Origin of the sequence: Synechococcus sp. JA-2-3B'a(2-13), from assembly GCF_000013225.1 — a bacterium.
In the GTDB taxonomy this organism is placed as follows: Bacteria; Cyanobacteriota; Cyanobacteriia; order Thermostichales; family Thermostichaceae; genus Thermostichus.
In genome coordinates this window covers 1,968,428-2,026,098 of the sequence record NC_007776.1, presented here as the reverse complement: position 1 = coordinate 2,026,098, position 57,671 = coordinate 1,968,428, and the positions used below count along the sequence as shown (strand labels likewise).

49 protein-coding genes, 1 pseudogene, 1 CRISPR repeat array and 1 riboswitch (1 of these 52 cut by a window edge) are annotated in these 57,671 nt (G+C 58.6%); of the genes and pseudogenes, 31 read left to right on the top strand and 19 right to left on the bottom strand.

The genetic code is table 11. The features are described 5' to 3' along the window. Positions 1-107: 107 nt before the first annotated feature. On the top strand, positions 108-5,525 hold the full coding sequence (locus tag CYB_RS09210) for a response regulator (RefSeq protein WP_011433528.1): 5,418 nt from the start codon (positions 108-110) through the stop codon (positions 5,523-5,525). A 72-nt stretch (positions 5,526-5,597) separates the two neighbouring features. Here the strand turns inward: CYB_RS09210 and upp are convergent, their stop codons facing one another. Then, on the bottom strand, positions 5,598-6,233 hold the full coding sequence (gene upp / locus CYB_RS09205; protein ID WP_011433527.1) for a uracil phosphoribosyltransferase: 636 nt from the start codon (positions 6,231-6,233) through the stop codon (positions 5,598-5,600). Positions 6,234-6,347: 114 nt separating this feature from the next. Here upp and CYB_RS15670 point away from each other — a divergent pair. After that, positions 6,348-7,001, top strand: a pseudogene (locus tag CYB_RS15670) (metallophosphoesterase); the annotation flags it as partial. Positions 7,002-7,441: 440 nt separating this feature from the next. Further along, positions 7,442-9,732: direct repeats of the CRISPR family, unit length 36 nt; unit sequence GTTTCCAATTTCTAGGGATCCCCCCGAAGGGGGAAC. 271 nt (positions 9,733-10,003) lie between these two features. Here the strand turns inward: CYB_RS15670 and CYB_RS09190 are convergent. Beyond that, on the bottom strand, positions 10,004-10,909 hold the full coding sequence (locus tag CYB_RS09190) for a cation diffusion facilitator family transporter (RefSeq protein ID WP_011433525.1): 906 nt from the start codon (positions 10,907-10,909) through the stop codon (positions 10,004-10,006). A 135-nt stretch (positions 10,910-11,044) separates the two neighbouring features. Here CYB_RS09190 and CYB_RS09185 point away from each other — a divergent pair, with 135 nt between their 5' ends. Together CYB_RS09185 and CYB_RS09180 are read left to right on the top strand one after the other, a co-directional pair. Beyond that, entirely contained in the window at positions 11,045-12,451 is a 1,407-nt protein-coding gene (locus tag CYB_RS09185; protein WP_011433524.1) for a UDP-glucose dehydrogenase family protein, read from the top strand. Between the two features lie 24 nt (positions 12,452-12,475). Continuing rightward, complete coding sequence (locus tag CYB_RS09180) at positions 12,476-13,423, top strand: UDP-glucuronic acid decarboxylase family protein (protein WP_011433523.1); 948 nt, start codon at positions 12,476-12,478, stop codon at positions 13,421-13,423. Between the two features lie 49 nt (positions 13,424-13,472). On the opposite strand, the gene CYB_RS09175 is transcribed toward CYB_RS09180, so the two are convergent. Further along, positions 13,473-13,853 (bottom strand): ArsR/SmtB family transcription factor, encoded by a 381-nt coding sequence (locus CYB_RS09175; protein WP_238376743.1) that lies wholly within the window; start codon positions 13,851-13,853, stop codon positions 13,473-13,475. A 134-nt stretch (positions 13,854-13,987) separates the two neighbouring features. Between CYB_RS09175 and CYB_RS09170 the strand changes: the two genes are divergently transcribed. The 4 genes from CYB_RS09170 (at position 13,988) to CYB_RS09155 (ending at position 17,681) form a co-directional block, all read left to right on the top strand. After that, the gene (locus CYB_RS09170; RefSeq protein ID WP_011433521.1) at positions 13,988-14,704 is read left to right on the top strand and encodes an MBL fold metallo-hydrolase; all 717 of its coding nucleotides are present in this window, start codon (positions 13,988-13,990) and stop codon (positions 14,702-14,704) included. 97 nt (positions 14,705-14,801) lie between these two features. Then, the gene (locus CYB_RS09165) at positions 14,802-15,269 is read left to right on the top strand and encodes a DUF29 domain-containing protein (RefSeq protein ID WP_011433520.1); all 468 of its coding nucleotides are present in this window, start codon (positions 14,802-14,804) and stop codon (positions 15,267-15,269) included. 19 nt (positions 15,270-15,288) lie between these two features. Beyond that, complete coding sequence (locus CYB_RS09160; RefSeq protein ID WP_011433519.1) at positions 15,289-15,870, top strand: rhodanese-like domain-containing protein; 582 nt, start codon at positions 15,289-15,291, stop codon at positions 15,868-15,870. Continuing rightward, on the top strand, positions 15,867-17,681 hold the full coding sequence (locus CYB_RS09155) for a SulP family inorganic anion transporter (RefSeq protein WP_011433518.1): 1,815 nt from the start codon (positions 15,867-15,869) through the stop codon (positions 17,679-17,681). Before CYB_RS09160 ends, CYB_RS09155 begins: the two co-directional genes overlap by 4 nt. On the opposite strand, the gene CYB_RS09150 is transcribed toward CYB_RS09155, so the two are convergent. Further along, the gene (locus CYB_RS09150; protein ID WP_238376742.1) at positions 17,659-18,918 is read right to left on the bottom strand and encodes a hypothetical protein; all 1,260 of its coding nucleotides are present in this window, start codon (positions 18,916-18,918) and stop codon (positions 17,659-17,661) included. The genes CYB_RS09155 and CYB_RS09150 overlap by 23 nt on opposite strands. A 226-nt stretch (positions 18,919-19,144) precedes the next feature. Here CYB_RS09150 and trxA point away from each other — a divergent pair, with 226 nt between their 5' ends. Beyond that, on the top strand, positions 19,145-19,465 hold the full coding sequence (gene trxA / locus CYB_RS09145) for a thioredoxin (RefSeq protein WP_011433516.1): 321 nt from the start codon (positions 19,145-19,147) through the stop codon (positions 19,463-19,465). A 34-nt stretch (positions 19,466-19,499) separates the two neighbouring features. Further along, a complete protein-coding gene (gene lipB, locus CYB_RS09140; RefSeq protein WP_255344538.1) occupies positions 19,500-20,267 on the top strand; it encodes a lipoyl(octanoyl) transferase LipB in 768 nt (255 codons plus the stop codon). A gap of 60 nt (positions 20,268-20,327) precedes the next feature. Here lipB and CYB_RS14115 read toward each other — a convergent pair whose 3' ends face one another. Both CYB_RS14115 and CYB_RS09130 read right to left on the bottom strand, forming a co-directional pair. Next, positions 20,328-20,777 carry a tetratricopeptide repeat protein gene (locus CYB_RS14115; RefSeq protein ID WP_049749587.1) on the bottom strand — a complete coding sequence of 150 codons (450 nt, stop codon included), beginning with the start codon at positions 20,775-20,777 and terminating at the stop codon, positions 20,328-20,330. 570 nt (positions 20,778-21,347) lie between these two features. Beyond that, positions 21,348-21,929 carry a Uma2 family endonuclease gene (locus CYB_RS09130; RefSeq protein WP_011430559.1) on the bottom strand — a complete coding sequence of 194 codons (582 nt, stop codon included), beginning with the start codon at positions 21,927-21,929 and terminating at the stop codon, positions 21,348-21,350. Between the two features lie 133 nt (positions 21,930-22,062). Between CYB_RS09130 and purB the strand changes: the two genes are divergently transcribed. From purB to CYB_RS09095, 7 genes are all read left to right on the top strand, one after another. Further along, positions 22,063-23,358, top strand: a complete 1,296-nt coding sequence (gene purB, locus CYB_RS09125) for an adenylosuccinate lyase (RefSeq protein ID WP_011433513.1) — start codon at positions 22,063-22,065, stop codon at positions 23,356-23,358. 9 nt (positions 23,359-23,367) lie between these two features. Beyond that, the gene (locus CYB_RS09120; protein ID WP_011433512.1) at positions 23,368-24,348 is read left to right on the top strand and encodes an aspartate carbamoyltransferase catalytic subunit; all 981 of its coding nucleotides are present in this window, start codon (positions 23,368-23,370) and stop codon (positions 24,346-24,348) included. A gap of 517 nt (positions 24,349-24,865) precedes the next feature. Continuing rightward, on the top strand, positions 24,866-25,927 hold the full coding sequence (pstS, locus tag CYB_RS09115; protein ID WP_011433510.1) for a phosphate ABC transporter substrate-binding protein PstS: 1,062 nt from the start codon (positions 24,866-24,868) through the stop codon (positions 25,925-25,927). A 148-nt stretch (positions 25,928-26,075) separates the two neighbouring features. Continuing rightward, a complete protein-coding gene (gene pstC, locus CYB_RS09110; RefSeq protein WP_011433509.1) occupies positions 26,076-27,059 on the top strand; it encodes a phosphate ABC transporter permease subunit PstC in 984 nt (327 codons plus the stop codon). A gap of 38 nt (positions 27,060-27,097) precedes the next feature. After that, on the top strand, positions 27,098-27,991 hold the full coding sequence (pstA, locus tag CYB_RS09105) for a phosphate ABC transporter permease PstA (protein ID WP_011433508.1): 894 nt from the start codon (positions 27,098-27,100) through the stop codon (positions 27,989-27,991). 70 nt (positions 27,992-28,061) lie between these two features. Then, positions 28,062-28,859 carry a phosphate ABC transporter ATP-binding protein PstB gene (gene pstB / locus CYB_RS09100; protein WP_011433507.1) on the top strand — a complete coding sequence of 266 codons (798 nt, stop codon included), beginning with the start codon at positions 28,062-28,064 and terminating at the stop codon, positions 28,857-28,859. A gap of 112 nt (positions 28,860-28,971) precedes the next feature. Then, the gene (locus CYB_RS09095; protein WP_011433506.1) at positions 28,972-30,339 is read left to right on the top strand and encodes an FAD-binding oxidoreductase; all 1,368 of its coding nucleotides are present in this window, start codon (positions 28,972-28,974) and stop codon (positions 30,337-30,339) included. A 158-nt stretch (positions 30,340-30,497) separates the two neighbouring features. Here the strand turns inward: CYB_RS09095 and CYB_RS09090 are convergent, their stop codons facing one another. From CYB_RS09090 to CYB_RS09080, 3 genes are all read right to left on the bottom strand, one after another. Continuing rightward, positions 30,498-30,932, bottom strand: a complete 435-nt coding sequence (locus tag CYB_RS09090; RefSeq protein ID WP_011433505.1) for a DUF29 domain-containing protein — start codon at positions 30,930-30,932, stop codon at positions 30,498-30,500. Between the two features lie 355 nt (positions 30,933-31,287). After that, entirely contained in the window at positions 31,288-32,343 is a 1,056-nt protein-coding gene (locus tag CYB_RS09085) for a permease (RefSeq protein ID WP_011433504.1), read from the bottom strand. Between the two features lie 79 nt (positions 32,344-32,422). Then, positions 32,423-33,559: a citrate synthase gene (locus CYB_RS09080; RefSeq protein ID WP_011433503.1), complete on the bottom strand. Its 1,137-nt coding sequence runs from the start codon at positions 33,557-33,559 to the stop codon at positions 32,423-32,425. Positions 33,560-34,253: 694 nt separating this feature from the next. On the opposite strand from CYB_RS09080, the gene CYB_RS09075 reads away from it, so the two are divergent. Genes CYB_RS09075 through CYB_RS09070 form a run of 3 tightly spaced genes read left to right on the top strand, consistent with a single transcriptional unit; the run spans position 34,254 to position 35,202 of the window. Beyond that, on the top strand, positions 34,254-34,745 hold the full coding sequence (locus CYB_RS09075) for a hypothetical protein (RefSeq protein ID WP_011433502.1): 492 nt from the start codon (positions 34,254-34,256) through the stop codon (positions 34,743-34,745). Continuing rightward, the gene (locus CYB_RS14890; RefSeq protein WP_148202743.1) at positions 34,699-34,989 is read left to right on the top strand and encodes a hypothetical protein; all 291 of its coding nucleotides are present in this window, start codon (positions 34,699-34,701) and stop codon (positions 34,987-34,989) included. The genes CYB_RS09075 and CYB_RS14890 overlap by 47 nt, the downstream gene beginning before the upstream one ends. Positions 34,990-35,013: 24 nt before the next feature. Further along, positions 35,014-35,202, top strand: a complete 189-nt coding sequence (locus tag CYB_RS09070) for a hypothetical protein (RefSeq protein WP_011433501.1) — start codon at positions 35,014-35,016, stop codon at positions 35,200-35,202. 192 nt (positions 35,203-35,394) lie between these two features. Here the strand turns inward: CYB_RS09070 and CYB_RS09060 are convergent, their stop codons facing one another. Both CYB_RS09060 and CYB_RS09055 read right to left on the bottom strand, forming a co-directional pair. Next, positions 35,395-36,123: an SDR family oxidoreductase gene (locus tag CYB_RS09060; protein WP_011433499.1), complete on the bottom strand. Its 729-nt coding sequence runs from the start codon at positions 36,121-36,123 to the stop codon at positions 35,395-35,397. 84 nt (positions 36,124-36,207) lie between these two features. Next, positions 36,208-37,443: an anion transporter gene (locus CYB_RS09055; RefSeq protein WP_011433498.1), complete on the bottom strand. Its 1,236-nt coding sequence runs from the start codon at positions 37,441-37,443 to the stop codon at positions 36,208-36,210. Positions 37,444-37,758: 315 nt separating this feature from the next. On the opposite strand from CYB_RS09055, the gene thrB reads away from it, so the two are divergent. Next, positions 37,759-38,685: a homoserine kinase gene (gene thrB, locus CYB_RS09050; protein ID WP_011433497.1), complete on the top strand. Its 927-nt coding sequence runs from the start codon at positions 37,759-37,761 to the stop codon at positions 38,683-38,685. Between the two features lie 24 nt (positions 38,686-38,709). On the opposite strand, the gene CYB_RS09045 is transcribed toward thrB, so the two are convergent. Genes CYB_RS09045 through eda form a run of 3 tightly spaced genes read right to left on the bottom strand, consistent with a single transcriptional unit; the run spans position 38,710 to position 40,469 of the window. Continuing rightward, positions 38,710-39,255: a diacylglycerol kinase family protein gene (locus CYB_RS09045; RefSeq protein WP_083757647.1), complete on the bottom strand. Its 546-nt coding sequence runs from the start codon at positions 39,253-39,255 to the stop codon at positions 38,710-38,712. Next, a complete protein-coding gene (gene ybeY, locus CYB_RS09040; protein ID WP_304411981.1) occupies positions 39,239-39,745 on the bottom strand; it encodes an rRNA maturation RNase YbeY in 507 nt (168 codons plus the stop codon). The genes CYB_RS09045 and ybeY overlap by 17 nt, the downstream gene beginning before the upstream one ends. Positions 39,746-39,755: 10 nt before the next feature. Beyond that, positions 39,756-40,469, bottom strand: coding sequence for a bifunctional 4-hydroxy-2-oxoglutarate aldolase/2-dehydro-3-deoxy-phosphogluconate aldolase (gene eda / locus CYB_RS09035; protein WP_011433494.1), 714 nt, complete (start codon positions 40,467-40,469; stop codon positions 39,756-39,758). 686 nt (positions 40,470-41,155) lie between these two features. Between eda and CYB_RS09030 the strand changes: the two genes are divergently transcribed. Beyond that, positions 41,156-42,280 (top strand): murein hydrolase activator EnvC family protein, encoded by a 1,125-nt coding sequence (locus CYB_RS09030; RefSeq protein ID WP_238376740.1) that lies wholly within the window; start codon positions 41,156-41,158, stop codon positions 42,278-42,280. On the opposite strand, the gene CYB_RS09025 is transcribed toward CYB_RS09030, so the two are convergent. Further along, the gene (locus CYB_RS09025) at positions 42,271-42,921 is read right to left on the bottom strand and encodes an ABC transporter ATP-binding protein (protein WP_011433492.1); all 651 of its coding nucleotides are present in this window, start codon (positions 42,919-42,921) and stop codon (positions 42,271-42,273) included. The genes CYB_RS09030 and CYB_RS09025 overlap by 10 nt on opposite strands. 168 nt (positions 42,922-43,089) lie before the next feature. Between CYB_RS09025 and CYB_RS09020 the strand changes: the two genes are divergently transcribed. From CYB_RS09020 to CYB_RS09000, 5 genes are all read left to right on the top strand, one after another. Further along, positions 43,090-43,290, top strand: a complete 201-nt coding sequence (locus CYB_RS09020) for a DUF3285 domain-containing protein (protein WP_011433491.1) — start codon at positions 43,090-43,092, stop codon at positions 43,288-43,290. A 298-nt stretch (positions 43,291-43,588) separates the two neighbouring features. After that, complete coding sequence (locus CYB_RS09015) at positions 43,589-44,722, top strand: histidine kinase (protein ID WP_011433490.1); 1,134 nt, start codon at positions 43,589-43,591, stop codon at positions 44,720-44,722. Between the two features lie 574 nt (positions 44,723-45,296). Further along, complete coding sequence (locus tag CYB_RS09010) at positions 45,297-46,391, top strand: serine hydrolase (protein WP_238376739.1); 1,095 nt, start codon at positions 45,297-45,299, stop codon at positions 46,389-46,391. Between the two features lie 126 nt (positions 46,392-46,517). Then, the gene (locus CYB_RS09005; RefSeq protein ID WP_011433488.1) at positions 46,518-47,903 is read left to right on the top strand and encodes an NAD-dependent succinate-semialdehyde dehydrogenase; all 1,386 of its coding nucleotides are present in this window, start codon (positions 46,518-46,520) and stop codon (positions 47,901-47,903) included. Then, complete coding sequence (locus tag CYB_RS09000; RefSeq protein WP_049749586.1) at positions 47,903-48,154, top strand: RNA-binding S4 domain-containing protein; 252 nt, start codon at positions 47,903-47,905, stop codon at positions 48,152-48,154. The genes CYB_RS09005 and CYB_RS09000 overlap by 1 nt, the downstream gene beginning before the upstream one ends. Before the next feature lie 5 nt (positions 48,155-48,159). On the opposite strand, the gene CYB_RS08995 is transcribed toward CYB_RS09000, so the two are convergent. The 3 genes from CYB_RS08995 to CYB_RS08985 all read right to left on the bottom strand — a co-directional run bounded on the left by CYB_RS08995 (position 48,160) and on the right by CYB_RS08985 (position 49,968). Next, positions 48,160-48,672 (bottom strand): hypothetical protein, encoded by a 513-nt coding sequence (locus tag CYB_RS08995; protein ID WP_011433486.1) that lies wholly within the window; start codon positions 48,670-48,672, stop codon positions 48,160-48,162. Between the two features lie 9 nt (positions 48,673-48,681). Beyond that, complete coding sequence (locus CYB_RS08990; protein ID WP_148202742.1) at positions 48,682-49,068, bottom strand: cupredoxin domain-containing protein; 387 nt, start codon at positions 49,066-49,068, stop codon at positions 48,682-48,684. 234 nt (positions 49,069-49,302) lie between these two features. Next, positions 49,303-49,968, bottom strand: coding sequence for a DUF4439 domain-containing protein (locus tag CYB_RS08985; protein WP_011433484.1), 666 nt, complete (start codon positions 49,966-49,968; stop codon positions 49,303-49,305). Between the two features lie 247 nt (positions 49,969-50,215). Here CYB_RS08985 and CYB_RS08980 point away from each other — a divergent pair, with 247 nt between their 5' ends. Both CYB_RS08980 and CYB_RS08975 read left to right on the top strand, forming a co-directional pair. Continuing rightward, on the top strand, positions 50,216-50,965 hold the full coding sequence (locus CYB_RS08980; RefSeq protein WP_011433483.1) for a WecB/TagA/CpsF family glycosyltransferase: 750 nt from the start codon (positions 50,216-50,218) through the stop codon (positions 50,963-50,965). A gap of 40 nt (positions 50,966-51,005) precedes the next feature. Beyond that, entirely contained in the window at positions 51,006-51,845 is an 840-nt protein-coding gene (locus CYB_RS08975) for a cell division ATP-binding protein FtsE (RefSeq protein WP_238376738.1), read from the top strand. Positions 51,846-52,022: 177 nt separating this feature from the next. Here the strand turns inward: CYB_RS08975 and metE are convergent, their stop codons facing one another. Further along, on the bottom strand, positions 52,023-54,287 hold the full coding sequence (metE, locus tag CYB_RS08970; protein ID WP_011433481.1) for a 5-methyltetrahydropteroyltriglutamate--homocysteine S-methyltransferase: 2,265 nt from the start codon (positions 54,285-54,287) through the stop codon (positions 52,023-52,025). Between the two features lie 456 nt (positions 54,288-54,743). After that, positions 54,744-54,949: riboswitch (cobalamin riboswitch) on the bottom strand. 378 nt (positions 54,950-55,327) lie between these two features. On the opposite strand from metE, the gene CYB_RS08965 reads away from it, so the two are divergent. Further along, positions 55,328-56,818, top strand: coding sequence for an ABC transporter substrate-binding protein (locus CYB_RS08965; RefSeq protein WP_238376737.1), 1,491 nt, complete (start codon positions 55,328-55,330; stop codon positions 56,816-56,818). Then, a protein-coding gene (locus CYB_RS08960) for an ABC transporter permease (protein WP_011433479.1) crosses the window boundary here: on the top strand, positions 56,803-57,671 show its 5' portion. Its footprint extends 133 nt past the window's final position; only the first 869 of its 1,002 coding nucleotides appear in the window; it begins with the start codon at positions 56,803-56,805; its stop codon lies off the right edge, out of view. The genes CYB_RS08965 and CYB_RS08960 overlap by 16 nt, the downstream gene beginning before the upstream one ends.

The window sequence follows — 57,671 nt, the reverse complement described above, 5'->3', positions numbered from 1 at the left end:
TCCCCCTGTTCCGACTTTTGGCCGGACTCTTCGCTCAGGCGAGCCTCAATCTGTCCGGTCTGCTATTACTGATGCATACCTGTGGGCTGTAGGAAGGGCCTCCTGCCATGAATGAAGAAGCACAAAAGCGGATCCTCAGTTATTTCATCGAAGAAGCCCGCGACCACTTGGCAACGATTGAACAAGTGCTCCTCAGCTTGCGGGACAGTATGAGCGATCCCGAGCTGATCAACGAGCTGTTTCGAGCTGCTCACTCCATCAAGGGGGGAGCTGCCATGCTGGGCCTCACCAGCATCCAACGGACGGCCCACCGCATGGAAGATTTTTTCAACATCTTTCGCTCCCGTCCAGGCGGAGTGCCTGTCGATCAGCACCTGGAAACCCTGCTGCTGCGGGCTTTTGATGGGCTTTCGATGTTGTTGGAGGAGCTGCAGAGCCCCCGCGGCCTCACCCAGGAAGTCAGCAACACCACCCTGGCGGAATTGGAGCCGGTTTTTCAAGAGACCGAAAGGCACATTCAAAATCTTCTCGGCGAGGGCCCTGTCTCAGCTCCCGTCTCGCCGCCGGCGGTTCGCACCCTGCAGCAGGACATGGCGGAGGTGGTGCCGCAGCAGTTGCGCCAGATGCTGGAGCTGTTTAAACAACGGGATCAGGCAGATGTCCGAGAGCGTTTGGTGGCGGCGAACGCCGTTCTCAAGGAGATCGGGCAAGTCCATCATCTGGCGGGCTGGCAACAGTTGACGGAAACCTTCGAGCAAGCCCTGGGCAACCCCGATGCCGACCTGCGAACTTTGGCTTTGGTTGCCTTGCGGGATTTGAAGCAGGGACAGCAGCTCATCCTAGACGGCAAGGCCGAACAGGTTGCCCCTTCTTCAGAACTGCAACAATTGGCTCGCCCTGCCGCCCCTCCTGCCCCGCCGGATCCCCTTGAGGTGGTGGTGCATCAGCAGATCCCGGCCCTGCTGCGCCAGATGCTGGAGCTGTTCAAACGTCCTGACGACCCGGCCACTCGACCGGCTCTGCAAGCTCTGGCCCAATCTTTGCAGGATTTGGGGCAATCTTCGGCTCTGGAACTGGGAGGCTGGACAGACTTGACCCGCTTGGTGGGCGAGATTTTGGCGGATCCCAGCCAGGATTTGCGGCAGTTGGCCCTGCCGGTGCTGCGAGATCTGAAGCAAGCCCACCAGGCTCTGGCCAATGGAGCGGCAAACACCATTCAGCCCTCGGCTGAGCTGCTGGCTTTCCGCCCTGTTCCGGCAGCCCCTGAAGAGCCAGAAGTCCCTGAGCCCTTCGAGCTTGGTCTGGCTTGGGAGTCTGAGGCAGAGCCGCTGTTCCCCCAACCCGAGGAGGGTGCCTCGGAGGATTGGGCTGTGGCTGCTGGGATCCCTGCGGAGGAAGGCGCTACCCCCGATCTGAGCTGGGAAGCGGTAGCCCTCGCCGAGACATCCTTTCAAGAGGATGAGCCCGGAGCTGCCCTGTCGCCGGAGCAGGAGAGCGCAGAGGCAAGCGGAGATCTGGCGGCGGAACAGCCCTCATCCCTATGGGAAGTGGGCACTGCTGAGGACTCCGTCCCGCTGGCGGGAACAGATTCAGAGCACCGATCTGCTCCCGCGGAAGAGGGGGATCTGGATCTGAGTTGGCCAGGGATCCGAGCCGAAGCGGCTTGGGAGGAAGACTGGAGGACAGCTGCCGTGCCGGCAGAAAGCCCAGAAGAGGACGGGCAGGGAGCTGACTTGGCCTCTGTTGCGGACGACTTCGGTCGCGTTAGCGGAGCGGAGCTCTATGCCACTCCCTTGGATCTGGAGGAAGAAGCCACCTCAGCCTTTGACGAGCTGTTTGCCAACGCAGAAGCGCTATCCGATATCGAAGAGTTCCCAACGGAGCTGATCCCCTCCTCTCCTGAGCCCCTCTTGCAGACCTTTGAGGATCTGAGCCCAAGGTTGGATGAGGAGAGAGCTGAGGCCGATCTGGCGGAGCTGTTTGCCGAAGTGGTGGGTGAAGGGGCAGAGGGGTTTGTCTCTGCTGAGCCTGCCTGGGATGCTGAACAGGAGCCGACTGCCCAGAGCGTTGCTGCGGAAATGGGCGAGGGATCCGGCTTTGTCCCAGACGAAGCCGCAAGTGCCGGGGTAGAGGCCCTATTTGAGCTGGAGGAACTTCCCGTAGAGAGTGCTTTCCGGCAGGAAGGGTCTCAGCTTCCGGACTTGGAGGCCGTTCCCGCTGGTGAGCCGGAGGCCGATCCTTGGGCGGCTGAACCGTCCCCACCCCTTCAGGAAGCCCTTGAGGATGGGGAAATCGCAGCAGATCTCTGGGCTGAATTTTCCGCGGATATCCAGCCGGAGGATTTTTCCATCCCAGCAGATTATCTGGCAGAGTCGGGATCCGACGAGGTGGGATCCTCAGAGTTCGCCGGCTCTGCTGCCTTCGATACTGCCGAAGACAGCCTGGAGAGCTTTTTTTCCACCCCTGCGGCAGAAGCCGATCCGGCTTGGTCGATGCCGGAAGCAAGTGAACCTTCCGTATTTTTGGATCCCTCTTTTGGCCCATCCCTGGACATCGCTGAGGCTGATGCTGCCGAAGCTGAGCAACTGGGGGATCTCTTTATCGGCGAACCCTTCCCCACGTCGCCCGACATGGCCAATGAGCCGAGGGAATCGCCAATTCCAGACTTCGGAGCCGAGCTGAGCCTAGGGGATCTCTTCGCCGGCGAGACCCTCGAGGAGGCGTCCGATGGGGACTCCATCCCCCTGACCCAATCAGCAGCCGGGGACACAGCAGAAGCCCAGGAGTGGGCGCTTCTGGAGGATCTGTTCCCGGTCCAGGAGGAGTCTTTCGCAGACCTGCAACCCACGGCTGAGGAGGCAGTCGCCCCTTCCCCCGAGCTCTCCTTCGACCGTCTCGATGCCCTATTCACCCAGGAATCCGACCCAGAAGAACTGAGCCTGGGGGCCAGGGGATCCCTCTCGGCCATGGATAGCGACAGCCAGGTGGATCTGGATGAGTTGAGCCAGTTCTTTGCAGAAGGGGAAGCGCCCCAAGAAGAACCCCCCTTGGATCTTGCCACCTTCCTGGAGGACACAGAAGCTTTGCAAGCGAGCAGCCTGGCGGAAGTGCCCGTGTCTGAGCCAGAGCCGCCGGTTGCCGCACTGGAGGAAGAAAATGCCCTCCAGCCTGCGGAGGACGATCTGGAAAGCCAGTTGGCCAGCCTGTTTGCAGAGGATGAATCCTTAGCCGTTCCTGTTGGCGAGGCCGAGACCCCAGAGGAAGAGGCGCTGGAAGCTGCTCCGGCTCCCCGTTTGGACGATTTGGCCGCCCTCTTCGACGCTGCCGAGCCGGCGGTAACCCCTGAGCTAGAAAAGGCTATCGCCCCCCTTGTGGGATCCCCTGCAGCCGCGAGCGGCGAGGCTGCTGACGACTTTGCAGCCCAGCTGGAATCGCTCCTGGGCGATCTCGAGGTTCCTGCCCAAGCACCTGCCGCTGCTCCTACACCTTCACCATCTGTTGCTGCTCCCGCTCCGGCGGCAACTGGGCCGACTTCACGGCGAACTGCTGCCCTCAGCAACCCTGTGATGCGGGTGGAGGTGCGCCACCTCGACTCCATCAACAACCTGGTGGGAGAGTTGGTGGTCATCCGCAACAGCATGGAGCAAAACCAAACCCGTCTGCGCCAGTTTCTGGATGGCCTGTTGGGCCGTGTGCAACAGCTAGGGGATCTGGGCCAGCGCATGCGGGATCAGTATGACCGCTCCTTGCTGGAATCGGCTTTGTTCTCCAGCCGCAGCAGCTCAGCCTATGGCGGCACGGTAACGGTGGGCTTCGGTCGAAATGGGGAGGGGTCCAGCCGAGGAAGGCGGAGTCATTCCTCCGGCCAAGAGTTCGACAAGCTGGAGATGGATCAGTTTACGGCCTTCCACGCTCTGGCCCAGGAGATCATTGAGCTCATCGTGCGGGTGCGCGAGTCCTCCTCCGACATCGAGTTTGCCGTGGATGAGGCCGAGCAGATCACCCGCCAATTCCGGCAGGTAACCACCCAACTGCAAGAGGGCCTGAACCGGGCGCGCATGGTGCCCTTCTCGCAAGTTGCCGATCGGTTGCCCCGCGCCATTCGGGATCTCTCCATCAAAACGGGCAAGCAGGCCAGCCTGGTGGTGGAAGGCCGTGACACGCTCATCGACAAGGCCATCCTGGAGGAGCTCTATGACCCCATGACCCACTTGGTGAACAACGCCCTGGTACACGGGATCGAGACCCCTGAGGAGCGGCGGCGGGCGGGCAAGCCCCCTGAGGGCAAGATCACCGTCAAGGCCTTCTATCAGGGCAACCAAACCATCATCATCGTCTCGGACGATGGCGCCGGGATCCCGGTGGAGAAGGTCAAGGCCAAGGCCCAAAGGCTGGGGCTGCTGTCGGAGCAAGCCGACGAAGACGAAGTGTTCAACGTTCTCTTCCACCCCGGCTTCAGCGTTCGCGAGGCCAGCGAGGTGGACGATCTGGCCGGGCGGGGGGTTGGCTTGGATGTGGTGCGCCGCAACATCACCGATCTGCGCGGCAGTATCCAAGTGGATTCTGTGCGGGGCAAAGGAACCACCTTCACCATCCGCCTCCCCCTCACCCTGAGCATCTCCAAGGCCATGGTGTGTGTCAGCGACAAAGCCCTGATCGCCTTCCCCCTGGATGGCGTGGAGGAGATGCTGGATGTTCCTGCCGACGAAGTTCAGCCGGATGAGCAGGGGCGGCCCTCGATTCTCTGGCGGGATCAGCGCCTTCCCTTCCAGCCCCTCTCGAATCTGCTGGCCTACAGCCGCAGCCACAGCCGCAGCCGTTCTGAGGTGTACAGCATCACTCAGGATGAGGGCATCATTCCCATTGTCATCCTGCAAAGTGCCGGCCAGTATGTTGCCCTGCAGGTGGACAGCTTCGTGGAAGAGCAGGAAATCGTGATCAAGCAACTGCGCGGGCCTGTGCCCAAGCCGCCGGGCATTTCTGGGGCAACGGTGTTGGGGAACGGGCGGGTGCTGCCGATTGCCGACATCATCGAGCTGGTGGACATAGCCCACGGTCGCCGTCGGGATCTCAACCGCTTCTGGCTGGATCACCGGGATGAGGAGCCGACCCCGGAAGAGGTGCGTCAGACCACGGTGCTGATCGTGGACGACTCGATCACCGTTCGGGAGCTGCTCTCGATGTCTTTCCAGAAGGTGGGCTACCGGGTGGAACAGGCGCGGGATGGCCAGGATGCCTGGGAAAAGCTGCGCGGCGGCCTGCCCTGCGACCTCATCTTCTGCGACATCGAGATGCCGCGGATGGACGGCCTAGAACTGCTCACCCGCCTGCGGGAAGACAGCAACTTCAAGCATCTCCCGGTTGCCATGCTCACCTCGCGGGGGGCAGAACGGCACCGGCAAACAGCACGGGAGCTGGGAGCAACTGCCTACTTCACCAAGCCCTATCTGGAAGAGGAGCTGCTCAGCGCTGCTGCCCGCATGTTGAGGGGGGAACAGTTGTTGGCGCCCAACCCAACTTCCTAATCGCGACAGCGGTGCGGTTCCCGTTCAGTGTGGCGCAGCAACATAGGGTGCTGTAGGCATGGCACTCTTGTATCAGCGGGTGCCGAACAGGCGATCCCCTGCATCTCCTAGGCCGGGGAGGATGTAGCCGTGCTCGTCTAGGCCATCGTCTACAGCAGCGGTATAAATCGGCACATCCGGGTTCTGTTTGTGGAAATATCGGATCCCTTCTGGGGCGGCCACCAGGCAGATGAAGCGGATCGACTGGGGTCGGGTTTGGCGTAGGCGCGCTACAGCCGCTGCTGCCGAATGGCCGGTGGCCAACATTGGATCCACCACCAGCACCTCACGATCTTCGATATCGGTGGGCACCTTGAAGTAGTACTCGATGGGGATCAGGGTATGGGGATCCCGATATAGGCCGATATGCCCCACCCGTGCTGATGGGATCAGCTCCAGCATGCCGTCGAGGAGCCCTTGGCCGGCCCGCAGGATGGAGACAAGCACCAACTTTTTCTCTGCCGCCAACATCGGCGCCAACATTGGGGCCATCGGGGTTTGAATGGGCTGTAGCTTGAGGGGCAGATCGCGGGTCACCTCGTAGGCCATCAAGAGGCTGATCTCCCGCATCAGCGCTCGGAAGTCGGCGGTTGTAGTTTCAACACGGCGCATGAGGCTGAGCTTGTGCTGCACCAGAGGGTGATCGATGGTAATCACCTGGGCCACCATGCTGTGCTCCTGAGATAATCGGGATCCCGTGATGGATGTCAGAATAGCAGAAGCGCTTGCCCCCCCGGTGGGCCGAAGGCTTTGTCTGCTTGCTGTTGTCAAGGGGAGTAATCCGTGCAGATCCGCTTTGCTGTGGTGAGCGATCCCCACGTCACCCTCCCTTCCACCCTTTGGGATCACCCCAGCCGATTTCACCTGGTAGAGGTGAGCATCCCGGCTCTGGAACAGGTTTTGCAGCATCTGGTGCAGTTGCCTCTGGATTTTCTGCTGTTGCCGGGGGATCTGACCCAGCATGGGGAGCCGGAAAACCATGCATGGCTGGCAGAGCGGCTGGCTCGACTGCCCTTTCCGGCTTTTGTGGTGCCCGGCAACCACGATGTGCCCCAGCCCGAGGCCAGCGGGCGCTCTATTGGTTTGGCGGATTTTCCCCGCTACTACCGAGCTTTTGGCTACGAGGATGGGCAGTCTTTGGATTACAGCCGGGTTCTGCGGCCAGGGATCCGTTTGATCGGCCTCAATTCCAACCATTTTGATGCTCAGGGTCAATTGGTGGGGTGTCTAACCCCAGAACAACTGACCTGGCTGGAGAAAGAATTGGCGGCAGCCGAGGAAGAGCTGGTGCTGCTGATGGTGCACCATAATGTGGTCGAGCATCTGCGCGGCCAGTCTCTCCATCCCTGGGGGCGTCGCTACATGCTGGAGAATGCCTCTCAGTTGCGGCGGCTGCTGCAAGCTTATGGGGTGCAACTGGTGTTCACCGGACATCTGCACATCCAGCACATCGCCCGACGAGGGGGGGTTTACGACATTACCACCGGCTCTTTGGTCAGCTTTCCCCACCCCTACCGCCTTGTCGAGATCCGGTCGGATCGAGAGACCGGAATCCAAGTCCATATCCAGAGCTACCGGGTGGGATCCCTGCCGGATTGGCCCGATTTGCAGGCGTTCTCGCGAGAATGGATGGCCCAGCGCAGTGAACCAGCGGTGGTTAAGTTTTTAACCTCCGCACCGCTGAATTTGCCTTTGGAACAGGCACAAGCCTTGGCCCCACAATTGCGCTACTTTTGGGCAGCGGTGGCTGCCGGGGATCCAGACCTCACTTTCCCAGACTTTCCCCAGCCAGCAGGCCGATTTCTGGAGCGTTTCAGCCGTTGCTTTCGCTGCCCGCCTGATAACCAGGCCCAGTTTCGTTTGATTTCGATTTTCTCTTTTCCAATTTCTAAGGATCCCCCCGAAGGGGGAACAAAAAAGTCTTCCTGGAAGGGAAGATCCTAATCCCCAAGTTTCCAATTTCTAGGGATCCCCCCGAAGGGGGAACCTTGCAACACAGTCGGTCTACCCGAATTGGGTTAGACTTGATCGTTTCCAATTTCTAGGGATCCCCCCGAAGGGGGAACGAAAGGGAGGTTTGTTATGGAACGTATCGTACTCGTGTTTCCAATTTCTAGGGATCCCCCCGAAGGGGGAACTGTTGAAGAAGGAGATTCATCCGGCTTTCAACACGTTAGTTTCCAATTTCTAGGGATCCCCCCGAAGGGGGAACTAGAGCTGCATTCATGCCATCCTCCTCCCTTATTCAGGGACTAACGTTTCCAATTTCTAGGGATCCCCCCGAAGGGGGAACACCCTCTTACTTTTCCAGATCAACCAAGACAACAAGTTTCCAATTTCTAGGGATCCCCCCGAAGGGGGAACTTAGAAGAGCTGGAAGAATATAGAGACGAGGGATCCGTCGTTTCCAATTTCTAGGGATCCCCCCGAAGGGGGAACTGCAAATTCACTGTAGGTTTGGCTGTTCCTTCAAAAAGTTTCCAATTTCTAGGGATCCCCCCGAAGGGGGAACACCGTTGGCCCTTCGTACAGCCCTTTGTCAGGACTGTAGTACAGTTTCCAATTTCTAGGGATCCCCCCGAAGGGGGAACATGGAAATAGCTGAGCTATTTCTCCAAAGTCATCCTGTTTCCAATTTCTAGGGATCCCCCCGAAGGGGGAACACCATCCGGGAAGCTCTCCGGATGGTCCAGCTAATCTAGTTTCCAATTTCTAGGGATCCCCCCGAAGGGGGAACGCGATGCAAATCTTCTCCGCCGGGGGCTTTGTGCAATGGTTTCCAATTTCTAGGGATCCCCCCGAAGGGGGAACAACTCAATGACAAACAAATTCAGTTGGCTAAGAGCTGGCTGTTTCCAATTTCTAGGGATCCCCCCGAAGGGGGAACGGATGTAGAAAGAAACGGCTATAAAGCCGCCCTTGAGGTTTCCAATTTCTAGGGATCCCCCCGAAGGGGGAACACGGCTGGTTACCAATAGTCTGCGTGAGACCGATGAGTTTCCAATTTCTAGGGATCCCCCCGAAGGGGGAACCTGTCTGAATAACCGAGACACCAATCTTCAAACCTCGGTGAGTTTCCAATTTCTAGGGATCCCCCCGAAGGGGGAACGGATACATTTCCGTCTCGTTTTACGTTCCTGATTTGGAACAGTGTTTCCAATTTCTAGGGATCCCCCCGAAGGGGGAACAGACCTACAACGGGAATATAGCAAGTTGGTTGCACTTAGAGGTTTCCAATTTCTAGGGATCCCCCCGAAGGGGGAACAAGGGTCAGCTAAGATGATCTTTTAAAAAAGTTTTAAAAGTGTTTCCAATTTCTAGGGATCCCCCCGAAGGGGGAACTTGAAAATCTACTCCTTTGGAGGCTAGTCATGTCTTGTGTTTCCAATTTCTAGGGATCCCCCCGAAGGGGGAACGCTCGAGGTACTCTACTTCATTGGTATACACCTTGTGGTAGTTTCCAATTTCTAGGGATCCCCCCGAAGGGGGAACCCCGCGAGGATAGATCGAACGAGTTTGGCCTATACACCTCATGTTTCCAATTTCTAGGGATCCCCCCGAAGGGGGAACTTCAAATGGTTGTATCTATATTGACATACCTATATTTTGTTTCCAATTTCTAGGGATCCCCCCGAAGGGGGAACTGCACGTCGTTGGGTTAGCCAAATCGAGGCCGTAATCAAGGGTTTCCAATTTCTAGGGATCCCCCCGAAGGGGGAACTTCCAGGAGAGGTTGTAGCTGTTACTTTAATAGCTCTACGTTTCCAATTTCTAGGGATCCCCCCGAAGGGGGAACGGGTGGGTAATGGGGGCACTTTGGAGCCCAAAGATTTACGTTTCCAATTTCTAGGGATCCCCCCGAAGGGGGAACCAAAAATGACGGGCTCGTCGTCGTATTCCGGGTCCAGGATGTTTCCAATTTCTAGGGATCCCCCCGAAGGGGGAACTTCGGCGAGCAGAACCACCAGTCGGTGGAGGGTAAGACTGTTTCCAATTTCTAGGGATCCCCCCGAAGGGGGAACACCTCAGTGACTTAGACGCCAAGTATACCAAAGAACAAGTTTCCAATTTCTAGGGATCCCCCCGAAGGGGGAACATCCACGATGCGGGGGTGTTCTACCCCTGCAATTGCGTTTCCAATTTCTAGGGATCCCCCCGAAGGGGGAACTCCACCCCTATTAAAGCCAAGCAGGGCAAGGGATGCAAGACCCGTTTGCGAGGGATCCGGAAAAAAGGGGGCAAAAAGAGTTTCGGCGAGGGGGTTTTGGGGCCGGAAAGCCTTGTGGCACAAGGCGTCGAGGGATCCGACGAAAGAATAGGCTTTTCCGAGATTTTGAGGGACGCTCGCAGAGGCGTTGATACCGTTTTGGTGTTCTTTTGGAAACATCAGGATCCCTGAGGTTTGGCTAGGCTATCTGTTGGCAGGTGGCGAGCTCCTGCTAGGGTTGCTCGATATGGGAGCGAGGCTCCAGGTGGATGAGGATCCGCGCCGGCCCGTAGCGCCCTTGCAGGAGGTGTTCGACTTCCTCAGTGAGGCGGTGGGCGGACTCAATGTCCTGTGGCTCCACCACCAGGTGCATCTCGATAAAGACCATTTCCCCTGGGATGCCGCGGGAAGTGATGTCATGGCAGTCGAGCACGCCTGGCACGCTCAGGATCAGATCCCGCAGGGCCTCGGCAGGGATCGCCACCCGATCTGTGAGGTAGGGAAGATTCTCCTGCAGCACTTCCCAGCCGCTTCGGAGCACCAGCAGCGCCACCGGCAAAGCCAGGGCTTGATCCAACCAAGGGATCCCCCAATAATGCATGCCGGCCAACCCCAGCAACACCGTCAGCGTCACCCCAACGTCGCTGAGGGTATGGCGCGCATCGGCCAACAGCAGCGAGCTGGACAGAGCTTTGCCCCAGCGGTGCTCGTAGAGGGTGACAAAGACATTAATGCCCAGCACGCCCACCATCATCCCCAAGGTCAGCTCATCGATCTGCAGGTGGGGCTGGGGCTCCCAAAACCGCTCCACGGCTGTGCGCAGGATCTCCAGGCTGGCCATCCCCAAAAAGGCGGCGATCCCCAGCGCTCCAATGGCTTCAAACTTGCGATGGCCGTAGGGATGGTCGTCATCGGGCTCTGGCGAAGAAAAGCGCACGGCCACCAAGCCCAAAATGTTGCTGGCGCTGTCGGTGGAGCTGTGCAGGGCATCGGCAATTAGGCTTAGGGATCCCGTCGTCAGCCCCAGGATTAACTTGATCAGAAACACCAGGACATTTAGCCCTAGCGTGACGTACAGCACCCTCTGCACTTGGCGCTGACGGCGGCTGGCTATGGCAGCAGAATCCAGAAAGCTCACTGCAGCTCGGGCGGGGATCCACAGATATCCCGCTTTATTCTGTCACCGACCTCAATAGGGGTAAGGGAGGGTACCCTAAAAGCAAGCTGCTAAGGCTTAGTCAAGTGGCCGCCGATTGGGGAGCGAACTCTGAGTATGCACGTTGCTGTGGTAGGCGCTGGCTATGTGGGCCTGGTAACAGGGGCTTGCCTGGCTCACCTAGGAAATAGCGTTATCTGTGTGGACAACAACCCCGCCAAGATTGAAGGGCTGCAGCGGGGTTGCCTGCCCATCTACGAGCCCGGCCTGGAAGAGCTGGTGCGGGAGGGAACTGCGGCGGGTCGGCTGCACTTTACCACCGATCTGGGCCTTGGGATCCAGGCCAGCGAGGTGGTGTTTATTGCCGTGGGCACCCCGGCCCTGCCCAGCGGGGATCCCGATCTGCGCTACGTGGAAGCAGTGGCGCGGGAAATTGGCCAGCATCTGGACGAGCACTATCGAGTCATTGTCAACAAATCCACTGTGCCCATTGGCTCTGGGGACTGGGTGCGCATGCTCATTTTGGACGGGGCCGCCGAAGCCGCCAAGCAGCGGCTGAGCAGCCGAGAAGTGGGGAGGGATCCTGAGGCCAGATCTCTCACCTTAGAGCTCTCCCCTTGGACGCCGCAGTTTGACGTGGTGAGCAACCCCGAGTTTCTGCGGGAGGGCAGTGCCATCCAAGATACCTTCTACCCGGATCGCATTGTGATTGGCTCCAACAGCCCCCGCGCCATTGAAATCATGCGGCAGCTGTATGAACCCATCCTCAACCGCCAGCAGGGCCTGCAAGGGGATCCCGTGCCTTTGCTGGTGACCGACCTGGCTTCTGCCGAAATGATCAAGTATGCCGCCAACGCCTTCCTGGCCACCAAGATTAGCTTCATCAACGAAATGGCCAACATCTGTGAGCGCACCGGCGCCGACATCACCCAGGTGGCAGAAGGGATCGGCCTAGATAGGCGCATTGGCCGCGCCTTTCTCAACGCCGGCATAGGGTGGGGCGGAAGCTGCTTCCCCAAAGATCTGGCGGCTCTTATCCAAACCGCTGCTGACTACGGCTATGAGGCCAAGCTGTTGCAGGCCACGGTGGAGGTTAACCGAGAACAGCGGCAGCGCCTGGTGGAAAAGCTGCAGCAGGCCCTCAAGGTGCTCAAGGGAAAAACCGTTGGCCTACTGGGTCTGACGTTTAAACCCCACACCGACGACCTGCGGGATGCCCCTTCCCTGACCTTAATCGAGCAGCTCCACCGCCTTGGGGCAAAGGTGAAGGCGTATGATCCCGTTGTGTCCGCCTCGGGGATGCGGGAGGGGCTAGCCCATGTGGTGGTGGAAACGGATGTGTTTCGCCTGGCCCAAGATTGCGATGCCCTGGTGCTGGTGACGGAGTGGCCGGAGTTTTTGTCGCTGGATTACCGACGGATTGCAGAGCTGATGCGGCGGCCCTTGCTCATCGATGGCCGTAACTGTCTGGATCGGGAGGCAGTGCGGCAGGCGGGCATAACCCTCATCGGAGTGGGCTGGTAGGCGCTGGGGAAATCAGGGGAAATCATGAAGATCCTGGTTACAGGTGGCCTGGGATTTATTGGATCCCACTTGGTAACCCGCCTTCTGCAAGAAGGCCACTGGGTCATTTGTCTGGATAACGGCTACACGGGCCGGCAGCTCAATGTCCAGGCCCATCTGGACAACCCCGCCTTTCAGCTCATCTGGCACGACGTGGCGGATCCCTTGCCGCCCGCTTTGGCAGAGGCTGGGATCCAGCAGATCTACCACCTGGCCTGCCCCGCTTCTCCCCCCCACTACCAAGCGGATCCCATCCGCACCATCCGCACCAGCCTCTGGGGCACCTACCACCTGCTGCAACTGGCCCAGAAAACGGGAGCGAGGTTCCTGCTGGCCTCGACTTCAGAAGTGTACGGGGATCCCCAAGTGCATCCCCAACCGGAAGACTACTGGGGCCACGTCAACCCCATCGGCCCGCGGGCCTGCTACGACGAATCCAAGCGCTTGGCGGAAACCCTCACCTTCGACTGGCAGCGGCAATACCAGACGGAGATCCGGGTGGCCCGCATCTTCAACACCTACGGCCCTGCCATGCGGGAGGACGATGGCCGCGTGGTGAGCAACTTTATCGTCCAGGCCCTGCGCGGGGATCCCCTGACGGTCTATGGGGATGGATCCCAGACCCGCAGCTTTTGCTACATCTCCGACCTGGTGGAAGGCTTGATCCGGCTGATGAACAGCCCCTACCCCGGACCCTTTAACTTGGGCAACCCAGAGGAGTTCACCATCCTGGAGCTGGCCCAGCAGGTGCTCGCCCTCACCGGCAGCCCTTCTCCCATCGTTTACCGGCCTCTGCCGACGGACGATCCCAGACAACGGCAGCCGGATATTGGCAAAGCCCGCGCCCTCTTGGGGTGGGAACCTCGGATCCCTTTGCAGGTTGGGCTGCAACAGACCATCCCTTACTTTCGTCAGCGGCTGGGGCTGGACTAATCATCAGGTGCTCCCGACAACCCCAACCCGTTTGAGAACCATTTTCGCCTCAGCTCGATTGACCTGGGTGAATGGCTGCCAGCGGCTCCAGTTGGCGGGCTTGCTGTTGTAGCCGACTCACCAACTGCCGACATACCACTTCACACAGCTCAAAGCACATGGGATCCGCAATTTGGTAATAAACACTCACCCCCTTGGGCTGACGGCTGACGATCCCTGCCTGGGTCAGGATCTTGAGGTGCTTGGAAACATTGGCCTGGCCCATACCCGTAGCTTCCAAGATTTGGGTGACGTTCTTGGGCCCCGAGCGCAACTGACACAGGATCTGCAGGCGGCTGGGTTCCGCCAAAACCTTGAAGTACTCTGCCACGCTGTCGAGAACCTGCGGCGTCAGGATCGTGCGACACTTATTCACATCCGCTCTGCTCACCGGCTTTTCCCCAATCAACAAACCTGCTTGCGCCGTTCGTCAACTTGATTTTAATTTTAACACTAGATAGTTATATAGTGTTCCTAGAAAGCCCAAGTTCACGTCGGGCTTTCGATACCAGACAGGAGGGCACTATGCTATTTCGCCAACTGTTCGACGCAGAAACAAGCACCTACACCTATTTAATCGCGGATCCGGCAACCCGCGAGGCCGCCCTGGTGGATCCGGTACTGGAGCAGGTGGAGCGGGATTTGAAGTTGATTCGGGAATTGGGTCTAACCTTGAAGTACTGCCTGGAAACCCACGTTCACGCGGATCACATCACGGGAACCGGGAAGCTGCGGGAACTGACCGGTTGCCAAGGGGTGGTGCCGGTACAGGCTAAGGCTCAGTGTGCAGATCGTTTCATCGGTCATGGGGAAACGCTGCAAGTGGGATCCGTCGTCATTGAAGCCATCGCTACCCTGGGCCACACCGACAGCCACATGACCTACCGCGTGAATGGGGATCGCGTCCTTACCGGAGATGCCCTGCTGATCCGCGGCTGTGGGCGCACGGATTTCCAAAGCGGGGATCCCGGCCTGATGTACGACCATGTTACCCAGCACTTGTTTACGCTGCCCGATGAGACGCTGGTCTATCCTGGCCACGACTATCGCGGGCACACCGTCTCCACCATTGGCGAGGAGAAGCGCTGGAACCCGCGCTTTGTGGATCCGGAAACGGGCAACCTGCGTTCCCGTGAGAGCTTCATTGCCCTCATGAACAGCCTCAACCTGCCCCAGCCGAAGAAGATCCAGGAAGCGGTGCCGGCCAACGAGCAGTGCGGCCAAGTGGCAGCCGCGGTTTAGTGGGGCAAACCCTCTTGGGTGGGAGAGCCTGGCTGTAAAGCCTGCGGGGCTAGCTAGACTTCTCTGAGCTGGCGGGTCAGAAGGGGGAGGGTTGAGAGTGGATCCAGAAAGCCTCTATGAGAAGGATTTCTATGCTTGGACTCAGCAACAAGCTCAATTTCTGCGGGAGCGGGCTTGGGAGAAGCTAGACCTGCCCCATTTGATTGAGGAGATGGAATCGTTGGGCAGGCAACAGCGGCAAGAGCTGCGCAACCGGCTGGGGGTTTTGGTGGGGCACCTCCTGAAATGGGAGTATCAGCCGCAGGCTAGATCTGTAAGCTGGCTTCTCACCCTACAGGTGCAGCGGCAGGAAGTTCTGGATCTGCTGGAGGAAAGCCCAAGACTGAGGCCCTATTTGCCGGAGGCCATCGCCAAGTCTTACCTGAGGGCGCTCCAGCTAGCCCTGGAAGAGACCAAGCTGCCCAGAAAGACTTTTCCCAAGACGTGTCCTTACGCTCCCGAGCAAATCCTGGATAGCCAGTTTTACCCTGGCGAGCCCAGCAGGTTGCTTGAGGAAGAAGGTTAGTTACCCGAGGAGGAAACCAATGACTGTAGCCCGACAAAATCCTACGCCTTCCGCTCAGCAGGAACGGGATCCCCGTCTCAAGGAGATCGATGCCCTGACCATAAGACAGTGGCTGGATCAGGGGCGAGTCCAGCTCATTGATGTGCGGGAGCCGGGAGAATATGCCGATGAGCGGATCCCGGGGGCCATCAACATGCCCCTATCTACCTTTGACCCGGCCAAAGTGCCTGCTTCCACGCCAGAGAAGCCGGTGGTGTTGCACTGCCGCATGGGCAGCCGCTCCATCCGCGCCGGTTGTCAGTTGCTAGACCGCGGCTGGCCGGAGGTCATTAGCCTCAAGGGAGGGATCGAGGCTTGGAAAGCGGCCAAGCTGCCCGTTACCCGCACCCAAAATGCGCCCATCTCCATCATGCGGCAGGTGCAGATTGCAGCGGGATCCCTGGTGCTCACCGGAACCCTTCTGGGGGCCTTTGTCAACCCCTGGTGGCTGCTGCTGAGTGGCTTTGTGGGCGCCGGGCTGGTGTTTGCGGGTGTAACCAACACCTGTGGCATGGCTCTGCTCTTGGCTCGCATGCCCTGGAACCGAGGTCAGGCGCTATGAGTGGGATCCCTTCTACTTCCTCTGGGGGGCAAGGGATCCTGGCGCGGTACCTGCCCTTTGCTAAGGAGTCCCTTTGGGTCTTCCACTATCAACGATCAGATTTGCCGGGAGATCTGATCGCCGGCCTTGTGGTGGCCATTCTGTTGGTGCCCCAGAGCATGGCCTATGCCCTGTTGGCCGGGTTGCCCCCCCAAGTGGGCCTGTACGCCAGTATTTTGCCGGTGATCGTCTATGGACTACTGGGATCCAGCCGCGCCTTGGCGGTAGGGCCAGTGGCCATCATCTCCCTCTTGGTGGCGGCAGGGTTAGAGCCGCTGGCCGGTCGCGTCAGCGGGACGGAGTCCTTGCCGGGCAGCCCGGAGTATGGACAGTTGGCTTTGGGGCTGGCCTTGGAGGTGGGTCTGGTCCAGGGGGCCATGGGGTTGTTGCGGCTGGGGTTTTTGGCCAATTTCTTAAGCCACACGGTGGTGACTGCCTTTGGCAGCGCGGCGGCCTTGATCATCGGCTTCAGCCAGCTCCGCCACCTCCTGGGGGTCAAGATCGCCAATACGGAGTCCTTCTTGCTGTTGGTGCAGCGGCTGTGGCAAAGCCTGGACAAGGTGAACTGGGCAACCTTTGGCCTAGGGCTGCTGGCCGTATCCCTGCTGGTGTACGCTCAGCGAAAGTTGCCCCACCAACTGCGGCGTTGGGGTGTGCCTCCAGGTTGGGCCTTGATTTTGACCAAGGGGGCACCGCTAGCGGCTGTGCTCGTGACCAGCCTGTTGGTCTGGGGCCTAAACCTCTCGGAGAGGGCAGGGGTATCCGTTGTTGGCTCCATTCCTTCCGGGTTGCCCCCCTTGGGCTTTCCCTCGTTGAGCTGGGGACAGTGGACAGCGCTTCTGCCCACCGCCTTGGCCATCAGCTTGGTGGGCTTCACGGAAAGCTATGCTGTGGGGCAGTCCTTGGCCAGCCAGCGGCGGCAGAAGGTGGATCCCAACCAAGATCTGGTGGCTTTGGGGGCAGCCAACTTGGCAGCAGCTTGCAGTGGCGGCTATCCGGTAACGGGAGGCATCAGCCGGTCGGTGGTGAACTTTCAAGCAGGCGCCAACAGTGGCCTGGCCTCCCTAATCACCGGCCTGTTGGTGGCTTTGACGGTCATCTGGCTGATGCCACTGTTCACCTTCTTGCCCCAGACCACCCTGGCGGCCATCGTTCTGGTGGCGGTGCTGGCCCTGGTGGATTTTCACCCCCTGCTGCAAAGCTGGCGCTACGACCGCGGCGATGCCCTGGTTTGGTTGGTAACCTTTGCCAGTGTGCTGGGGATCGGAGTGGAGCAGGGGATCGGAATAGGGGTGTTAGTCTCCATCCTGCTCTTTCTTTGGCGGGCTAGCCGTCCTCACATTGCCATCGTGGGTCAGGTGCCCGGTACGGAGCACTACCGCAACGTGCAGCGCCATGAGGTGATTACCGATCCCCGTATCTTGGCAGTGCGGGTGGACGAGAGCCTGTTTTTTGCCAACGCAGCCTACTTGCAGGAGTATCTGCTGCGAGAGGTGGCGGCGCGACCCACAGTGGAGCAGGTGCTGCTCGTTGCCAGCGCCATCAACTTCATCGACGGCAGCGCTTTGGAAGTGCTGACCCAGTTGGTGGAACGTTTGCAGCAGGCAGGGGTGGGCTTTGCCATGGCCGAGGTGAAGGGGCCGGTAATGGATCGCCTCCAAAAGGCTGGGTTTGTGGAGAAAGTGGGCGCTGAGCGCTTCTTCCTCTCCACTCACCAGGCGATGCAAGCCCTCGGATCCCAGCAGAGCCTCAGTCAGGTGTCATCTTCCTGATCAGCACAAGGGGGGTTTGTTCAGCGGCATTGCCGGCGGGGTTCTTGCCCAGGGCTTGCTCCACCAGCTCCCGCTCTACGCCGGGGCTGGCTGCCAGGATCTTGACCTGCCCCAGATCGTTGGCATCCACGATGGCCACTTCGTAGCCCGTCTGCCGATGCAGATCCCCCACCAACTTGGCCGGATCCCGCGGCCCCAGCACGATGAACTGGTCATAGGGAGGCAGGGTGCCAGTAACGTCGTCGATGAGATCGGCCTGCTCCCCCGCCAGGGCATAAAAGACCCCCGGGATCCCCAGCAGTTTGGCCAGGGATCCCACCACAAAAGCCCACACCACCCGCCAGGCCCCGGAGCAGTCGATCAAAGTCTGCATCCCGTAGCAGCTTGAAAGACTGGTCTTGGAGGGGAAGAAGTAGCACAGGGTGCGGGCCAGCCAGCCGGGCTGCACCTGCAGGGGATGGCGGAAGTTGCCCTGGACAATAGCCACGGCGCTTTCCGAGATGGCCACCATATCGCCGGGCTGGATGTGAGGGCCTACATACCGCCGTAGCACCTCGGCCAAGTCATCGCTGGGGGTCAGCAGATGGGTGGGAACGGCGGCCCAAAGGAGGGATCCCTGCTGCTGCCAGTTCAGCTCCGGCAAGGGATCCACCTCTTGCAACGGCAGGATGAGGTGGCTGGTCTTGAGGGTGCGCCGCTGCCGCCCGTACTGAATGTAGTCCAGCTGGAGCCAGGCCGAGCGCAGATCCGCTAGCCCTTTCCCCTTCAGCTCGATCTCGACTTCTAGGCCAGTCTGGCTCTGGGGGGTGAGGATATAAGCCTGCCAGTAGTTGTCTTGCCGGGGGGGAAGATCCGGATGGCGAGAGCGCAGGCGTAGGCGGGTGTCAATGCCTTCTAGGGATCCGGCGCTGAGCAAATGCAGTCGCGGCTCCACCTGGGCCAAGGTGACCTCAAAGAGGGGGTTGAGGTTGCGAGCCACAAACTCCGCTTGAATGACCCAGTGCTCGGGGGTGTGGCGGCCTATGCCCCAGCCCTTGGGTTCCACCACCAGCTGGTCAGCGGGGCGGGTCTTGAGCCAGTAGAGCAAGCTGCCCAAACTCAGCAGCAACCCGGCCACTACCTGAGCCCAGCCCCAGGGATCCCACAGCCAACGCCAAGCCCCCCATAGGCTGAGTCCTACCCCGGCCAGCACTGTGGCCAATACGCCACGATTCACCATGCTGCTACTTGTTGCCATTGGGATCCCACTCCTCCAAGTCCTTAAACCCTGCTAAAGTCTGCCCCTTTGTCCACCACAACACCCTAGACTACGGGTACGCTCTAGCTCTTCTCCTGAACCCTAGCCATCCTACCGGGAAACCGAAGCAGGCCGTAGCGGGATCCCTACCTAATTTTTAGTCTCAAACAGTTAGCTTACAAATAGATTTCATTTCAGGCTTTTCAGAACACTCTGGGAGTTTCCTATGGCGCACAAACAGCAATTCAAAAGTTTTGCCGACATGATTCAGGGATCCAAAACCCCGATCCTGGTGGATTTTTATGCTTCCTGGTGCGGCCCTTGTCAGGTTATGGCGCAAGTGTTGGAGCAGGTAAAACCTCAGGTGGGGGATGCGGTTACTTTTGTGAAGGTTGACACCGAAAAGTACCCAACCATCGCTGCTCGCTGGGGCATTCAAGCGGTGCCAACGCTGATCCTCTTCAAAGATGGGAAGCCGATTGACCGCATTGAGGGGCTGTTGCAGCCGCGGGCCCTGTTGGAGCGGTTGCGGGCGCAGGTTAACTAAACCTGTAAGCTAGGTGAACTTTTCTGGATCCCCCGTGCAACTGCCGCTTCTGCAGGTTCACCTGCCGGGTGAAGTGCCCTACCGCACTGCCTGGGCTTGGCAGCAGGCAAGACTGGCCCATATGATCCGGGATCCCCAGTTGCCGGACGGATTACTGCTGCTCACCCATCCTGCGGTTTACACCTTGGGGGCAGGAGCCGATCCCAAGTTTCTCAAGAGCCTTTCTCAGCCGATAGGATCCCCGGCTATCCACCCGGAATCTCCTTCTGAACAAGAGCCGGAAATCCTACGGGTGGAGCGCGGCGGCGAAGTGACCTACCATGGGCCGGGGCAGTGGGTGGGCTATGCGATGCTGAACCTAAAGCGCCACCGCCCAGATCTCCACGAGTACCTACGCCAGCTAGAAGAGGTGGTCATCCAGACCTTGGCCCACTTCGGCCTACAGGGGGAGCGGATCCCTGGCTTGACAGGAGTTTGGGTGCAGGGCCGCAAAGTGGCGGCCATCGGCATCAAGGTCTCCCGCTGGGTGACCTACCACGGCTTTGCCCTCAACGTCTGCCCGGATCTAGCTGCCTTCGAGGCCATCGTGCCCTGTGGGATCCCTGATCGCCCGGTGGGATCCCTGGTGCACTTTTGTCCGGAGGTAACGATGGCTGCCGTAGCTCCGGTGCTGGTGGAGTCGTTCTGTCAGGTCTTTGGGCTGCAGGCTCAGGCAGTTTCCCTGGCCGAGTGGTTGGGAGAGCCTCGGCTTTCTGACAAGTTGCTGGGAGAATCAACCGCTCAGACGCCTAAGCGCAAGTGAGGGGAAAGACCAGACAGGTTACCCAACTTCGAGGTGGCCCTAGGTTTAATCCAAGGGCGGCTACTCCACCCCCAACTGGCGCAGCAGTTGCTGCAGGATGGCCTGGTTGGCAAAGTTGCCACTCTTGGAGAAGAGAGCCAACGCCTGGCGAAAGTCGGCCATCGCCGCTTCTCGATCCCCCAACTGAAGATAGGCCACCCCGCGGCTAAAGTAGGCTTCTGGGATCCCTGCATTCAACTGAATGGCCCGCTCCGCATCGGCCAGAGCTTCTTCCGGCTGGCGCAACTGGTTGTAGACGTAGCTGCGGTTCACATAGGCCGGCGCATAGCTGGGATCCAACTGCACCGCCCGATCCAGATCCGACAGGGCAGCCACGGGATCCCCCCGCAGCAACTTGAGGGATCCCTGCCAGTTGAACTCGGAAGCGGTGTTTGGGGCCGAGGTCTTCTCAGGAGGAGGTGGGAAGGCAGGCAAAGAGATGGCAGGGGCAGGAGCGAGGAATGCTGCCAAGAAACCTATCAGAGCTATCCTTCCCCATCGACACTTGATTGTGCTCCGCACCGCTAATGACGTCCTGATACATTTACGCTGAACACTGCTGAACATCACTGTTCAACTATGCAGCGATAGCATTCTGTTTGTTTCCAAACAGAATGGCGGTATCCCGCAAAGCTTTGAGTAGAATACCCAAAGCGCAGTTTCCGTGTCGTCTTACTACCAATTTTCTGCTTTGCTTTGGCTACCATGTTGGCAGACTCGAAAGTAAACAGAAAGATCAACTGGTAGTAATCCGTACTGAACATATTATACATTATTTTCAGTATAGTTGAGCTTATTATTGACTAGAGTCATGCTCTTCGGATCCCGAACTAGTTCAATATAGACCGTCGGCGAGAGGGGCAACCCCCTGCACTTAACTTGCAAGGGGTGCGGGGAGCTACAAGTTCCGCGCTCTGGCGGGAAAGTCAGGGTCGAGATACCGACTCCTCTGCCAAGTCGTTCTGTGACGCGGGGCAGGAATGCCCAATGGCAAGGTTGGGAGGCCCAAGCTCTATTGGCTAGAGTGAGGGCGGGGGGATGTTACAAGGAAAGCTTCTGGAATAGATGAGCCACCGGCAGGGCAAATCCTGGAATAACCTCTTCACCTTCTAGAAGATCAACCGATTTCAGGAGGCGGTCAGGCTCTTGAGAGCTGCGATACACCAGGACGTAGTGCTCGCTGGGGTGAACCAGCCAAACCAGGCGGCTGCCATTTTCAAAGTACTCCACCAGCTTGTCATGAATTTCTTCAACCGTATTGCGGGGGGAAAGCACTTCAACAGCCAGATCTGGAGCGCCTTCCAAAAATCCTGTGGGCAGTTCAGCCATGCCCTGCAAGCGTTCTTTAGCAAAAAAAGAGATGTCAGGGGAGCGCCAATTTCCACTCTTCATCTTAAAAGCAGTGCTGGAATCTAAAACGATCCCCAGCTTGTTGGACAAAACGTAGGGGGTCAAAGCTGCCAATAGGAGGCTGCAGACATAACCATGGAGTGCCCCCGCGCTTCCCATATCAATTGGCTTCCCATCAACAATCTCGTAGCGATGTCCCTCCCTGGACAACGCCATGAATTCTTCGGCTGTCCAAGCTCTTTTTCCCTGAGTTGGCACAGCTCCGACGGTCATCTGCAAACTCCTTGCTGCTCCTTCGACACCGCAAGCCAAGCCCGCAGGGATCCCCCAGCGGCTTTTCCTCGAGGGGGGACGCCAAAGGCTAAAATAGCCTAGCTCATCCTACTGTACCGACGGAAAAGGCACCTTGATCGAGCGCTACACTCTGCCCGAAATGGGCCAGATTTGGTCCACTGCCCACAAGCTCCAGACCTGGCTGCAGGTGGAGCTGGCTGTCTGTGAAGCGCAAGCGGAGCTGGGGCGGATCCCGCAAGAAGCCCTGCAGGAGATCAGAGCCAAAGCCGCCTTTGACCCGGCGCGGGTTTTGGAAATTGAGGCGGAAGTGAAGCACGATGTTATTGCCTTCTTAACCAACCTCAACGAGCACGTGGGCGAGGCAGGGCGCTACATCCACCTGGGCCTGACCAGCTCGGATGTGTTGGATACGGCCCTGGCCCTGCAGCTTGTGGCCTCGGTGGAGATCTTGCAAGCCCGCCTGGCCGACCTCATCGCTGCTATCCGCGACCAAGCTCGGCAGCACCGCTACACCCTCATGATCGGCCGCACCCACGGTGTTCACGCCGAGCCGATTACCTTTGGCTTTAAGCTGGCAGGGTGGCTGGCCGAGTGCCTGCGCCACCAAGAGCGCCTAGCTCGCCTGCGGGAAGTGGTGGCGGTGGGCAAGATCTCTGGCGCCGTGGGCACCTACGCCAACGTGCCTCCCCAGGTGGAGCAGTTGGCCTGCGCTCGCCTGGGCCTGAAGCCCGATACAGCCTCGACACAGGTAATCTCGCGGGATCGCCACGCTGAATACGTGCAAACCTTGGCTCTGATTGGCTCTTCCCTAGAGCGCTTTGCTACTGAAATCCGCCACCTGCAGCGAACAGAGGTACTGGAGGCTGAGGAGTACTTTGCCCCCGGCCAAAAGGGATCCTCTGCTATGCCCCACAAGCGCAACCCCATCAAATCTGAACAGCTAACCGGGATTTCCCGCCTCCTGCGGGGGTATGCCCTTCCGGCTCTGGAAAACATTCCTCTTTGGCATGAGCGGGACATCTCCCACAGCTCCGTAGAGCGGGTCATCCTGCCGGATGCCTCCATCCTCTGCCACTATCTGTTGGTCAACATGGCGGAGCTGGTGGGCCAGCTGCAGGTTCACGCTCGCAACATGGAGCGCAATCTCAACCTCTACGGCGGCGTCATCTTCAGCCAGCAGGTGCTGCTGGCTTTGGTGGAGAAGGGCCTTAGCCGCGAGGAAGCCTACCGCCTGGTGCAGGAAAATGCTCACCGCGCCTGGAACCAGCCCGGCGGGGATTTCCGCGCCAATCTGCTGGCGGATCCCCGAGTGATGGCCCACCTCAGCGAGGCGGAACTGCAGGCTTGTTTTGATCCGCGGCGCCACCTAACCCATTTGGACGAGATCTTTGCCCGCTTGGGCATTTGAGGATCCCCTATGGTTTGGCAGCGGCAGCACGTCTTGGGCTTGGCGGATTTTACTCCCGAAGAATACCAGATGGTTTTGCAGACCAGCGCCAGTTTCCAGGAGGTGTTGACGCGGCGGTTGCCCAAGGTGCCCACCTTGCAGGGGAAGGTGGTGGTGACGCTGTTCTTCGAGCCTTCCACCCGCACCCGTACCAGTTTTGAGCTGGCGGCCAAGCGCCTTTCGGCAGATGTGCTCAACTTTTCCCCAGGCACCTCTTCCTTGAGCAAAGGGGAGACGCTTTTGGATACGGCCCGCACCTTTCTGGCCATGGGATCCGATCTCTTAATCGTTCGCCATGCCCAGGCAGGAGTGCCCCAACAATTAGCTGCCGAGATCGACCGCCGCGGATCCCCTGTGGGCGTTCTCAATGCCGGGGATGGACTGCACGAACATCCCACCCAAGGTTTGCTGGATTTGTTTACCCTCTGCAGCCATCTGGATCCCCGGCGTCCCCGTCTGGAGTTGCTGCAAGGGATCAAAATCGCCATTGTCGGCGATATTCTCCACTCGCGGGTGGCCCGCTCCGATATCTATGCCTTGGTGGCCGCCGGAGCTGAGGTTCACTTAGCCGGCCCTCCCACCCTATTGCCCAAAGATTTTGCCCAGTTTGTACCCGGCCACACGCTCCCTATCCATTGGCAGCTGGAGCCTGCCCTAGAAGGGGCGCGTTTTGTTATCACCTTGCGCCTGCAACAGGAGCGCATGGGCGAGTTCCTTCTCCCCAGCTTGCAGGAGTACCATCACTTCTTCGGCCTCACGCGGCAGCGGCTGCGCCTGTGCCACCCAGAGGTGAGGGTTTTACACCCCGGCCCGGTCAATCGCGGTGTGGAACTCAGCTCCGAGGTGATGGAGGATCCCGGCTTGAACCTGATTGAGCAGCAGGTCACCCACGGCGTGGCGGTGCGCATGGCCCTGCTGTACCTCATGGGGGGCGGGCGGATCCCAGCTTAGAGCCCAGATCTTTCTCTGCTCGGGGAACATGTAGAGCTGCCCCACGTCTGGAGTGTTGAAGTCCATCTCCTAGCTAATTCTCTCTGTCAAAACTGTCAAAAGTCGGAAGAAGCTCTGGCCAGAGCTTTTCCCGCCCTGCTGAAATCATGTCCAAGCTTGCCGAGAGGTGAGCAACATCTTTGTCTCAAATTTTACACATCTTGGATCTGGATCGAGTTTTTTTGCAGCCGTCCCAGCTTAGCTCTTATTCAAGTTGTGTCCGTTTGATTGGTTGTCAAATGAGATAGAAGTTCAGCAGCTAGACCTTTTCGCGGATCCTGGGCTCCAGGATCCTGATTTTGCTGAAATCCAAACTGGCCAAAACCACCAGATGGAAAATCAAGGTTTGGAAACGAGCCAGCACACTCAAAAATATCGATTTTTTCTCTTGACTTAACCCAAAGTTAACCTTTAGATATCCCTCTGTTAACTTTGAGGTTATAGGGTTGAAAATGTTGATTCGCCACAGATATTACCTATGCGAACCCTGCTTTCTGCTTTCTCCCTCACCGCTCTAACAGTAGGATTTCTAACAGCGACCTCGGCTCAAGCCCAAACCGTGCAAATCTCCGGGGCGGGCGCGACCTTTGCGGCTCCTTTGCTGCAACGTTGGTTTGACGCCTACAACCGCACCGTAGACCCCACTGTGCAAGTCAGCTATCAGTCTGTCGGTAGTGGTGCTGGCCTAGAGCAGGTGATCAATGGCACTGTGGACTTCGGCGCTTCCGAGGCGCCTTTCTCCGGTGCTCGCCTGGAAAGCTTCCGAGCTAAATACCGCTATGAGCCCCTACAGTTGCCTATGGCGGGAGGGTCCATCGAGTTTGCCTATAACCTGCCCGGCATTGAAGACGGAGAGCTCATCCTGAAGCGGAAAACCTACTGCGGCATCGTGACCGGCGAGATCACTCGCTGGGACGACATTCGCATCAAGGCCGAGAACCCACGCATAGCAAACAAGCTGCCACCCCTGGACATCACCTGGGTACACCGCTCTGATGGTTCTGGGACTACCTTTGTGTTCACCAACCACATCAGAACTGTCTGCCCTAATTGGACAGCCGGTGCTGGTACTTCTGTCGAGTGGCCTGTTGGCATTGGAGCCCAAGGGAATGAGGGCGTAGCCGCCACCATCAAGCAGGAGCCAGGGGCAATTGGCTACGTGAACCAGTCCTATGCCAAGCTGGAAAAGATGGCCACTGCTCGCTTGGAAAACAAAGCGGGCAACATTGTTGAGTTCTCGACTGAGGCAGCTACCTCGGCGCTGGATGCTCCCATTCCTGATAACTTTGCGCTGTTGGTGCCCGACCCTGAAGGGCCAAATGACTACCCAATCGTGGGCTTGTTCTGGGTGATGCTGTACCGCGAGTATCCCGATCAGCAGAAGCTGACCAAGCTGGTGGAGGCTCTGAAGTGGACCCAGGGGCCAGAGGGTCAAGCCATCACCAAGGAGCTGGACTACATCCCTATGCCTGAGGCGGCTATCCAGCGGATCTTTGCAGAGCTGGATGCCATCACCGTTAACCCCAATGCGGTGCGATGACTGGGTTGCAGCCTGAACTCCACTAGAGTGGAGCTGGTGGCCGGCTGAGGAGGCAGGTGAGGCTTTCTCGGTCGGCTGCTGGGGTTACCTTGCACGGTGGGATTTTTAGGAAAGATTTTGAACCGAAGATGATCATGGGAGAGAGGCTATGACTTCAGCGGCTACGGGTTATGGTTCACCACCAAACCCGGATATCGATGTTGACATTGAGAAAAAGGCGAGCCTGTCTCGGGCTGTTGATGTGGGCTTTGTCCGCCTGACGCTGGCCTTGGCAGGGTTTGCCGGCATTATCCTCATCTGGGTGATTCTTCAAACCACCGAAGCGGCTCTGCTGGCGATTCAGCAGTTTGGCTTGGGCTTCCTGGTTACTGCCCGCTGGAACCCGGTGGAAAACATCTACGGGGTGCTACCACAGATTTATGGCAGTTTGGTAACCTCTCTGGTGGCTTTGATTTTTGCCATCCCTCTGGGCATTGGCACTGCCATCTTCCTGACGGAAGGTTTTGCCCCCAAGTGGGTAACGGAGCCGATTGGCTTTGCCATTGAGCTGATCGTGGCCACTCCCAGTGTGGTGCTGGGGCTATGGGGGATCTTTGTGCTGATTCCAGCAGTGCGGCCCATCTTTCGAGCCATTAACCAGACGCTGGGTTGGATCCCTTTCTTGGGTGGCCCGGCTCCGCGGGGGCCCAGCTTGTTGATAGTGGCTATGGTGCTGGGGATCATGATCTCTCCCATCATCATCTCCATTACCCGCAGTACCTTTGAATCTCTACCACGCAGCCTAAAAGAGGGCGCTTTGGCTCTGGGGGCAACCCGCTGGGAGACCCTCTTAACGGTGATGATCCCTGCCGGCCTGTCGGGCATTGTCAGCTCGATCATGCTGGCGCTGGGACGGGCCCTGGGAGAGACCATGGTGGCGGCCATGCTTTCCGGCAACGCCAACCGCATCAATATCTCCCTAATGCAGCCGGGATCCACCATTACTGGCTTGATTGCCTCTCAGTTTGGCGAGGCAGGACGCTTGCAGGTTTCGGCTCTCATGTATGCCGGCGTGGTGCTGATGGTGCTGACGTTATTGGTCAACATTGTTGCCGAGATCATCATCCGCAAGTTTCAAAACTTGGAGCAGTAACTTGGGAAGCAGAAAGAAGATGAAGGAGCACTGTTATCATGTCCGACTCAGCACAGCTTGCCCCTGAGAAGGTTGACATCGACATTACTCGTGCCGCCATTGCCCCTGTCCGCAATTACACAGGCATTGTCCTAACCCTGCTGAGTGGCCTCTTTGTGGCGGTGATCATAGCTTCCCTATCTTGGGTGCTGTGGGATGTGGGCAAGGAAGGCATCCAGCGGATAAATTGGGATGTCCTCACCCAGACCCGCTACCCTGCCCCTGGCCTGGCGGAAGGGGGCTTTGGTCACGCAATTGTCGGCAATTTAATGGTGCTGGCTACGGGGGCGGCTTTGAGCTTTCCCTTCGGCATCTTGGCGGCAGTGTACTTGTCTGAATTCGGTCGCGGCACCCGCTTGGCTTATCTGGTTAAGTTTTCCTGCAATGTGCTCACGGGGGTACCGGCCATTCTCTGCGGCCTGTTTGCCTATGCTGTGGTGGTGAGGGGATCCGGCTTTTCGGCTTTCTCGGGAGGGGTGGCTTTTGGCGTGCTGATGCTGCCGATTGTCATCCGCTCCACCGAGGAGGCGTTGCTGCTGGTTTCGCCCGACATGCGCTTGGCTTCCCTTGGCCTGGGCTCAAATCGCTTTCAGACCACAATGCGCGTTGTTTTGCCGGCAGCGGCACCGGCCATCGTAACCGGGCTAATCCTGGCTTTGGCCCGAGCGGCAGGCGAGGCTGCACCTCTGCTCTTTACCGCCTTCAACAACAATTTCTGGTCTACTAATCTCTTTGGCCCGGTGGCTACCTTGCCGGTGATGGTCTACTTTTTCTCCATCATTCCCTACAGGGTGCAGCAGGAGCTGGCTTGGGCGGGCGCTTTGGTTTTGTTAGCCATTGTTTTGGCGGCCAGCTTGACCGCTCGCTTTTTGGTGTACAAGACCAGGAAATAGCCTGAGGATTCTCAACAAAGTCTTGAATCGAACTCTTCGTCGAACTCTAGCTCTTTTTGTGAGTGCTGCCATGCAAACTCAATCTCTTAACCAGACCTCTTACGTTTTCAGGACCGAGAACCTGAATGTCTACTATGGCTCCAATCTGGCGGTAAAAAATGTTACTCTGGACATCCCAGCCCGACAGATTACTGCGTTTATCGGCCCTTCCGGCTGTGGCAAAAGCACGATCCTACGTTGCTTCAACCGCACCAACGATTTGATCCCCGGTGCTCGTGTAGAGGGCAAGCTCACCTACCACGGCAAGGATCTCTACGCCAAAGAGGTCGATCCGGTGGCGGTGCGGCGGCGTATCGGCATGGTCTTCCAAAGACCCAATCCCTTCCCCAAAAGCATTTACGACAACGTGGCCTACGGCCCGCGGGTGCTGGGGATGAAGGTAGACTTGGACGAGGTGGTGGAAACCTCGCTGAAACGGGCTGCCCTCTGGGATGAAGTCAAAGACAAGTTGAAAGAAAATGGTCAGTCGCTGTCGGGAGGGCAGCAGCAGCGCTTGTGTATTGCCCGCGCTCTGGCGGTACAGCCGGATGTGATTTTGATGGATGAGCCCTGTTCGGCACTGGATCCCATTTCCACCCGCCGTATCGAAGAGCTGATGAAGGAGCTGGAGGAGGAATATACCATCATCATCGTCACCCACAACATGCAGCAGGCCAGCCGCGTCTCGGATATGACGGCTTTCTTCAGCGTGGAGCTGGTGGGATCCAACCGTGTGGGCGAGCTGATTGAATTTGACAGAACTGAAGTCATCTTCAACAGCCCCACCAAGCAAGCCACAAGAGATTATGTGGAGGGCCGCTTCGGCTAATCGACCTGGCCGGACAGGGATCCTTCCCATACTGTTCTCGGCAAACCCTTTTGCAGGCAATTTCTGCCGATGATGGAGTCTGAAGAACCGTTGCACCCAAATACGGATACCTATGATCGTTGCCGCTCCTGACAAGCTGCAGGCTTTGCCTTCTGACTTAGAGGGTATTGAGATCATCACTGATCCGGCTCAGGTGGCCAAGTTGTCGTTGGATTTTTACCACTACAGCCCCGTGCTGAGCCGACAACTGAGCGACAAGCGGGGAGATTTGGTGGTGCGCCCCGCCGATGAGGCCGAGGTGATGCGGGTGGCAGCGGCCTGTGCCAGGCTGCGGATCCCGGTTACGGTGCGCGGTGCCGGTACCGGTAATTACGGCCAATGTATCCCGCTGGCCGGGGGTGTGATCCTGGACATGGGCAAGCTCAACCAGGTGCTTTGGGCAAAGCCGGGCTTGGCGCGGGTGCAGGCGGGGGCCAAGTTGATGGCCATCGACAAACACACCCGGGAGATGGGCTGGGAGATCCGCATGGCTCCTTCCACCTATCGCACGGCCACCATCGGGGGGTTCATTGCCGGCGGCAGCGGCGGCATTGGCTCTGTGACCTACGGCCAACTGCGGGATCGCGGCAACATCTTGGGTTTGCGGGTGGTCACCCTGGAGGAAGAGCCGCGGGTGCTGGAGCTGCGGGGAGACGAGGTGTTCCAAGTGAGCCATGCCTGGGGCCTCAATGGGATCATCACCGAGGTGGAGATCCCGCTGGCGCCTGCTTACCCTTGGGCAGAGCTGGTGGTGGCTTTTCCCCCCGCAGGAGGGTTTATGCCCTGTGCCCATTTTGGCCAGGCCCTGGGCGATGCGGATGGGATCATCAAGAAGATGATCAGCCTGCACGCTTGGCCGATCCCCAGCTACTTTGCACCGCTGCGGGGTCATTTGCCAGAAGGATCCGCTGTGGCCCTGTTGATGGTGGCCGAATGCAGCCTGGAGCCGCTGTTGGAGCTTGTCCGGGAACATGGGGGCCAAGTGGTTTACAACAAAACGGCCCAGGAGGCCAGCAAGGGGATCTCGCTGGGGGAATTTTCTTGGAACCACACCACTTTGCACTGCCGCAGCGTGGATCCCAGCCTGACTTATTTACAATCGGCTTTTCCTGCCGATCGGGAGCTGAAGCTGGTGCAGCACATGTACGAGTATTTTGGCGACGAAGTGCTGATGCACCTGGAGTGGATTCGCATCAACGGGCAAGCTACCCCCGTCGGCCTGCAAATTGTCCGCTTTACCACCGAAGAGCGCCTGAACGAGATCATGCGCTACCACGAAGAGCAGGGAGTATTTATTGCCAACCCCCACACTTTCATCATCGAAGACGGCGGGCGCAAAGTGATGGATCCGCGCCAGATTCGTTTTAAAGAAGAAGTGGATCCCTATGGCCTGCTCAATCCGGGCAAGATGCGCACCTGGCAGGAGCGCGCCTCTGCTTGAGGAATAGCAACAGTAGCACAGCAATTGGCCTTGGTCTATCTGTATTGCCCATGTTTAATCCCTGATGGATTGTCTGGGCAGGACAACACCAGTCCAAAGCTCTACAGTCAGTACTGTGGGAATGCTGTCCACCGTTAAATGCTTTGTGGTGTGGACTGTCAAACTTCCGGCAGCCAATCTTCTGCCAGCACCAACTCTGGAGAGTAGGGACAGACATCTGGAAATGTCGAGATTTCTATCCCCGTTTGCCTGGCTGCTTGGCGGCGCGCCCGTTGATAACTCTCTTCAAGTTGCTCTACCAGATAACCTTTTAGGCTAGGGCTATCTTCTATGGCCAATCCGATTTGGGTTCGCGCATCTGTAATGGAATCTAGCCAGCTATCTGAACGGCGCTGAGGTTGATATTGCCACTTGAGCAGATGCAGCAGAAGGCGAGTTAATTGACTGGTAATCCCTCGTCGTTCGCTCTTACCCAAATTCTCAACCTCTTCAATTAAGTGTGTTAGGTCAATTTCATGCCAGCGCCTTTCCCGCAATAGCCGGGTTGTTCGGTCAATCCACAAGTTAAAGTCTGTCGAGTATAGATTGCTCATAGCTTTGTCCTGCTGAAAAATAGGGTCGCGATAATTATGAAATCCAGACTACGTCCTTCTTGAGTTTACTACAATAAAACCTGTAACACCTGAGTTCTCAACCGTCTGGGAGCAGAGTCCTCTGGTGACAAACCTTATCCAGGCAACTCTTTCTATAGTCATTTCGATTTAAAGCAGGACACTGCACCCACACTTAAAGTGCACCGAGCCGGAAGGCTTTTCAAGGACTCCGTCCCGCTGGCGCGATCAGAAGCCCAGGCGTCTTACCCTAAACTGAAGCAACTATATTTGACGAATATTTGACGGAGAGTGGATGGAGAGGGTGTCCCTGTGGAGAAAGGTTCAAACAAACGCTTTAACTGCCATAGTAGTTGATGGCTAAAGCTCCCACCAGAGTAAGCTGAAAGACCAAGATCACGAAGTAGAAAATGGCGCGGGGCTTGAACAGAGTGAGCATCAAGCCTATGGCTTTCAAGTCTACTATCGGCCCAAACACCATAAAAGCCAACAGGGATCCCGGCGTGAAGGTGGCGGCAAAGGAGAGGGCGAAAAAGGCATCCACTGTCGAGCAGATGGAGATGATCCCGGCCAGGGCCATCATGATCAGGATTGAGAGCAATGCATCTTGGCCATAATCCAGCACAAACGAACGCGGGATCACCGTTTGAATCAGGGCCGCCATCGCCGAGCCCAAGATGAGCACGGATCCCAATTCGCGGATCTCCCTGGCCCAGGTCTGCAGCAGGAGAACTCCTTTTTGTCGCCTGGAGGGAGAAGGCGCAGCGGCCAGAGCAGAGCGATACACATCTTCAGCCGTTTGTAAAGTGGCCAGGGATCGGCCAGAGGCCCCTTGGGCATAGCCCTGGGATCCAATCCAGAAGGTGCCCCCCTGCAACAACGGCGAGCGGGAGATGTTCTTCGGATCAGCTTCTTGGGAGCAATTGCGCTGCAGCTCCCGCCAGACTGACGGCTGCAACAGAGGCTGGAAATCCTTTTGCAGGCTGAAGATCAAGCCGACGACAACCGCAATGCCAAAGGAAAAGAGAACTCGGTAGATCACCAGCTCCGGCATGGAGCGAAAGGCAATCCAAGTGGAAAAGATCACCACCGGGTTAAACACCGGCGCCGCCAACAGAAAGGCCACCGCCACGTGGGGTGGGATCCCTTTGATCACCAGTTGACGGGCCACCGGCAGGTTGCCGCACTCGCACACCGGGAAAAAGAATCCTAAAGCGCCACCGGCCACCGCGCTGCCGATTTTGCCTTTGGGCAGGAAACGGGCCAACTGGGATCCCTCGACAAACACCGCCAGCAGCCCCGATAGAAACACCCCTAGCAGCAAAAATGGCATGGCCTGCACCACAAGGCTCAGAAACAGGGTGAACCCGTCTCGCCAAAGGGGAGAGTCCAAGAGGCTCAACACACCACCTCACGCACGACTTGGGCCTTACTGAGTTTGGATCCCGGCCCAGCGCCCTGTCAAACGGCTCTCAACCCCGCTCTTCTATAGGGATGTAGCGTTGCTGGCGTTCACCTGTGTACACCTGGGTGGGTCGGAAAAGCCGATTATCGGACAACTGCTCCCGCCAATGGGCCAGCCAACCCGCCGCTCGGGCAATGGCAAACACCGGTGTAAACAAATCTTCTGGGATCCCCAACTTGGCGTAGACCAACCCTGAGTAGAAGTCCACATTCGGGTAGATCCCCTTCGGCCCTAACAACTCCTCACACACCCGCTCCACCTCCAGGGCAATGTCGTAGTACTTGTCGTGGCCGTAGCGCTCAAATAGCTCTTCGGCCAGCCGCTGCAGGATGGTGGCCCGCGGATCCTTCACCTTGTAGACTCGGTGGCCCATGCCCATGATGCGCTGTTTTTTGGCCAGCTTCTCCTCGATAAACGAGCGCACATTTTCCACCGAGCCGATTTGCCGCAGCAGCATCATCACCTGTTGGTTGGCCCCCCCGTGCAACAGCCCCGAAAGGGTACCCACCGCCGTGGCCAGGCTGCTGTAGGGGTTAGCCAGCGTGGAAGCGCTCACCAGAAGGGCAAACGTAGAGGCATTGACCGTGTGCTCGGCGTGCAGGATCAGGCAGATGTCAAAAATGCGGGCCAACCAGGGATCCGGCTTCTTGCCCGAGAGCATGTATAGGAAATTGGCAGCATGATCCAGGTTGTCGTCCGGGGGAATGGGATCATTGCCCTGTCGCATCTGGTGGAACATGGCCACCATGGTCGGCAGCTTGGAGAGCAAGCGGGTGACGGTGCCGAACACATAGTCGGGATCCATCTCCCGCAGCGGGTAAAACAGCCCCAAGCCCGCCACACAGGTTTGCAGAGCATCCATCGGGTGGCCCGACTCCGGAAACGACTTGATCATGTCGCGGATGCGGTATTTCACCCGTCGATGACTGCGGATTGCCTGATCAAAGTTGTCCAGCTCCGATTGGGTCGGCAGCTTTCCAAAGATCAGCAAGTAGGCTGTCTCCAGAAAGGTACTGTGGGCGGTCAATTCCTCGATGGGGATGCCCCGATATTCCAGGATCCCCGCCTGGCCATCCACAAAACTAATGTTGGAGCGTGTGGCCGGAACGCCTTCCAAGCCTGGTCTGTATTCGCCATCCGCCATGGTCGGATCCTTAGAGCAAGTATTTCCTAGATAATGATGAATCAAGGGTTGCCAAAGGTGCCTGGAACCCAACCCCTTGCTCCCCTCGGGCAGTACTGACCCCGCTTTGCCCCATTGACATGCTCCCTGCTCTAGAGGGCGAGGATTCCAGTTACTGGTTCCGTGACAGCACTTACCGTAAAGGACTCCGTCTCGCTTTCGCAAGAAGGTTTCCCCTCTACGACAGCGGCGCTTGTCTCCCCAGTGGTTTTCTTTTTCAAGGCGGCTTCCCCCTGCCCTAGGGTGTTGTTGCAGACAACAAAAAACTATTACAAAACTATTTATTTATTATTTGTTTGGGTTTGACCCAGTCGTTAAACCGTTGGGCTTCTGCAGCGGTTGACTACCCTGCCGCTGCCGGCAGCATAGCACAAAGCCGCTCCCTACTGCTCCGCAAGCTGTCGCGACTGCGTCAGCGAGCCGTGAGCCTTGAGGGCCCAGTTTTTGGGTAAAGCAAAGTTTGGATCCCTGCAGCCAAGTGCCGCCCTTGCCATCCTTTACAGAGAGCTGGGCTGGGATCCGCCTTCTATCTTGCAACAGCTCCCGCTGCCCGACGCAAAAATTGTTGCTATGGTGAGAACTGCGCCCGGCTTGAGGGATCTTGGCGCTTGCCGGAGCCGTGAAAGTTCGCTCCCCCGCTTGGAGATCGGCACCGATGTCGGATACTGCTCAAACTCACCTTGGCTCCAGCCCAGTGCAAGGACTGCAGTACGTGGTGCTGGGAGTGGCCACTTGCTTCCAGCAGGATCAGGAAGGTCGCCTGGTAGAGGTTTTGGTGGCCGAGCCGGTGCCTGCTGCCGATTTGGACTGCCTGGCCCAAGAACGCCGCAGCACTTCCTATCTTCTCCTCTACGCCACAACCTATGCCGAGATCGTGAACAACGGGATCCCAACTTTGCCTGCCGATGTTTTCCCGCCAGGGGTGTTGTTGGGAGAAGACTTCGTGGAACGGGTGCAGGCAGCGGCCCGCACCTATCGCAACAAGCCCCAGTTTCGCCATATCCCCCTGCACCAAACCTGCACTCCAGAGCGGGGGGTGTTTAAGCTCAATCACAGCGTTGAGCCCCGACGGATCCTCAACGCGGTTGTGGAGGTGAAGGATGCCGACAACATCAAACAGCACCCCCACACCCATCAACGGCTCTGACTCACTGGGCTGTACGGGTCAGACGTGCCCTGGAAAGCAGGTTGAACCGCCACTCTGGGCTAGGCTTCGGGATCCCTCTACCCTTCTGGAGCAGGTACGCAGCGGTCAGGTTTGGCTGGTTAAGGGAATGGGATCCCATGGGCTGTTGCTGGAGAAAGCTCATATTGTCGAGCTGCTGGAGTTTGGTGCAGCCGTTGGCCTGGCCATCGATCGCGATTGCCGAGCGGTTTTGCCGATCGCGTAAGCGGGACGGAGTCCTTTTGGCCAAGTGTATCTGCAGGCCCCTGCCACTTTTTTGGAGCGTCAGTGGGGCTATCGTCGTCGCGCTCGCAGCACCGAGATCCTGCAAAAGTTGACAGAGGCTTACCCCAGCCGCGGCGGGCTGCCCTTCTCTGGCAGCATCTTCATCAGCAGTTTGGGCCGGCGTTGCTTGCTTCTGTGCCGGACGAATGGCTAGGACGGTTGGTGGGGGTGTCGGGAGATCTGATCCAACGTTGCCGCCAAGAAATGAGGATCCCTGCTGGCGCTTTGGGCTGCAGAGAGCAAGATTGAGACGGGGGGAGCCCAAGAGAGAAACTCGAGCGCTTGTTTCACCAAAAGACAAGCTGCTGCCGCCTCAACCCCAGCAAAAGGACGGCAAAACACTTGGTCAAAGGAATTGGTGGCTTTCCGGCTGCAACACTATCTCGCTCGGTACAGCACCAGCGGGCGCTGTAAGGGCAAAGCAGATGGCTTCCGCAGCCGTGGCAGGGCTGAGCATCTTGTCTCGTTGCACCTTCAGGCTGATGGGATCCCAGAAGGGTGAGTCGATGCCCCCGAAGTAAAACAGCGTAAATCTGACCCCAAAGCGCTTCAGCTCATCGGCCATGCACTTGCTAAACCCGACCACCCCAAACTTGGCCGCACAGTAAGCAGAGGCCATCGCCATGGGATAACGTCCAAGGACGCCGGGAAAATTGAGGATGTGGCCGGATTTTTGCTCCCGCATGGGGTTGGCAGCCAGTTGGCTGGTGTAGAAGCTGCCCTTCAGGTTGACCGCCAGCATTCGCTCCAGGTCTGCGGGGGTTAGCTGGGGAGCAGGCTTCAGGATCCCGGCCCCGGCCAGGTTAATCAGCACGTCAATGCGCCCATGCTTTTGCACCGTTTGGTTGACCAGGGCCTCTACCTGGGCATAGTCCGTCACATCAGTAGGGATCCCCAATCCAGAGGCAGCCCCCAAAGAGGCTGATTTCTCCACCAGAGCTCGCAGGGGCTCTTCTCGCCGAGCGGCCAACACCAGATGGGATCCGGCCTGAGCCAGCATGGGCACCAGGACGCTGCCGATACCCCCTGTTGCCCCTGTGATCAAAATAACTGCCTGCGATAGCGGAGAAGACACGTTACGTTTCTTAAACTCTTTTTCCCATCATACACAGGGATCCCGACAAGCCAGTCACAGCCCCACTGGATCCCTCGACAGAGGTCATCTGAGCGGTGGAGAAGACAGGAAAGGCTGGCACAGCCACAACCCACTGAACCCCAGGGTTAGGAGAGTGAGGGGCAGGCCAAAGCGCAGATGTTCCCCAAACGAGAGCACGTAGCCTTTTTTGGCCGCTGCCTCAACCGTGATCAGATTGGCCACCGCCCCAAATAGAGTCAAATTGCCCGCCAAAGTGGAGCCGGCAGCCAGCAACAGCCAAGCGGTGGTCTCCTGCCGAGGCAGGAACGATTGCAGCAACAGCACCGCCGGCACATTGGAGATGAGGTTGGATAAAACGGCCACACTACTCAGCAGGGCAAGAGGGGATCCCGCCAGACTCTCTGCCAAGGATCCCAAGCTCATCCCCCAAACAGTTACCAGCTCTCCCGTTGCCCGCGTCAGGATAAATAGCCCGGAAAACATCACCAGCAGATTCCAGTCCACCTGCCCCAAAAATCGCTCCGGCTTCAGCCTGCGGGTAATCAACAACAGGGCTGCCGCCACCAAGGCCGATTCTGCCAAGGGAAGTCCGGCTACAAAGGCCACAAACAGCCCCCCCGTAATCACCACGCTCTTGCGCAACAGGGGCGGGTAGAGCCGCAGCGGCAGCCAAGGCACCCGAGCAAAGGGTTTCAACGAGCGCACCTCAGGGTAGTACAGCCACAGCAACCCCACTTCCAGCAGCAGCCCCACCACGGCAATGGGGGTCATCTGGGCAGCAAACTCCAGGTAGCCGATCCCAGAGAAGGAGCCGATCAGGATATTCTGCGGGTTGCCGCTCAGGGTGGCGACGGATCCCAGGTTGGTGGCTGCCGCCAAGCCCAGCAGGTAGGGGATCGGGTTTAACCCCAACACCGTTGTGACTTGCAAAGTTAGGGGGGTGAATACCAGCGCCAGCGTGTCGTTGAGCAGGAAAGCCGAGAGCAGCCCGCTGCCGAACACCAGCATGATCAACAGACCAAAGGGGCTGCGGCTCACCCGAATCAAGCCCAGCAAAGCCAACTGAAAAGCCCCCCCATAGGACAAGCTGGCATTTACCACCATCATGCTCAGGAGAAACACAATCGTGGTCGGGTCAATGGCTTCCCAAGCCTGCCGTAGCGACAAGGTCCCCAAGCCAATCAACAGGGCGGATCCCACCAGGGCGATGGTGGCCCGGTTCATACGCAACCTAGGCAGGGATCCCAGTCCCAACCCGACATAGCTCAAACCCAACACCAACCAAGACAGCCCCTGCACCCCCCGATCCCTCCCGCACTTCTTTCAGGATCCCTGATGGGTTCAGCCAATGGCAAAGGCTGGAGTTGAAACAGGCCCAACATTCCCGATACTCAATGAAGTCACAAATAAGTCACAAGAACCAATCATGGTCAGAAACCTTTCGGGATAGTCCAAAAGCTCCGCTGGATCAGCGCGTTTGCCTCGGCGAGCTGCAGACCGAGCAGAGGTGGCGAGAATATCCAAGGTCTGGCCATCGTTCGTAGGATAATGGGAGCCCGCAGGCACTAACCCGCAAACATTGAGTTACCCACCGTTCACTGAGGAGTTGTCCCCTTGGTCAAAGAACGCGTAGAGGTGATCGTCCCGGCCACCACCGCCAACTTGGGGCCAGGGTTCGACTGCATCGGTGCAGCCCTAGAGCTCTACAATCACTTCTATTTTCGCGAGATCCCTTCTGGCCTCAGCATCCACTACCGCGGCAGCGACCACATCAGCCAAAGCAAGGACAACCTGGTGTACCGGGCTTTTTGCCGCGCCTTTGAGTTGCTGAGTAAGCCTGTGCCGGGGGTAGAAATCGAAATTACCCTCAACGTGCCCCTGGCGCGGGGGTTGGGCAGTTCTGCCACCGCCATTGTCGGCGGCTTGCTGGGGGCCAATGCCATTGGAGCACTCAACTTAGCTCCCGAAACCCTTCTACAACTGGCTATTGCCTTGGAGGGCCACCCAGACAATGTGGTGCCCGCCCTGCAGGGCAGTTGTCAGCTTTGTGTGCAGGGACAGCAGGGGCAATGGGTGTTCTGTCCGGTGGAGTGGCATGAGAGCATTGGCATCCTGGCCGTAGTGCCCAACTTTAAGCTTTCCACCCAAGCGGCCCGCGAGATCCTGCCCAAATCCGTCAGCTTGGCGGATGCAGTTTTTTCCAGCAGCCATCTGGGCCTACTCATCCGCAGCCTGCAGTCGGGGCGGGTGGACTGGCTGAAGGTGGCCCTGCAGGATCGGCTGCACCAGCCGGCGCGTATGGAGCTGATCACCGGGTTCAAAACGGTTCAAGCTGCAGCCATGGCTGCCGGAGCCTATGGAGTGGTGATCAGCGGAGCCGGCCCCACTCTTCTGGCCCTCTGTGCTCCCGAGAATCGGGAACGGGTGGGATCCGCGATGGTCAGCGCTTGGGCGCAGTTGGATATTGAAGCGGAGGCCAAACTGCTCAACCTGGACCGGCAGGGAGGACGGGTGGTGATCCACTCCCAGCCGTCTGGATAGGAAACTTCCTGTCCAATCGGGGAGCTACCCTGCTGCCGGGAAGCCATCTTGCAGCAGCAACACCAAGGGCGGAAGAAATAGCCAAGCCGCCACCATCAAGGACGCCACTGCCGCCATCAACACCGCTGCCGCCGCGCAATCTTTGGCGATCTCGGCCAGGAGATGGTACTTGCTGCCCAGGGTGAGATCCACCACTGCTTCCAGAGCGGTATTCACCAGCTCCAGCGCCATCACCAAACCGCTGGTCAGGCTGATCAGGGCCATTTCCACAGCGCTCAGCCGCAGGCCCAGCCCAAGGCCAAAGGCTATCACCGCCACCGCCATGTGGATGCGCAAGTTGCGCTGGGTGCGGATGGCATAGACCAAGCCCTTGCCCGCGTAGTAGAAACTTTTGCCCAAGTTGTCGGCCACTTGCCAAGAGGGGGGGCGTCGCCAGGGATCCCTTCCCAAAGGCTCGGCACTGGCTGCCCGATCCGCCTCAGATGGCTGCGCTGGGTCTCTGGAATGGACGCGCCGCCGGAACACCGCCAGGCGAGAACGCTCCGGCAACCGACTAGGGCTGTTGGCCATGGGCCACCTCCCCATCCAGTTGGATGGCTGCGAGCAACTGTCGCTGTTGCTGCAACATGCGCTGTAGGGACAGTTCATCCGGGTGATCCCACCCCAGCAGATGGAGCAACCCGTGGCTGGCCAACCAGGCCAACTCTTGCGAAAGACGATGCCCCTGCGCCTTGGCCTGTGCGCGGGCGGTGGGCACCGAAATCACAATATCCCCCAGTAGGCGTACCCCCGTTATGTCTTGGATCCCAAAGGGGGCAAGCATCTCCTGTGCGGCAAAGGCCAACACATCGGTGGGCTCGTCGAGATGGCGAAACTCGCGGTTGAGCTGGCGGATGTGTTCATCGGAAGTGAGGCAAAGGCTGAGCTCGCATGGCTCCTGGACTCCCAGCTCTTTCAGCCAGATCTCGAACCAATGACGCCAAGTGGCTTCTTCAATCGGGCTTGGGATGTTGAATTGCAGATAGAGATCTAAAAATCCATCCATGCGGGCCTCACTCACACCACGCCCCTTATTCTACTGGTTTGCCCAGATTGGGCCAGGTTTTGCTTCTTTGCTCTGCCAGCTGTTTCAGCGCCTGTCGTAGTCGATTCTCCAGCTCATGGCAGCCCGAATGCAAATCCTCTGGCGGGAACAGATCCCCGGCAATGCCCACTGCCCAGGCCCCTGCTTGCAGGTATTCCGCTGCCTTGGCCAAGGTGACTCCCCCGGTGGGGATCAACGGCAGGGATCCCAGCACCGATTGTAGATGGCGCAGGTAGCGGGATCCCCCCATGCTCTCCACCGGAAACACCTTCACTGCCGTTGCCCCCGCCTGCCACGCCCTCCAGATCTCGCTGGGGGTGAGGGCACCGGGCACGATGGGCAGCCCCACCTCCCGACCCCAGCGGATAACTTGCTCATCGGTGAAGGGGCAAACGCAAAACTGGGCTCCTGCCTGCCAAGCCTGCTCCGCCACCTGCCGATCGAGAACAGTGCCCACCCCTATCCAACACTGCGGGTGGTCTTGTCGCAGTTGGGCAATCAGCTCCAAATATTGGGGAACTTGCGTGGTGATTTCAATGTGGCGGATCCCGGCTCGGATGGCCAGCATGGCTCCCTCGAGAGCTTGGGCTGGGCTGGCCCAGAGGCGGATCACGGCAATCAGCGGCTGCTGCCACAGATGGAGTAACCAGGGGTGCTGTGACCCTTTTCTGAAACTGCACTCAGCATCCTCGAATGCCATCTGTAGGAAAATACCCGCTCAGTGTTTTGCAGTTGCTTGGGTTTAGCTTAAGTTTAATTGCAATCCAAAAACGAAAAAGTCAGCCTGCCAATGAAATAATGACAAACCATAAAGCCTAAACGTCTTTTCTTTCAAGGGAAAGCCTAGCAGATGACTCAGGAACAAGCAAAGCCGGTGTTTTATAGGGGCAACTGTTTGCGCGTTCGTGGCCTTTGCCAGAGTGTTTGCTTTTCCCAGCTTTTCACGGCGTTGCTGGTTCCTGCTCTGGCCTTGTTGTCTCCCTAACCGGTGCTGAACTCAGCAGAGAAGAGGAGGAAGATTCCTCAAACCAAAGGTGCCGCAAGGTATCCCGTCTGTATGAGGCAACTTTTTGGTTGGCCTTCTAAGCGTGAGGTTTGCCAGCAGGTGAGCGGCCAGTTTATCGTCATTTCCTAGTTTTTCTAGTCCGTTGAGGTTGCTGCCGCTTGAGTTGCATGCCGTCAGGCCTGTGGGATCCGGAGGTGGAGTCGCTACTGTCTGGCTCTTCTGTTGCTGTTCGGAGTAGCCCTAAATAGCCAGCTCAGGCCCGATTCAGATCCGTGGGGATCTTTGTATCCTTAGGGTCGATGGGTCAGTCGCAGAGGGTGTGAGGAATGACGAGTCTCAGTCGTGGGGCACACAGGCTAAAAGGGTGGATAGCGCTCGGATTGCTCACCCTCTTGCTGTTGGGGGGACTGGGGGGGGTTGCCCCGTCTCAGGCGCAGAATGTCAACCAATTGCAACAGCGGCAGCAGCAGATCCAGCACCAAATCCAGAGCACTCAGCGCCGCTTGGGAGAACTGCGCCAAGCAGAAGAAGAAGCCCGCCGCCGCATGGGATCCCTGCGGCAAAACCTTCGACAGACCGAATCCAGCCTTCGCGACAATCAGTATCGTCTGGAACAAGCCCAGAAAGCCCTGGAGCAAGCTCAAAAGGAGCTACAGGAGCTGGAAGACCGCCTGAGACGGCAGCAACAGGGCACGGCGGCCCGTTTGCGCTACATGCAGCGGCAGGGGGCTGAACATTGGTGGGCTCTGCTGCTCACCAGCCGTGACTTGAACGAGTTTTTCGACCGCCGCCACCAACTGCAACTGTTGATCGAGGCGGATCGGCAGTTGATCCAAGAGCTGCAAGCAATGGCCAAGGAGGTGGATCAACAGCGCATTGCCCTGGAGATGCAGCGCAACGAGATCTCTTTGATTTTGCAGGAGCTGGCCGCCCAGAAGAACCAACTGCAGCAGCAGGCGGTCGCCCAAGAGCAGCTGTTGAGCCGCTTGGCCAACGAACGCGCGGCCTATGAAGCAGCCCAACGGCGGCTGGAAGCCGATTCCCAACAGTTGACTCTCCTCATCCAGCAACTGATCGCCCAGCAGGCCCAACAGCAGGGGGGCAGGGATCCCGTTCAAGGGACAGGCCGATTCATTGCTCCGGTGCGCGGGCCGATCACCAGCGGCTTTGGCTGGCGGGTTCACCCCATCTACCGCAGTCGCCGCTTTCATGCGGGGATCGATTTTGGTGTGCCCACCGGCACTGCGGTGAGAGCCTCCGACCGGGGCACCGTCATCTACGCCGGCTGGTACGGCGGCTATGGCTACACGGTGATTGTGAATCACGGGGGCGGCATCACCACCCTGTACGCCCACAACAGCCGCGTTGCCGTTGGGGTAGGCCAGCAGGTACAGCGGGGGCAAGCAATTGCTGCTTCCGGCTCCACCGGCCTCTCCACCGGGCCCCATGTTCACTTTGAAGTGCGCGTCAATGGCCAACCGGTGGATCCCCGCCGCTACCTGTGAAGCAAAGCCTCCGTCGGCAACAGCTTCAGGGATCCCGCCTGCAATGTCCACCGCACATCGGCAATGGAGGACAGCTCCTCCGGGTCGTGGGAAACCACCAACACCGTCCAGGTGGACTTTAGCCGAGCCAACAGCTCGATCAACTGCCGTCGCACCGACCAATCCAATCCTGCCGTCGGCTCATCCAGCAACAGCAAAAACGGGCCACGGATCAACTGGACGGCCAGGGCCAAGCGCCGCTGTTGCCCGCCGCTGAGGCGGTTTGGGGAGGTATGTAGAGGGATCCCTTCCAATCCCACCTGTCTGAGGGCGTTTTCGATCTCTTTTCTCTGTAGCTCTGGATAACCAAAGCGCATTTCCTCCAGCACCGTCAAGCCGCAAAAGTGGCGCTCTGGAAACTGAAACACCAACCCCGCCATGCTGCGCAAGCGGTTGGGGGAAAGTTCTGCCCCTCCCCAGGTAATCCGTCCTTGGGTGGGCCGCGCCAAGCCAGCCAAAATCTCCAGCAGGGTGCTCTTGCCCGCCCCACTTTTGCCCACGATCAGCCCCAACTGGTTCAGGCCCAACTCAAAGGAAAGATCGTTGAGAATGGGCTGGGAAACGCCTGCCGGATGGTAGGAAAGATGCTGAACTTGCAACATGGGGGGCAAAAGAGGGGGATGCTGTCGTTATTTTGGCACCGGAAGATCCCCGCGCGACAGCTATGGCCCTTCTTCAGCGGGAAGGTCGAAGCTTGGGAAACACCTCTATCCGGAGGAGCAGATTAAGCTAGCCTGAAGGTAGGGTAAATTATCGCTCTGGTTATCCCAATGGCGCAGCCCTCTTCTACAGATTCTCCGTCGGTTGGCGTTCGCGCAAGCGTTGCGGAGCAACAGGGATCCTCCCCCAGCTATACCCGCCTGGCCATGCGCAACATGGTGCGCAAAGGCAAGACCTCCCTGCTGCACTTCACCCTGACGGCGGTGGGGTTGGTGGCCCTGCTGGTGGGGCTGGCCTACCTGTTTCACTAAGTTCTGTTAAGTTCCGTGGGCGGGTTCTGGCCATACTCTCCTGCGGCTGTTCCTCGGCCGGGAAAGATACACGCTGAGGGGTCTTTCTTGTTACACTCCATGTCCCTTTTTAAGCTTTTCCCAAGGTTAGTGTTAGGAAGGAACAAGCAGCAATGGCTCCTACGGTTAGACCTACGGTCCGCTTCCGCGAACGAGCGCACGGCAATCCCGGCTGCTGAAACGCCAACCTTTGGCTTTAATGCTACGCAATGTGCTACGCACCGCTATCGCGAGCGCTAACGCGACTGGACTTTGGCCTATGCAAACTTCGCCAGACCTCACCTCCGCTCGTTCTGTCATTCGCCTGCTGCTGTTCGCCAAGAGTCGAGCTGTTGTTGCCGAGCTTGAGGAGCATCTGCGCCAGCACATCCAGGGGTTGCCCGGCCAATACCCTGCCCAACTGGAAGTGGTGCCGCTGGAGGAGCACCCCTACCTGGCAGAGCATTACAAGCTGGTGGCCACTCCGGCTCTGGTCAAGGCTGAGCCCTTGCCCGCTCAAGTTTTGGCGGGCGCAGACTTGGCGACGCAGTTGGAAGTGTGGTGGCCTCGTTGGCAAGGCCAAGCGGCTTTGGCCGCCCATCAAGAAGGAGCAGGACGGGATCCCGCCTCCCCTCCGACCACCGAGGCACTGTTGCAAATGTCGGAAGAGGTGTTTTTGCTGCGGCAGGAGCGGGCCCAATTGCGGGAGCAGTTGGACTTCAAAGATCGCGTTCTGGCCATGCTGGTGCATGATTTGCGCAGTCCCCTGACGGCCACGGCTCTGGCGGTCGAAACCCTGCAGCAGGGGCGCGAGGGATCCCTGGACAAAGCGCTAGAGCGGCAGTTGTTCGACCATGCCCGCCAGCAACTGCGCAAGATGGACAGCATGATCACCGATATCCTGGAGTCGGCCCGTGGCGCTGCCTCGGAGCTGAGGATTCGAGCCGTAGAAACCCAGTTGCCCGGCTTGTGTCAGGCGGTGATCGAGGAGCTATGGCCGCGCATTCAAGGCAAGCGGCTGCAGTTTCAAGCGGATATTCCCGTGGATCTGCCCTCTGTTCACGTGGATCCCGACAAGATCCGCCAAGTTCTGTTCAACCTGCTGGACAACGCCATCAAGTACACCCCCGCCGGGGGATCCATCCGCCTCGATGTCCTCCATCGCACCAGCCAAAAGGTGCAGGTGACCGTCAGCGATACTGGCCCTGGGATCCCGGAAGCCGACCAAGAGAGCATCTTCTCCGATTCCGTCCGTCTGTCCCGGGATCAACAGCAGGAGGGCTATGGCATCGGCCTTTCCCTCTGCCGACGGATCGTGCGCGCTCACTACGGCCAGATTTGGGTGGAGTCTTCCTTGGGCAAAGGCAGCAGCTTTCATTTCACTTTGCCCGTGTATCGGCTCTGCAAGCGCTAGCCGGGAGCTGGCTCCCCATGGGTGTGAGCCCCCTCAGAGAGAACAGATCTGACGGTTTTCCTGGACTTGGCAAAAGCGCTCCGCGCCGCTTCCGCGACTATTCCCAGCCCCTCTTCCAGAGGGAAAGGGGGGTCACGGATCAACCTAAGTTTTTAAAACGACTCCGAGTGGATGCTCTGGCAACAGGGACTCATCCTGCCTTTGGCGGGGTTGTTGCTAGGCTTCGTGTCGCGAGGACGGTTTGATGGGCGTTTTGCAATCTAGGTCAGGGCAGGTTGGCCAATTTGTGGGTTTAATGTGGGTTTAATTAAGCCAAGCTCACCGGAGTGGAGTCGGTGAAACTGCCAGCAGTGTCTGTCAGAAGTATGGTGTTAAGGCAATCGTTCTTATGACCAGAGCAAGGGAGAGGAAAGGCACCGATCCATCCGCGCTAGCGGGCCGTAGGCCTTTGCCAGAGAAGTCGCGGGATCCCCGCCGCCCTCCACAACCTGCCAAGAACGCCGTCCCGCCTCCAGAGGGGTCAAAGCCGCAAACAGGTTCTGGTCGCCTGCTTCCTGCCCCTAGGGGATCCCTATTGGTTTCCCGTCCTCAACCGCTGCGTCTTGCCCGCCAAAAAGCCATTGCTCGTCTGCGCCAACGGGCTGCCCGGCCTCGCCGCTTGAGACGTTCTCCATCTCTCGGGCAAGTGTTGCTCAGGGGACTAAGCTTAAGTCTTATCCTGGGCCTGACGATGGCGGGCCTCTCGCAACTGCTGCAATCGACCACCGCTGGCCGGACAGAACAGTCCACGACGCAGCTTGGGGATCCTCCCCCGTCGGCATTCCCGAGTAACATTCTGCCGGGAGAAGCGATCCCGGCTTTGCAGGAGCGCTTGGCCGCTTTGGCCGACCAACCGGGCTTGACGGCAGGGGCTCTGTTCTGGGAGGTGGAAACTGGCGCCTTTGCCGGGGTTAGGCCGGATCAGGCTTTTCCTGCCGCCAGTGTGATTAAGATCCCCATTCTCTTGGCTTTTTTCCAGGCTGTGGAAACCGGACAGGTGCGGCTGGATGAACAGCTCACTCTGCGGGAAGATCTCAAGGGAGGGGGAGCTGGTGTGTTGCAAACCCGACCCCTCGGATCCCAGGTTTCTGCTTTGGAAGCGGCCACCCTGATGATCACCCTCAGCGACAACTTCGCCACCAATCTGATCATCGATCGCCTGGGTGGACAGGAGACTCTCAACCAAAAATTTCGCCAGTGGGGACTACAACACACGCAAATTTCTTGGTGGCTACCGGATCTGGAGGGCACCAACACCAGCAGCCCGCGCGACATGGTTTGGTTGCTCAGCCAGGTGGAACAGGGGCGCATGTTGAACCGCCGCAGCCGCGACCGCTTTTTGGATATTCTCTGGCGCACCCAACGGCTCTCCTACTTCCGGCCCAATCTGGGCCAAGAGGTGCGCATTGCCCACAAAACGGGAACCCTGGGCTCCGTGGTGGGAGATGCCGGGATCCTGGATTTGCCCAACGGGCGGCGCTATGTGGCGGCGGTGTGGGTGAAGCGAGAAACCCCCAACGACCCCAGAGCCGAAGGGCTGATCGCCAGCCTGTCGCAAGCAGCCTACGAGTTCTGGTCTGCTCCCGAGGATCCAACGGCCAAGGACTCCATGGGCAGCCTGGAACGCTAAGTCTTCCACTCCACAAATCTTTCCATATTGCTACGCAACGCTTACGCGAACGCAGTAGCAGTGCGGAGCACTATTCCAGGCAGAGCGCAAATGCCAGAGTGGAGAAACAGGCGTTGAGGGAAAAAGATGGGGCACCTGGTCAGCATCAACCCCGCCACCGGAGAGGAATTGGCTCGCTACCCCGTTTTCGACGCTGGGCAGATCCAAAGCTGTATCGCCCAAGCCCACGAGCGGTTTCAGAGCTATCGTCGGATCCCGTTTGCTCAACGATCCGCCTGGCTGAAGCGGGTGGCAGGGATCCTGGAGGAGCGCAAAGCGGAGTTTGGCCGCCTAATCAGCCTGGAGATGGGCAAAACCTTGGCCTCTGCCGTTGCGGAAGTGGAAAAATCCGCTTGGGTTTGTCGCTACTATGCCGAGGAGGCAGAGGGATTCTTGGCCGAGCGCTCCATATTGCTACGCAACGCTTACGCGAACGCCAGCGATGCCAGCCGCAGCGGGATCCGCTACCAGCCGCTGGGGGTGATTTTGGCGGTGATGCCCTGGAACTTTCCCTTTTGGCAGGTGTTTCGCTGTGCAGCCCCGGCCCTGATGGCGGGCAACACCCTCTTGCTGAAACATGCTTCCAACGTGCCCCAATCGGCTTTGACCCTAGAGCAGATCTTTCGGGAGGGGGGATTTCCGCCAGGGGTCTTTCAAACCCTGCTGATCACAGCAGCCCAGGTGGCAGAGGTGGTGGCGGATGAACGGGTGCGGGGGGCCGCCCTCACCGGGAGCGAAGCCGCCGGCTCCAGCCTGGCCCGTTTGGCCGGTCAATATCTGAAAAAAACAGTGCTGGAACTGGGAGGGAGCGATCCCTTCATCGTGCTGCCCAGCGCCGATCTGGAGGCAGCAGTCGCCACAGCGGTCACGGCCCGTCTGATCAACAACGGCCAGTCCTGCATTGCCGCCAAACGATTTATCCTACACAGGGCTATCGCCGAACCTTTCACGGCTGCCATGACGGAGCGATTTCGCCGGCTCAAGGTAGGGGATCCCTTGGATCCGCAAACGGACGTGGGGCCTCTGGCTACTGCCAGCATTCTGCAAGAGGTGGATGGACAGGTGCAGGCTTTGGTGCAGGCGGGGGCCAAAGTTCACATCGGTGGCTCCCCCTGGGGAGGGAATTTTTACCCGCCCACAATCCTGAGCGACATCCCCCCGGATCATCCGGTGGCCCACCAGGAGGTGTTCGGGCCGGTGGCGCTGTTGTTCACCGTCCCGGATGTGTCGGCAGCCATCGAGCTGGCCAACGGCACGCCCTTTGGCCTGGGTGCCAGCGCCTGGACAACCGATCCAGAGGAACAAGAGCGCCTGCTGGAGGAGCTGGAGGCGGGATCCGTGTTCATCAATGGCATGGTCAAGTCCGACCCGCGCCTTCCCTTCGGCGGCATCAAACGCTCAGGGTATGGACGGGAACTGAGCCGGGAAGGGATCCTGGAATTTGTAAATGTCAAAACCATTTGGGTGAAGTGATGGCGGAGACTCCTCAAAGGGATCCCCAGCCGGCGACGGATCCCGTGATCAAGCTGGATCAGTTCCTCAAGCTGGCGGGGGTTGCTCCCACCGGTGGGCAGGCCAAGCAGCTCATCCAAGCGGGGCAAGTGCGGGTGAATGGCGAGGTGGAAACCCGGCGGGGACGCAAGCTGCGCTCAGGAGATGAGGTGGCCGTGGGAGGTGGAGTTTGGCGAGTGCGCCTGGATAAGACCCCAAAGTCAGATCAGTGAACGGGTCAGTGCAACCGGATCAAAAGAAGCATGGCCAAGGCCCCGATTCCCCCTGCCACCGCAAACTGCCATTCCAGCCCCCACAGCAGGCAGGCAACTCCGGCCAGGATCTGGATCCCACCGGTGATCCAGTAGGGGAGGCGCGGCGGATCCACCAAGCCGTTGAGCCAGTGGCCCAGCCCCATTTGCCACAGCCAAAACACCCCCAGGTATGGGCTCAAAGCTGCCAAAGGGGTACGCCCGACAAAGGGCAGCACCGAGAGGATCATGCCCTGGGCGATCACCAACGTCCACACCAAACCCACAAAGTAGAGGTGGGCCAGTCCGGCTGTTCGAAACTCCGGCAAGCTAGTCTGCCGCACCATGTAGCCCAACCCAATCAGGGAAATCACCAGCCACAGCCAGTTGATGTTGGCCTCTTGGTGAAACTGGGTGGCAGCAAACCCAATCCCCAAAAGGACGGCCCAAACCAGGTACACCCGCCGACAAATGTTCCAGAAGGGAAGAGGGGTTTGCATGGCCTCCACCTAATCGACGACGACAATGCGGCCCACCATGCTGGGGTGGATATCGCAGAAATAGTCCTGGATCCCAGCTACTTCGAACACCACCGCTTTGCTCTCGTTGCGACTTAGCCGTCCCGTCCCTTGAAACTGCGCTCCCTCCACAGGAGTAGCCGTGTGGGGGGTGGAATCCAGGTTGGTGAAGGTCACCTTGCCCCCCCGCTTGAGGGTAACCTCCGAGGGCAGGTATTGAAACCCCCGAATGATTACCTCTGCTGCCGCCGTTGCTTCGACGGGATCCCGCTCCGCAACGGAGCTGGCTTGTCGCCACCGATCCACGGCCAAGATGGCCCCCACATTGAGCAGGGATCCCAGCCCACTGAGCAACAGCAACCGCCGCGTCATTGGCATAGGGCTTTCTCCACACAGGTTAGGAAGCGAAAAAAAGCTGAGGCGTTCAGAAGAAGGCGATTGCGACAGCGGTGTGGAACACCTTGACCTCCAAAGAACCTCCAAAGATCTCCAAACCCCAAGATCCTACAGAGGACGTTGGAAGGCTTTGGAGATCAGCGCCGGTGGGGGTTCTACACCTTGCTGTCGCCGGGGGTTGGCGGCTTTAGCTGGAAGTCATCGCCGGCAGGGGCTTTACACCTTCAGGATCCAGCGCTCCCGAGTCTCGGCGCTGACAAAGGGGGCAGGCACCACCAGAATGCTGGGATCAAGGCTGTGGAACACGGCCCGGATTGCAGTGGCATGGGCAACTTCGTTGGGGCCAATGGTGCTGGCGGCAGCCACCAGGTCTTTGTTGGAAAGCTGGACAAAGGCATCGTTGTAGGCTAGGGCCGCATCGAACTCCAGAGCCAGGGCCAGCTTGGCGATGTTGGCATCGGAGTCGAGATTGCCTTCTTTGTTGTCGATGTAGGTGGAAAGGTCGTAGCTATCCCGGGCCCGAGAGGGTATCCCTCCCAGTTGGCGCACGGCGCCCGCCAGCAGATCCCGGTGCTGTTCGTGATCCTTCAGGTTCTTGGTGGCCACTTCCAACACGATCTTGCCCACCTCAGTATTGCTCAACTTGCCGGCAGCGGTTTTGTAGGCCCAGATCGCCTGCTGTTCCAAGTCAATGGCCGCGTTGAGGATGGCGATGTCGGCAGTGTTGGACTGGGCGGCACCGGGCAGGGTGCGCAATCCAATTGCTCCACCTACGCCCGCCAGCAAACCAGCCAACAACAAGCTGCGGCGGGAAGTTGCAGGGCTGGGATCCCATTCGGCGGCCAATTGAGGCAGAGCGAAGGGAGTCTTTGCAGTCTTCATCTCAAGTCTCCTGTCTCGAAAGATGGCAACCAACCTTCAGGGGCTTGCTCTGGGTCGGGCAATTCCCTCTGGCCTGGTCTGATGGAGATACGCCGTGGATGCCGCCGCGGATGCCTGAGGGAAGAGATTTTCGTGGTCAAATAGCCATGAAATGCCTCCTCGAACTCCCCTCTCCCTCTGGGAGAAGGTCCGGGCTATCTTAAAAGCGTGTCCAACGGCTCCAGTGGGGGCCAGCATTCGGTCGGTAGTGTCGTTATCCATCCATGCGATTCTGGGCGTGAACCTGCACCTTGCTCTGCCGGAGGCCAGCCTACAGAGCTACGCCACCTGGATTGAGGCGCGTATTCGGGAGGGTCAGGGCGCTCAGGTGGTTACCTGCAACCCGGAAATGATCATGCAGGCGCAGCGGGATCTGGCCTTTGCCCAGGTGCTGCAGGCAGCAGAGCTGGTGATCCCCGACGGCATCGGGGTGGTGTGGGCTTTGCGACGGCAGGGGATCCGCGTCCAGCGGGTGCCGGGGATCGAGCTGGCAGAAACCCTGATCCCGTTGGCGGCAGAACGGGGGTGGCGCTTGGCCCTGGTGGGGGGAAGGCCGGAAGTCAACCGGGCAGCAATTCGATATTGGCAAGCCCAGTGTCCTGCTTTGGCCCTCTGGGGCTACCACGGCTACTTCTCTAGCGAGGAAGAAAAAGAGCTTCTGCAAGCTCTCCAGGAATTTCGACCGCAACTGGTGTGGGTGGGGCTGGGATCCCCGCGGCAGGAGCTGTGGATCCAAAAGTGGCGTCCCCTTTTGCCCCAAGCCATCTGGATGGGGGTGGGGGGCAGCTTGGACATTTGGGCCGGCCAAAAACGGCGAGCGCCCCGTTGGTGGCGTGACCATCACCTGGAATGGTTGTATCGTCTCTATCAGGAACCCTGGCGCTGGCGACGCATGTTAGCTCTGCCCAGCTTTGTCTGGCGAGTGCTGTGGGATCCCTCTTCTCGTTTGCGCCCCTAGTCTGCCGGCGCTCTCTCCCTCCTCTGTCTAGGCGCTTACTATGGTGATCGGTCAGCACATCGGCTATCCTCCTCGCTTACACCGTTGGGCGGGTACGGCTCCGACCCCTCATCCCCCTGCCCCAGCCCATCCAGAGGCCACCCTGGGCTTTTACAGCAGCACCCAATCCGGATCCCTGCAAGCCCCGGCCAGCATGGTGTCCTTGCGGGGCGTGAGCAAGGTCTTTCCCAACGGCAACTTAATTTTTCAGGATGTGAACTTGGAGGTGCGCCGCGGCGAGTTTGTGTTCGTAACTGGGGTCTCCGGGGCGGGCAAGTCCACCCTGCTGCGGCTACTCTACGGGGCGGAACAGGCCACCGAGGGCACGGTCATCGTCGATCAAGTCTGTCTCTTTTCTTCTGAAGGGCGGCGGCGACCCTACCGCATCCCACCGCGTCCGCTGGCCATGTTGCGGCGGCGCTTGGGGGTGGTTTTCCAAGATTATCGCCTTCTGGCCAACCGCACTCTGGCAGAAAATGTGGCCTTCGTGCTGCGCGCCCAAGGGCTGTCCCCCGCAGAAATCCGCCGTCGCATCGGGCCGACCCTAAAGATGGTGGGGCTGACCGAAAAGCGAGATCACTTTCCCCATGAGCTTTCGGGGGGGGAACAGCAGCGCCTTAGCCTGGCCCGGGCCATTGTCAACATGCCGGTGCTGCTGCTGGCGGACGAGCCGACGGGGAATCTGGATCCGGAAAACTCGCTCTTGGTTCTCCAGATTTTGGAGCGGCTCAATTCCTTTGGGGTGACCGTCATCATGACCAGCCATGACCCCTATCTGGTGGAGCGGGCCGGCCACCGGGTGGTGCGCATGGAGGGAGGGCGCCTGTATGATCTGCGCTGAGGGGCTACCGGGATCCCTACTTTGCTCTTCACAAGCTTTTTGAGATCCCGGAGAGCAGCTTTGCCGGTTGCATCAGCAGACCGTAGGCCCTAAGCCAGCCGCATCAGCACAACAGCGGCACCGCCCGCGGCGACTTGTCAAGCCAGCCCGACCAGTTACATCAGCGGGTCGTGGGCCTTACTCGCGCAGACCCTCAGGTTGGGTTTCCAGAAGCTCCTCCCCTAGCTGATGAGCGGCAGCCACCATATTTTTCAGTGCGGGGATCACCTCCTCCCAGCGGCGGGTCTTGAGGCCACAATCGGGATTAACCCAAGTTTGCTCCACAGGCAAGTGGGCCAGTCCTGTGCGCAGCTGCTGCAGGATTTGCTCAACGCTCGGCACCGCAGGGCTGTGGACATCGTAAACGCCGTTGCCCACCTGGTGACGATACCCAGCCTGGGCAATTTGCAGCAGGGTTTTGTTGTTGCTGCGGCTGTTTTCAATGGAAAGCACGTCGGCATCCAGCCGCTCAATGTGCTCGATGATGTCCCCAAACTCTGAGTAGCACATGTGGGTGTGAATCTGGGTTTCCGGCTTGGCCCCGCCGGTAGCTAGGCGAAAGGCATCCACTGCCCAGCTGAGGTATTCTGGCCAGCGTTCTTTTTTCAGAGGTAGCCCCTCCCGCAGTGCCGGCTCATCCACTTGCACCATCACCGCTCCAGCCGCTTCCAGATCTGCCACTTCGGCTCTCAAGGCCAGGGCAATCTGCAAAGCCTGCTCCCGCCGGGGAATATCAACACGGGGAAAGGACCAGTTGAGCATAGTCACTGGCCCCGTGAGCATGCCTTTCACCGGCTTTTGGGTGTGGGACTGGGCTACTTGGAATTCCCGCACTGTCATGGGTTGGGGGCGAACCACGTCGCCGTAGAGAATGGGAGGGCGCACGCAGCGGCTGCCGTAACTCTGCACCCAGCCGTGTTCAGTGAAGGCAAAGCCTTCCAGCTTCTGGGCAAAGTACTCCACCATGTCGGTGCGCTCAAATTCCCCATGCACCAACACATCCAGGCCAATCTCTTCTTGAATGCGGATGCACTTGGCAATCTCAGCGTCAATGGCTGCTTCGTACTCCGCCTGCGAAACCTCCCCTCTTTTGTACTTAGCTCGCCACTGCCGCACCTCTGGAGTTTGGGGGAAGGAGCCAATGGTGGTGGTGGGCAAAGGTGGTAGCTGAACCTGCCGACTTAGGCGCTGCTCGTAGGGCAGGAATCGCTCGAAGTCCTGGAGCTTGAGGTTGGCCAAAGCCTGGCGCACTTGGGGGTTGGGGGGGCTAAACTGCGCAAAGCTCTGCCATTGCTGCTGGATTTCCGCCTGCTGGGCAGCAGTGTCTTCGCCGTTGAGGGCTCGCGCCAGGAGAGCTACTTCGGCCAGCTTCTGTTCGGCAAAGCTGAGGACATTTCTGAGGGGTTCCGGCAACTGGGCTTCCAGAGCAGCGTCGTGGGGCACAAATTGCAACGAAGCGGAAGGCTGCACCCGTAGGTTGGGAGCTACCCCCTGCAGCTCCCGCAGGCTGGCCAAGACGGTCTCAGGCTGAACCTTCCAGACATTCCGAGCGTCCACTACGCCAGCACCTAGGATCTGGTCAGCCGGAAAGCCATAGGTTCTTACCAGATCCAGGGTGTGGCCACGGGTAAAGTCAAGGCTAATGCCGGCCACCGGCAGTTGCACCACCCAGGGGTAAGTCTCCCCCAGGTCATCGAAGTAGGTGACCAAGTGGACAGGGATCCCGGCGGTTGCCAACTGGCGGTAGCTCATTTCCACAGCTTCCCGCAGGCCACTTCCCTGGCTGGTAACCAAAATGGGATCGTGAATCTGGACTTCTGGGATCCCCAGCTGTTTTAACTCCTGGAGGAGATCCCGGTACAGAGGAAGGAGCTTTTCCAAGTCCGCCCGCAGATCCCCAGATCGCTGGCTAAGGCAGAGCAAAGTCACTGGACTGAGGACAACGGGGCTGGTGCGCTCCCCTAGGATCCCTTGGGCCCGCCGAACTCTTTCCAAAAAATCCCCAAAGTTAGGACTGGGATCGGCTTCCGGCTCAATTTCGGGTACCAAGTAGTGGTAGTTGGTGTCAAACCACTTGGTCATTTCCAAAGCCGGCAGGCCCTCCCGCCCCCGCGCCATGGCAAAGTAGCGGTCTAAACCCGACAGACCTCGGAACCGAGAGGGGATCAGCCCCAGCCAGGTGGCCCAGTCCAGTACATGGTCGTAGAGAGTCTGATCCCCTACCGCAATGTGATCAATCCCAGCTTGTAGCTGAGTCTGCCAGGCTTGAGTCTCCAAATCCCAAAAGGTAGCCAGCAGAGCCTCTGACCCTAGGGCACCACTCCAAAAGCCTTCCAAAGCTTTTTTGAGCTCGCGGCGCTTGCCCATGCGGGCATACCCCAATGTCATGGTTTGTGCAGTCATGTTGTGTGCCATCCCAAATACTGAGTTTTCTAATTTTCCTGCGTTCAATTCGCCCTCAACTGGGATCCCGCCCGCCAAGGAAGAAACCGGCTGTTCCTCTCTTGCCTCTGGAACCCCAACAAAACACTGCCTTTTGCGCAAAAAAGATACTCAACGCAGCCAGCGATCGCAGTGGCTACTTGCCAGCCTACCAATTGAAGTCAGGAAGCCTGACATCTCACTCTTTCCTTCGCGTAGGCGGGCTGTAGATCTTGATAGATCTTGGTGCAACAGCACCCAAAATTTACTCTCTCCCGGCCAACTGGCTCAGAGTCTTGCTTGGGTTCTTGGACTTATTTCTACTGCTGAGGAGTACCGAAAGCTTGTGGGAGCAACGCCGGGAAAATGCTCAGGATAACGAAAGCAGAAACGAGCTAAAGCCAAGACAGTTACCATCTGTACCTCGCAGATGTTGTGAAGTTTAGAAAAACCATCGGCGGGCATTCTGACTGACACGGTTTTGGGGGACAAGATCTGGATCGGCAGCGAATGACTCTAGAGATTTGCTGCAGAACTTCTCCTAAACCGGATCACAGCTGCGGGACAGCGGCAGATTCTCACTGCTCTTTCCCCGTTTCCTCTGGCGGCTGATCCCCGTCAGAACCGATAGCTGAGCTACATCGTATCACGGAGTTCAGAGACGGGAGTAGAGTGCTTCAATCATCACCAAGCCAGCAGCCTTTGGAGCTACCAGACCTCACCTTTCACCCAGCGGTCTTGCAGGAAGTCATCGGAACCCTCTAAGCATCCTCCCCCCCTGCATTGCTCTCAAGATAAGGCAGTGATAGCTTAGCTGCCATAAGTCTTGTCCAGGAGGCAAGGGGGTTTGCTCCTTTTTGCTGAAAAAGCGACAGATCGGGGTTTCTATGGCATCAAGCTTAAAAGTAACTGTGTGGTCTGTGGGCCTCTTCTTGCTGAGCCAGATGTGGGCTGGATGCGCTCAGAATGCTGCTGAGCGGACAGCTTTCGATCCAAAGCTAGCAGGATCCAGCGATCAAATCGTGCTGGCCATTGGAGGGGAAAGGGAAGAAGGATTTGATCCCACCCTGGGCTGGGGACGTTACGGTTCGCCTTTGTTCCAAAGCACTCTGCTGCGGCGGGACGAGAACCTTGAGATTGTAAACGACCTGGCGACTGGCTACACTGTCAGCCAAGATGGCCTAACCTGGACGGTAACCCTACGAAAGGATGCAGTCTTCTCCGATGGAAAACCTGTCACAGCAGCGGACGTGGCTTACACCTTTAACCAAGCAGCTCGGAGTGGTGGTCTGGTCGACCTAACCGCCCTAAAGGAAGCAGTAGCTATCGACACTCATACGGTGGAGCTGCGGCTGCAAAAACCCCAAAGTACTTTTGTCAACCGCCTCATCACCTTGGGTATCGTGCCTCAACATGCCCACGGGCCTGATTATGCTCGCAAACCCATTGGCTCTGGCCCCTACCGACTGGTGCAGTGGGATGAGGGGCAACAACTGATTGTGGAGGCAAATCCCTTATATTACGGCCAGACTCCTGGCATTCGGCGGCTGGTTTTCCTTTTCCTGGAGGAGGATGCAGCCTTTGCAGCAGCCCGAGCCGGACAGGTACACGTGGTTAGCGTGCCTCAGTCTTTGGCTAAGCAAACTGTTGAGGGCATGAAGCTTCACGCCATTCCCAGTGTGGATAACCGAGGGCTGATGTTCCCCTTTCCCCCTAAAACCGGTGCGACAACCCCAAAGGGATACCCCATCGGCAACGATGTGACTTCTGACTTGGCGATTCGCAAGGCGGTCAACTTCGCCATTGACCGACAGGCGCTGGTGGATGGAGTCCTAGAAGGCTACGGATCCCCTGCCTATGGCCCAGTCAGCGGTTTGCCCTGGGAAGAGCCGACCGCCAAGATTGAGGACAACAATCCAGACCTGGCCCGTCAGATTCTAGCTGAGGGAGGCTGGAGCGATAAAGATGGGGATGGGGTAGTGGAAAAAAACGGGCTGCGGGCTGAGTTCACCGTGCTCTACCCGGCCAACGACAGCATTCGCCAAGCCCTGGCCCTAGCTGTTGCAGAAATGCTGCGGCCTGTGGGCATCCGAGTCAATGTCGAGGGCAAAAGTTGGGATGACATCACTCCGCTCATGCACAGCAACGTGGTGCTGTTTGGCTGGGGCAGCCATGACCCAACTGAGGTGTACAACCTCTACCACAGCAAAGCGGCCCAGGGGGGATTTTTCAATGCCGGCTACTATGCCAACCCGTTTGTGGATCGAATGCTGGATCTGGCTATGGAGGCCCCCTCTGAAGCTGAAGCTATCCCCTTCTGGCGGGCAGCCCAGTGGGATGGAAAGCAAGGCTTTACTGCCAAAGGAGATGCAGCCTGGGCTTGGTTGGTGAACCTGGATCATACCTACTTTGTCCAAGAGTGCTTGGATATAGGCCAGCCGCAGGTACAGCCTCATGGCCATGGTTGGCCAATCACAGCCAACATCACCCGTTGGAAATGGACGTGCAACTGAGGTCAGTTCTGCTGTTTCTGGCTTATAAGCTGACTCGGCTGGGGTTGCTGCTGGCGGCTGTGGCAGTCCTGACGTTTGCCCTGCTCAGCTTCTCCCCTGTTGATCCCGTACAAGCCTATGTAGGGGCCGACATGCTGCAGATCAGCCCAGCCCAACGAGACCTGATTGCCCAGCGTTGGGGGCTGGATCAGCCCATGCTGCTTCGCTTTGGGAACTGGCTTGGGCAGATGGTTCAAGGCAACTGGGGCACCTCAATGGTGTTCGATCAGCCAGTGGTGCAGGTCATTCAACAGCGGTTTGAGCTATCGCTGCCCTTACTGGCAATTGCCTGGCTGCTTTCCGGTTTCCTGGGAGTGGGGTTGGGGGTTTTGGCCGCAGCGTTTCAGGGCGCTTGGGTTGACCGCAGTATTCGTCTTTACGCCTACACCCTCGCCTCTTCTCCCCCTTTCTGGGTGGCGCTGCTACTCTTGATCGCGTTTTCGGTAGAGCTGGGTCTAACACCTATCTGTTGCGCCGCGCCACCTGGCGCGTTGGCGGAGGAGGTGACTTTTTGGCAGCGCTTACACCACTTGCTCTTGCCTGCTTTCACCCTAACTTTCATCGGCGTTGCCAACATCACCTTGCACACTCGTCAGAAGCTCATTGACGTGTTGCACAGCAACTATGTGCTGTTTGCTCGTGCCCAGGGGGAAAGCCTGGCTGGGATCCTGTGGTACCACGGCTTGCGGAATATCTTGCTGCCTGCGCTGACGCTGCAATTTGCCTCCTTTGGGGAACTGTTTGGTGGCTCAGTGTTAGTGGAACAGGTGTTTGCTTATCCAGGACTGGGACAAGCAACGGTACAGGCAGCTTT

What these genes read in the sequence shown, in the direction of transcription:
- CYB_RS09185 (WP_011433524.1), top strand. Translation starts at nt 11,045, where the DNA reads ATGCACGTTGCTGTGGTAGGCGCTGGCTATGTGGGCCTGGTAACAGGG.
- CYB_RS09000 (WP_049749586.1), top strand. Translation starts at nt 47,903, where the DNA reads ATGGCGGAGACTCCTCAAAGGGATCCCCAGCCGGCGACGGATCCCGTG.
- upp (WP_011433527.1), bottom strand. Translation starts at nt 6,233, where the DNA reads ATGGTGGCCCAGGTGATTACCATCGATCACCCTCTGGTGCAGCACAAG.
- CYB_RS09150 (WP_238376742.1), bottom strand. Translation starts at nt 18,918, where the DNA reads ATGGCAACAAGTAGCAGCATGGTGAATCGTGGCGTATTGGCCACAGTG.
- pstB (WP_011433507.1), top strand. Translation starts at nt 28,062, where the DNA reads ATGCAAACTCAATCTCTTAACCAGACCTCTTACGTTTTCAGGACCGAG.
- CYB_RS09080 (WP_011433503.1), bottom strand. Translation starts at nt 33,559, where the DNA reads ATGGCGGATGGCGAATACAGACCAGGCTTGGAAGGCGTTCCGGCCACA.
- eda (WP_011433494.1), bottom strand. Translation starts at nt 40,469, where the DNA reads ATGGCATTCGAGGATGCTGAGTGCAGTTTCAGAAAAGGGTCACAGCAC.
- CYB_RS08975 (WP_238376738.1), top strand. Translation starts at nt 51,006, where the DNA reads ATGGTGATCGGTCAGCACATCGGCTATCCTCCTCGCTTACACCGTTGG.
- metE (WP_011433481.1), bottom strand. Translation starts at nt 54,287, where the DNA reads ATGACTGCACAAACCATGACATTGGGGTATGCCCGCATGGGCAAGCGC.
- CYB_RS08985 (WP_011433484.1), bottom strand. Translation starts at nt 49,968, where the DNA reads ATGAAGACTGCAAAGACTCCCTTCGCTCTGCCTCAATTGGCCGCCGAA.
- CYB_RS08995 (WP_011433486.1), bottom strand. Translation starts at nt 48,672, where the DNA reads ATGCAAACCCCTCTTCCCTTCTGGAACATTTGTCGGCGGGTGTACCTG.
- CYB_RS09015 (WP_011433490.1), top strand. Translation starts at nt 43,589, where the DNA reads ATGCAAACTTCGCCAGACCTCACCTCCGCTCGTTCTGTCATTCGCCTG.
- CYB_RS09075 (WP_011433502.1), top strand. Translation starts at nt 34,254, where the DNA reads ATGTCGGATACTGCTCAAACTCACCTTGGCTCCAGCCCAGTGCAAGGA.
- CYB_RS09120 (WP_011433512.1), top strand. Translation starts at nt 23,368, where the DNA reads ATGGTTTGGCAGCGGCAGCACGTCTTGGGCTTGGCGGATTTTACTCCC.
- CYB_RS09170 (WP_011433521.1), top strand. Translation starts at nt 13,988, where the DNA reads ATGCTATTTCGCCAACTGTTCGACGCAGAAACAAGCACCTACACCTAT.
- CYB_RS09090 (WP_011433505.1), bottom strand. Translation starts at nt 30,932, where the DNA reads ATGAGCAATCTATACTCGACAGACTTTAACTTGTGGATTGACCGAACA.
- CYB_RS09130 (WP_011430559.1), bottom strand. Translation starts at nt 21,929, where the DNA reads ATGACCGTCGGAGCTGTGCCAACTCAGGGAAAAAGAGCTTGGACAGCC.
- CYB_RS09005 (WP_011433488.1), top strand. Translation starts at nt 46,518, where the DNA reads ATGGGGCACCTGGTCAGCATCAACCCCGCCACCGGAGAGGAATTGGCT.
- CYB_RS09210 (WP_011433528.1), top strand. Translation starts at nt 108, where the DNA reads ATGAATGAAGAAGCACAAAAGCGGATCCTCAGTTATTTCATCGAAGAA.
- pstA (WP_011433508.1), top strand. Translation starts at nt 27,098, where the DNA reads ATGTCCGACTCAGCACAGCTTGCCCCTGAGAAGGTTGACATCGACATT.
- CYB_RS09045 (WP_083757647.1), bottom strand. Translation starts at nt 39,255, where the DNA reads ATGGCCAACAGCCCTAGTCGGTTGCCGGAGCGTTCTCGCCTGGCGGTG.
- CYB_RS09160 (WP_011433519.1), top strand. Translation starts at nt 15,289, where the DNA reads ATGACTGTAGCCCGACAAAATCCTACGCCTTCCGCTCAGCAGGAACGG.
- CYB_RS09020 (WP_011433491.1), top strand. Translation starts at nt 43,090, where the DNA reads ATGGCGCAGCCCTCTTCTACAGATTCTCCGTCGGTTGGCGTTCGCGCA.
- CYB_RS09025 (WP_011433492.1), bottom strand. Translation starts at nt 42,921, where the DNA reads ATGTTGCAAGTTCAGCATCTTTCCTACCATCCGGCAGGCGTTTCCCAG.
- CYB_RS14890 (WP_148202743.1), top strand. Translation starts at nt 34,699, where the DNA reads ATGCCGACAACATCAAACAGCACCCCCACACCCATCAACGGCTCTGAC.
- CYB_RS09095 (WP_011433506.1), top strand. Translation starts at nt 28,972, where the DNA reads ATGATCGTTGCCGCTCCTGACAAGCTGCAGGCTTTGCCTTCTGACTTA.
- CYB_RS08990 (WP_148202742.1), bottom strand. Translation starts at nt 49,068, where the DNA reads ATGCCAATGACGCGGCGGTTGCTGTTGCTCAGTGGGCTGGGATCCCTG.
- CYB_RS09155 (WP_011433518.1), top strand. Translation starts at nt 15,867, where the DNA reads ATGAGTGGGATCCCTTCTACTTCCTCTGGGGGGCAAGGGATCCTGGCG.
- pstS (WP_011433510.1), top strand. Translation starts at nt 24,866, where the DNA reads ATGCGAACCCTGCTTTCTGCTTTCTCCCTCACCGCTCTAACAGTAGGA.
- pstC (WP_011433509.1), top strand. Translation starts at nt 26,076, where the DNA reads ATGACTTCAGCGGCTACGGGTTATGGTTCACCACCAAACCCGGATATC.
- trxA (WP_011433516.1), top strand. Translation starts at nt 19,145, where the DNA reads ATGGCGCACAAACAGCAATTCAAAAGTTTTGCCGACATGATTCAGGGA.
- CYB_RS09180 (WP_011433523.1), top strand. Translation starts at nt 12,476, where the DNA reads ATGAAGATCCTGGTTACAGGTGGCCTGGGATTTATTGGATCCCACTTG.